The following is a 56,196-nucleotide window of genomic DNA, read 5'->3' as shown; positions in this document are numbered from 1 at the left end:
GATGGGCCAGGTGGAGCTGGCGATGACCCGGGCGTTCCAGGGCGATCTGCCCGACGCGGTGCGCCTGTGCGAGGACGTACGCCGGGTGTGCGAGGACCACGGCGAGCGCTGGGCCCGCAACTACGCCCTGTACGTGCTGGCGTACGCGGCCTGGAGCGAGGGCGACCCGGTGCGCGCCCGTGAGCTGCTGGCGGACTGCCTGAGCGGCGCCCATGGCTTCCGGGACCAGCTGGGCTCGGTGCTGGCGGTGGAGCTGCTGGCGCTGGTCACGGTGGCGGAGGGCGACCCGGCGGAGGCCGCGGTGCTCCAGGGCGCCGCGGGCCGGATGTGGCCTTCGGTGGGACTGCGGTTGTTCGGCTCGGCGCACTACAACGCGCCGCACGAGCTGTGCGAGGCGGCCGCCCGGGAGCAGTTGGGCGACGAGCGGTACGAGGAGTGCGTGGGGCACGGGGCGCTGCTCGGCCGCCCGGAGGCGGTGTCGCGGGCGCTGCGCAGGCCCGGGGTGCGGGCCTCGCTGCCGGCGCCGCGCGGGACGGGGCGGCGGGCCGCGCGGACGGCGAAGCCCGCCGCCCCGCCCACCCGCAGGGGTGGGGAGACGGCGGGCTGAGGTACCGCTGGTGGTACTGCGCCGGGGCTGGGATCAGCGGGCGTAGTACTCGACGACGAGCTGCTCGTCGCAGATCACCGGGATCTCCTTGCGGTTCGGCTCGCGGTCCAGGCGGAACGCCAGGGCCTTGAGGTTCACCTGGAGGTAGCGCGGGGTCTCGCCGTCGGGGGCGAAGCCACCCTCGCGGGCGATGGTGAAGAGCGTCTTCTCCTTGGAGCGGTCGCGCACCTGCACGACGTCGTCCGGGCGGACGCGGAAGGACGGCTTGTCGACCTTCTGGCCGTTGACCTGGATGTGGCCGTGGACGACCATCTGGCGGGCCTGGTAGATCGTGCGGGCGATGCCCGAACGCAGGACCAGCGCGTCGAGACGGCGCTCGAGCTCGATGACCAGGGCCTCGCCGGTCTTCATGTTGGTCTTGGAGGCACGCTCGTAGGCGCGGACGAGCTGGCGCTCGCTGAGGTCGTACTGCGCGCGCAGACGCTGCTTCTCCAGCAGACGGACCTTGTAGTCCGAGTTCTGCTTGCGGCCGCGGCCGTGCTCACCCGGCGGGTAGGGGCGGGCCTCGAAGTACTTGACGGCCTTCGGGGTCAGCGCGATGCCGAGCGCACGCGACTTCTTGACCTTGGGGCGGGACTGGTTCGCCACTGTCTGTGTCTCTTTCCTGGTTTCCGGCTTGTCAGGGTTGAGGGAGGTCGCAATCCGCAGCCGGGGAAACCCGTCCGGTCCCTCGCGGGACCTGCCGGGCAGCCGCTCCCTGGTCTGGGCACATACGTGCAGCACGCGAGTGGCCCACCGGCCGGTCCCGGGACTCCGGGTGGTGGTGGGCTGCCCGCGACACCTATCGACGGTGCGCGACGCTCCTGGAACCCAGAAGGGTTCCGGCTGGTTGTCCCGTTCTGACGGCACGGGACTCAGCGCTTCGGGTGATTCTACAGGCTGCTCAGGACCGCTTGCGACCGAGGTGCCCGCGGGTCCACTCCACGGCGTCCGCGTAGCGGGCCTCGGCGCCGTGCCGGGTGGGCTCGTAGTAGGTCCGGTCCTTCAGCTCGTCCGGGGCGTACTGCTGGGCGGCGATGCCCTCCGGCAGGTCGTGCGGATACACGTACCCCTGCCCGTGGCCGAGCTTGCCCGCGCCCTTGTAGTGGCTGTCCCGCAGGTGGGCGGGGACGGGTCCGGCGTGCCCCTTGCGTACGTCGTCCAGGGCGGCGCCGATGGCGGTGGTCGCGGCGTTGGACTTGGGGGCGAGGGCCAGGGCGATGGTGGCGTGGCTCAGGGTGAGGGCGGCCTCCGGGAAGCCGATCATGGCGACGGCCTGAGCGGCGGCGACGGCGACCGGCAGTGCGTTCGGGTCGGCCAGGCCGATGTCCTCGCTGGCGGAGATCATCAGGCGCCGGGCGATGAAGCGGGGGTCCTCGCCGGCCTCGATCATCCGGGCCAGGTAGTGCAGCGCGGCGTCCACGTCGGAGCCGCGGATGGACTTGATCAGGGCGCTGGCGACGTCGTAGTGCTGGTCGCCGTCGCGGTCGTACTTCACCGCGGCCCGGTCGACCGTCTCCTCCAGGGTGGTCAGGGAGACCTCGGACTCGCCCTTGTCGAGCGCGGCCCCGGCGGCGGCCTCCAGGGCGGTCAGGGCCCGGCGGGCGTCGCCGCCCGCGATGCGCAGGAGGTGCTCCTCGGTGTCCTCGGGCAGCCCCACCGCCTCCCCCAGGCCGCGCTCGTCGGTCAGGGCGCGGCGGATCAGGCCCCGCACGTCGTCGTCGGTGAGGGGCTCCAGGGTGAGCAGCAGGGAGCGGGAGAGCAGCGGGGAGATCACCGAGAAGTACGGGTTCTCGGTGGTGGCGGCGATCAGGGTGACCCAGCGGTTCTCGACGGCCGGGAGCAGGGAGTCCTGCTGGGCCTTGCTGAAGCGGTGGATCTCGTCGAGGAAGAGGACGGTCTCCTTGCCGTACCCGCCGACCGCGCGGCGGGCGCCGTCGATGACCGCGCGGACCTCCTTGACGCCCGCGGTGATCGCGGACAGCTCCACGAAGCGCTTGTTGGTGGCCTTGGAGACGACGTACGCCAGGGTGGTCTTGCCGGTGCCCGGCGGGCCCCACAGGATGACGGAGGAGGGACCGGCGGGGCCGGAGCCGCCCTCGCCGACCAGGCGGCGCAAGGGGGATCCGGGCTTGAGCAGGTGCTGCTGGCCGACGACCTCGTCGAGGGTGCGCGGGCGCATCCGCACGGCGAGGGGGCTGCCGGTCGGGTCCTTCTCCTGGCGTTCTTCTGCTGCGGCGGTGAACAGGTCGGGCTCCACGCTCTGAACCCTAAATCACGGCACTGACAACGCGCCGGGGCAGGTCAGCTGGTCCAGAAGTCCCACCAGCGCGTCAGGATCATCATGCCGATGATGCCGACGTGCAGCACCGGGAGGACCCAGGTGAACTCGCCGAAGAAGCCGCGCAGCCAGCTCGGCGCGGGCAGGAAGCCCTTGCGGACGTTGAAGGACGTCACGTACCAGAACATCACGATCGTGGCGACCCAGGCGAGGCAGCACCACAGGCACAGCGCGTTGATCCGGTACAGGGACTGGAACTGCAGCCAGGTGCAGAAGCCCACGCCGAAGAGCGTGCCGGCGTTGAAGGTGAGCCAGTACCAGCGCGGGAAGCGGGCGCGGGCGAGCAGGCTCATGCCGACGGCGACGACGATGCCGTAGGTCACCAGGCCCAGCATCGGGTTGGGGAACCCGAAGACGGCCGCCTGGTCGCTCTCCATGACGCTGCCGCAGGAGACGACGGGGTTGAGGCTGCACCCGGGGGTGAAGGTCGTCCCGGCGACCTTGGCCTCGAGCAGCTTGAACTTGTCGAGCGTGATGACCCACGCGGCGAGCAGTCCGGCCGCGCCGGTGATCACCAGCAGCAGCGCGAAGGCGCGGCTGCCGCCCTCGGTGCGCGGTGTTCCGGATGCGGGTTCCGGCGCGGGCTCCGCCACGGTGGAGACGTCCTTCACTGTCGTCTTGCTCATCACGCCGATTCCGTCACTGGTGAGTCGGACCTGCTTCGGGCAGGGCCATTGTGCCGCACCACCCTGTAGGGGCACCGTTCGATGAACATATGAGCGGTCCGGCGATCACCCCGGAGCGGCCCGTTCCGGCCAACACCCGTTCGCCTGGGGCACGCGTGGACGAACACGCGCGCCCCTGGAGGGGACCGGGACGTACCGGCGCGCTAGCCGAGCCTGGACTCCAGCTCGGCCACGATCTCGTTGACGCCGATCGCGGTCTGCTCGCCGGACTCCATGTCCTTGAGCTGGACGACGCCGTCGGCCAGGTCGCGCTCGCCGAGGACCAGGGCGTAGCGGGCGCCCGAGCGGTTGGCCGCCTTCATCGCGGCCTTGAGGCCCTTGCCGCCGTAGGAGAAGTCGGCGGCCACGCCGTTCTTGCGCAGCTCGGTGACCTTGGCGAAGAGGATCCGGCGGGCCTCCTCGCCGAGCGGCACCGCGTAGACGGAGGTGGCGGACGGAATGTCCAGTTCGATGCCCTCCGCCTCCAGGGCGAGGACGGTGCGGTCGACACCGAGGGCCCAGCCCACGGACGGCAGGGACGGGCCGCCGATCATCTCGGAGAGTCCGTCGTACCGTCCGCCGCCGCCCACCGCGGACTGGGAGCCGAGGCCGTCGTGGACGAACTCGAACGTGGTGCGCGTGTAGTAGTCCAGGCCGCGCACCAGCTTCGGGTCGTCCTCGAAGACGACGCCCGCCGCCGTGATCAGGTCGCGCACCTCCTCGTGGTACGCCTTGCAGGCGTCGCACAGGTAGTCGCGCAGCAGGGGGGCGTCGGTGAGCTGCTTCTGCACGTCCGGGCGCTTGTCGTCCAGCACGCGCAGCGGGTTGATCTCGGCCCGGCGCAGGGTGTCCTCGTCCAGGTCGAGGCCGCGCAGGAAGTCCTGGAGCGCGGCCCGGTAGACGGGGCGGCACTCCTGGTCGCCCAGGCTGTTGAGCAGGATGCGGAAGTTCCGCAGGCCCAGCGCGCGGTACGACTGGTCGGCCAGGATGATCAGCTCGGCATCCAGTGCCGGGTCCTCGGCACCGATCGCCTCGGCGCCGACCTGGGAGAAGTGGCGGTAACGGCCCTTCTGGGGGCGCTCGTAGCGGTACTGCGAGCCCGAGTACCAGACCTTGACCGGGAGGTTGCCCGCCTTGTGCAGGTTGGCCTCCAGGACCGCGCGCAGCACGGGGGCGGTCGTCTCCGGGCGCAGGGCGAGCCGGTCGCCGCCCTTGGTCTCGAAGACGTACATCTCCTTGGTCACGATGTCGGTGGACTCGCCGACACCGCGCGCGAACAGCTCGACGTTCTCGAACCCGGGCGTCTCGATGTAGCCGTAGCCGGAGTTGCGCAGCGGGGCCGCGATCGCCTCGCGGACCGCGAGGAACTTCGCGGAGTCGGGGGGCAGCAGGTCGTACGTGCCCTTGGGGGCCTTGAAGGTGCTCACGGGAGGTCTCTCGTCACATTCCTCGTCGGGGCGCGCCGGGCGCGCTGTGGCCGGCCGCCACCTGCCGCAGATACGGGTTGGTGGCGCGCTCCTGGCCGATGGTCGTGTATTCCTTGTGGCCGGGCAGCACCACGGTGGCGTCGTCGAGCGGCAGGACCACGCGGGCCAGTGACTCGAGCATGTCGTCCATGGAGCCACCGGGGAAGTCGGTGCGTCCGATGGAGCCGGCGAACAGCAGGTCTCCCGAGAACATGACCGGCGGGATGTCCGCCGACTCGGGCAGGCCGAAGGTCACCGACCCCTTCGTATGGCCCGGCGCGTGCGCGACGGTCAGTTCCAGGCCCGCCAGTTCCAGCTTGGCGCCGTCGGTCAGCTCCTTGACGTCGTCCGGCTCCCCGACCGTCAGCTCGCCCATGAGCGGCATGCCGATGGTGCGGCCGATGCCCTTCTCGGGGTCGCTCATCATGTACCGGTCCTCGGGGTGGATCCAGGCGGGCACGTCGTGCGCGCCGCACACCGGGACGACCGAGGCGACGTGGTCGATGTGGCCGTGGGTGAGGACGACGGCCACGGGCTTGAGCCGATGCTTCCTGATCGCTTCCTCGACTCCGGGGGCCGCCTGATGGCCCGGGTCGATGATCACGCACTCCTCACCGGCGGCGGGGGCGACGACATAACAGTTCGTCCCCCAGGCCCCGGCGGGGAACCCGGCAATGAGCACGATCGTCCTTCGTTTGTGTCGGTACGGGTGGGCTTGCGAACGGGCCGCGCCCATGGTCAGAGCCTACCGGCGGTGCCGTTTCCCCAGCGAACCCATATACGGTACGGGGCTACACGCCCACGGTCGGCTCATCGCACCCACGCGTACCGGTCGGCACACGAAGACGCATGAGGAGAGAAACCGGTGGTCAGCCAGGAGCAGCGGCGGCGTCAGCTCGCCCGGGAGAAGTTCTTGCGGCAGCAGCAGCGACGTACCTCCGCGCGGCGCAAGGCGCGCACCCGCAACGCGGCGATCGCGTCGGTGCTCGGCGTGATTGTGATCGGCAGCGTCGCGCTGTACACGACCGGAGTGGTCCTCAAGGACGACGACGACAAGACGAACGCCAACGCGGAGGTCACGCCGAGCCCTTCGGCGAGCAAGAAGGCCGAGGACCCGTGCGACAAGCCCGCCGAGGGCAAGGTCAAGACGCAGACCTGGAAGAAGGAACCTGCGATGACCATCGACAAGTCGGCGAAGTACGCGATGAAGCTGTCGACGACCTGCGGTGACATAGGGATCGACCTGAAGACGTCGGCGGCGCCGCACACCGTCAACTCGTTCAACTTCCTCGCGGAAAAGGGGTTCTTCGACCACACACCGTGCCACCGGCTCACCACCAACGGGATCTTCGTGCTCCAGTGCGGCGACCCGACCGGTCAGGGCAACGGTGGCCCGGGCTACAACATCCCGGACGAGAACCTGAAGGACGAGAGCCTGAAGAAGAACACGTATCCGGCGGGCACGATCGCGATGGCGAACACCGGGCAGCCGAACTCCGGCGGCAGCCAGTTCTTCCTCGTGTACCAGGACAGTCCGCTGCCGCCCAGCTACACGCCGTTCGGCACGATCTCCGAGGACGGCATGACCGTGCTCAAGAAGATCGCGGCGGCCGGCGAGAGCACCGGCGCGGGTGACGGGGCGCCCAACGCGACGGTCGTGATCGACAAGGCCACCGTCTCGAAATCCTGACCCTCATCAGCGAAAGTTCGGTCGCGCGGGATGCGGACAGGCCACCCGCCGGTCGCCTATCTTGGCCGTGACGAAACTGTGGACGATGCCCGGGGGAAGCGAATCCCTCCGTCGGCATCATGTGGAGGAGGCGCTGTGAGCAGCGACCCGTGGGGCCGCGTCGACGAGACGGGCACCGTGTACGTGCGTACGGCCGACGGCGAGCAGGTCGTCGGATCCTGGCAGGCGGGCTCCCCCGAGGAGGCGCTGGCCTATTTCGAACGCAAGTACGAAGGCCTGGTTGTCGAGATCGGCCTCCTCGAAAAGCGGGTGAAGACCACCGACCTGTCGGCGAAGGACGCCCAGACCGCCGTCGACCACCTGCGCGAGCAGGTGGACGCGCACCACGCGGTCGGCGACCTGGACGCGCTGCGGGCCCGGCTGGACAAGCTCGTCGGCCTCGTGGAGACACGGCGCGAGGAGCGCAAGGCCCAGCGGGCCAAGCAGTCCGACGAGGCGCGCGGCGCCAAGGAGGCGCTGGTCGCCGAGGCGGAGGAGCTGGCGCGCTCCGACCAGTGGCGGGTGGCCGGTGAACGGCTGCGCGCCCTGGTGGACACCTGGAAGGGCCTGCCGCGCCTGGACCGCAAGTCCGACGACGAGCTGTGGCACCGCTTCTCGCACGCGCGCTCGGCGTTCTCCAAGCGCCGCAAGCAGCACTTCGCGCAGCTCGACGCGCAGCGCGAGGAGGCCCGGCAGACCAAGGAACGGCTGGTCTCCGAGGCCGAGGCGCTGTCGAACTCCACGGACTGGGGGCCGACGGCCGCGCGCTACCGCGACCTCATGTCCGAGTGGAAGGCCGCCGGCCGTGCGCAGCGCGAGCACGAGGACGACCTGTGGAACCGCTTCCGCGGCGCCCAGGACGTGTTCTTCGCCGCCCGCGGCTCGGTCTTCGCCGAGCGGGACGCCGAGCAGGCGGAGAACCTGAAGCTCAAGGAGGAGCTGGTCGAGGAGGCCGAGAAGCTCGTCCCGGTCAAGGACCTGAAGTCGGCCCGGGCCGCGTTCCGGTCGGTCAACGAGCGCTGGGAGGCCATCGGCCACGTGCCGCGCGACGCCCGCCCGAAGGTCGAGGGGCGGATGCACGCGGTCGAGCGGGCGCTCCAGGACGCCGAGGAGACCGAGTGGCGCCGGACCAACCCGGAGGCACGCGCGCGTGCCGAGGGGCTGACCGGACAGCTGCAGGCCGCCGTCGACAAGCTGCGCTCCCAGATCGACCAGGCGCGTGCCCAGGGCAACAACGCCAAGGCCGACAAGCTGGAACGCGAGCTGGAGGGCCGGCAGGCGCTGCTGGACCAGGCGCTGAAGGGCCTGCACGAGTTCGGCGGCTGACACCCGCGCAGACGAGAGGGGCTCCCGTACGGTGCGTACGGGAGCCCCTCTCGTCTGTGTCGTACGGGCCCGTGCGGCCCGCTAGGACGGCCTGCGCGCCGACGTCACCCTGTACACGTCGTAGACGCCCTCCACGCCGCGTACGGCCTTCAGGACGTGCCCGAGGTGCTTGGGGTCGCCCATCTCGAAGGTGAAGCGGGAGGTGGCCACCCGGTCGCGGGAGGTCTGGACGGCCGCGGAGAGGATGTTGACGTGCTGGTCGGACAGCACGCGGGTGACGTCCGACAGCAGCCGGGAGCGGTCCAGGGCCTCCACCTGGATGGCGACCAGGAAGACGGAGGACTGGGTGGGCGCCCACTCGACCTCGAGGATGCGCTCGGGCTCCCGGGAGAGCGAGTCCACGTTCACACAGTCGCTGCGGTGCACCGAGACGCCGCTGCCCCGGGTGACGAAGCCGATGATGGGGTCGCCGGGTACGGGCGTACAGCAGCGGGCCAGCTTGACCCACACGTCCTCGACGCCCTTGACGACGACGCCCGGGTCGGCGCTGGTCCGGCGTTTGCGGCCGCGACCGTGGGCCGGCGGGATCGACTCGTCGATCTCCTCGGTCGCGGCTTCCTCGCCCCCGAGCGCCTGGACGAGCTTCTGCACGATGTTCTGCGCGGAGACGTGGCCCTCGCCGATCGCCGCGTACAGCGCGGAGATGTCCGAGTAGCGCATCTCGTGGGCGAGGGTGACCAGGGAGTCGCCGGTCAGGATGCGCTGAATCGGCAGGTTCTGCTTGCGCATGGCGCGGACGATGGCGTCCTTGCCCTGCTCGATCGCCTCGTCGCGGCGCTCCTTGGAGAACCAGGCGCGGATCTTGTTGCGGGCGCGCGGCGACTTCACGAAGCCGAGCCAGTCCCGGGAGGGCCCCGCGCCGGCCGCCTTGGAGGTGAAGACCTCCACCAGGTCGCCGTTGTCCAGGGTGGACTCCAGCGGGACGAGCCGGCCGTTGACCCGTGCCCCTATGGTGCGGTGGCCGACCTCGGTGTGGACGGCGTAGGCGAAGTCGACGGGGGTGGCGCTCGCCGGGAGCGCTATGACGTCGCCCTTGGGGGTGAAGACGAAGACCTCGTTGCGGGAGAGGTCGAAGCGCAGGGACTCCAGGAACTCGCCCGGGTCCTCGGTCTCCTTCTGCCAGTCGAGCAGCTGGCGCAGCCACGCCATGTCGTTGAGGTGGTCGTCCTTGCCCTTGCCGGACGACTTGGGCGCGTCGCTGCGCACCTTGGAGGCGCCCGCGACGGCCTCCTGCTTGTACTTCCAGTGCGCGGCGATGCCGTACTCCGCGCGGCGGTGCATGTCGAAGGTGCGGATCTGCAGCTCGACGGGCTTGCCGCCGGGTCCGATGACCGTCGTGTGCAGCGACTGGTACATGTTGAACTTGGGCATCGCGATGTAGTCCTTGAACCGCCCCGGAACCGGGTTCCAGCGGGCGTGGACCGTGCCCAGCGCCGCGTAGCAGTCGCGGACGGTGTCCACCAGGACGCGGATGCCCACCAGGTCGTAGATCTCCGCGAAGTCACGGCCGCGGACGATCATCTTCTGGTAGACGCTGTAGTAGTGCTTGGGGCGGCCGGTGACGGTCGCCTTGATGCGGGCCGCGCGCAGGTCCTGCTGGACCTCGTCGGTGACGACGGCGAGGTACTCGTCGCGCTTGGGGGCGCGCTCGGCGACCAGGCGGACGATTTCGTCGTACATCTTGGGGTAGAGGATCGCGAAGGCGAGGTCCTCGAGCTCCCACTTGATGGTGTTCATGCCCAGCCGGTGGGCGAGCGGCGCGTAGATCTCCAGGGTCTCGCGCGCCTTCTTCTCCTGCTTCTCGCGCTTGAGGTAGCGCATGGTGCGCATGTTGTGCAGGCGGTCGGCGAGCTTGATGACCAGGACGCGCGGGTCCTTGGCCATGGCGACGACCATCTTGCGCACGGTCTCGGCCTGCGCGGCCTCGCCGAACTTGACCTTGTCCAGCTTGGTGACGCCGTCGACGAGCAGGGTGACCACGTCGCCGAAATCGCGGCGCAGGTCCTCCAGGCCGTACTCGGTGTCCTCGACGGTGTCGTGCAGCAGCCCGGCCATCAGCGTGGCCGGGTCCATGCCCAGCTCGGCGAGGATGGTGGTGACGGCGAGCGGGTGCGTGATGTACGGGTCGCCGCTCTTGCGCTTCTGCCCCCGGTGCCAGCGTTCGGCGACCTGGTAGGCGCGCTCGATCTGGCGCAGGGTGGCCGTCTCGATCTTGGGGTCGTTGCCGCGCACTATCCGCAGCAGGGGCTCCAGGACCGGGTTGTACGGGTTGGCCCGCTGCACACCGAGCCGGGCCAGGCGGGCGCGGACGCGGTTGGAGGAGCCGGAGCGGGCGGGCTGGCCCGCGGGGGCGCGGACCACCGGCGCGTTCTGCGGACGCTCGGGCGGCAGCGGCTTGGGATGCGGCTGCTGCTCGGCGGGCTTGTCGACCGGCCCGGACGAGGCGTGCCTGATCGGCCCACGCGTGTCGTTCTTCGCCTGGGGCGCGCTGGGCGCGGGCTTCGCCGCGGACGCCGAGGCGGACTCGGGCTTTGCGGCGGTCAGTGGCTGGGCCTCGTCTGGCAAGAGGACTCCTCGTGCGCGATCCGGGTCCCCCGGTCAGGCTCCGGAGATCCCATGGTAGCGATCCTGCCCCCGGGGATCGCCTTCAGGCCGATGTGAGGGCCGTCAACTCGGGAAACGCCTGAGGCGGGCGCCGGATTCCTCCGGGCCCGCCTCAGGTGCGCGGTGTGCGCGGTCAGACGGTGAGCAGCGCCTTCAGCGGCGCCCCCGCCAGGGCCGGCTCCAGGCGGGCCCGGCCGCCGAGGAAACCCAGCTCCATCAGGACGGCGAGGCCGGCGACCTGGGCGCCGGCCCGGCGGATCAGCTGCAGGGACGCCTCGGCGGTGCCGCCGGTGGCGAGGACGTCGTCGACGACCAGCACGCGGTCGCCCGCATCCAGGTCCTCGGCGTGCACCTCGATCTCGGCGGAGCCGTACTCCAGGTCGTACGCCTGGCCGAGGGTGGCTCCGGGGAGCTTGCCCGCCTTGCGTACGGGGATGAAGCCGAGGCCCGCCCGCAGGGCCACCGGGGCCCCCAGGATGAAGCCGCGGGCCTCCAGGCCGACGACCTTGGTGGCGCCGGTCTCCCCGGCGACCTCGGCGAGGGTGTCGGTCAGGACCGTGAAGGCCGCGGGGTCGGCCAGGAGCGGGGTGATGTCCTTGAACACCACACCCGGCTCCGGGTAGTCGGCCACGTCCCGGATGCGGCTGAGCAGCAGCTCCGTGATGTCGGTCGTGCCGGTCATCGCCGCTTCCCCGAGGGACGGCCGCGGCCCCGGCCGCGGGAGGCGGGCTGGTTGCGGGGGCCCACGACCGCGGCGGCCGCGTCGTCGGGCTCCTCGTCCGCGTAGGACTCCCCGTCGTCCGCGGACTGCTCCGGCTCGCCCTTGGCCGCGGCCTGGGCGCGCTTGGCCAGGACCCGCTTCTTGAGGGCCTTCATCTGCGGCTCGGCCTCCTTGAGGTCGGCGACGAGCGGCGTGGCGATGAAGATCGACGAGTAGGCGCCCGCGGCGAGACCGACGAACAGCGACAGCGAGATGTCGTTGAGCATGCCGGCGCCGAGGACACCACCGCCGATGAACAGCAGCCCGCCCACCGGCAGCAGCGCGACCACCGTGGTGTTGATGGAGCGGACCAGGGTGCTGTTGATCGAGCGGTTGGCGATCTCGCCGTAGGTCCAGCGGGTCTGCTTGGTGATGTCTCTCGTCTGCTCCTTGAGACTGTCGAAGACGACGACGGTGTCGTAGAGCGAGTAACCGAGAATGGTCAGCAGACCGATCACCGTGCCCGGGGTGACCTCGAAGCCGACGAGGGCGTAGATCCCGACCGTGATGGTGATGTCGTGGATCAGTGCGACGAACGCGGCGAGGGCCATGCGCCACTCGAACGCGATCGCCAGATAGATCACCACCAGGACCATGAAGATCCCGAGACCCTGCCAGGCCTTGTTCGCGATCTGGTCACCCCAGCTGGGGCCGACCAGGTCGGCGTTGATCTTCTCGGCGGGGACGTCCAGGTCCTTGGAGAGCTGCTGCTTGATCTGGTCCGACGCCCCGGTGTCGGTACCCGCGATCTGGATGCGGAGGCTGCCGTCGCCCAGCTTCTGGACGATCGCGTCGTGCCCGGAGGCGTCCTCCGCGTAGGTCTCCGCCTGGGAGACCGAGGCGCTCATGTTCTTCGGGGTCGTGAAGACCGCGCCGCCCTGGAACTCGATGCCCATGTGCAGGCCGCGCACCGCCAGGCCGACGATGGCCGTGATGGTGATGAGGATCGAGATGCCGTACCAGAGCTTGCGGTTCTTGACGAAGTCGTAGCCGACCTCGCCATGGTGCAGTCGGGCGCCGAGGTTGCCGAGCTTTCCCATCTCACGCCTCCTTCGGGTCGACGGGGCCGGCGGCGGGACGGGACGGACGGCGGGTGCGGCGCAGCGGCGGCTTGGCGCCCAGGCTCTTCGGGTCGAGGCCGGACCACTTGTGACCGCTCGCGAAGAAGTCGCGGCGGGCCATCAGCGTCAGCAGCGGCTTGGTGAAGAGGAACACCACCACCACGTCGAGGAGGGTGGTCAGACCCAGCGTGAACGCGAAGCCCTGCACCTTGCCGACGGTGACGATGAAGAGCACCGCGGCGGCAAGGAACGACACGAAGTCGGAGACCAGGATGGTGCGCCGGGCGCGCGGCCAGGCCCGCTCGACGGCGGGACGCAGCGTGCGGCCCTCCCGGATCTCGTCGCGGACGCGTTCGAAGTAGACGATGAACGAGTCCGCCGTGATGCCGATGGCGACGATGGCTCCGCAGACGGCCGGAAGGTTCAGCGCGAAGCCGATGGTCGGGCCGAGCAGCGACATGATCACGTACGTCAGACCCGCGGAGACCAGCAGCGAGGCGACGGCGATGAAGGAGAGGCCGCGGTAGTAGACCAGCAGGTAGAGGACGACCAGCGCGAGGCCGATGGCGCCCGCGATCAGACCCGCCTTGAGCTGCTCACCGCCGAGCGCGGCGGTGACGGTGGTGACGCTGTCCTCCTTGAAGGTCAGCGGCAGGGCACCGTAGGACAGCATGTTGGCGAGGCCCTGGGCCTCCTCCTGGTCGAAGTTGCCGGAGATCTCCGCGCTGCCGCCGGTGAGCGCCTGGCTGACGTACGGGTCGGAGACGACCTCGTTGTCCAGGACGATGGCGAACTGGTTCTGCGGGGACTGGTTCTTCGCCAGCTTGCCGGTGATGTCGGCGAACTTGTTGCCGCCCTTGTCCGTGAACTTCATGGTCACGGTCCAGCCGGCGCCGGTCTGGGTGTTGAGGACGGCCTCGGACTCGTCGATGTCCGTGCCGTCGACCGAGGCGGGGCCGAGAACGTACTTCTGCCACTGGCCCTGCGCGTTCTGACCGCAGGCCACCGTCGAGTCGCCCGGCTTGGAGCCCTCGCCGGCCTTGGCGCGGGCGGCCGCGTCGGTGCAGTCCAGCGCCGCGTACTGCTGCTGGAGCTTGGCGTCGTCGCCGGCGGCGCTGCCGCTCGGGGACGGGGAGGCGCCGTCGGAGGTCTTGGCGGACGGGCTCGGGTCGGCCTTCAGGGCGTCGGAGGCGGCACGGCCCTGGCCGGTGGCGCTCGCGGAGGCGGAGTCGGACGGCGTGGAGCTCGCGCCGCCCTCGTCGGTCGCCTTGTCCTGCCCGTCCGTGGCCTTGTCCGTGGCCTTGTCGCTCGCCTTGTCCGAGGGGTTGCCGGTGGCGCTCGGGGACGGGCTGCCGGTCGCGTTCGCCCCGGAGAGCTCGGTGGCTACGACCGGACGGAAGTACAGCTTGGCGGTGGTACCGACCTGCTGGCGGGCTTCCTCGGAGTTCGTGCCCTTGGGGATGTTGACGATGATGTTCCGGTCGCCCTGGGTCTGGACCTCGGACTCGGAGACACCCAGACCATTGACACGGCGCTCCATGATGTCGACCGCGGTGTCCATGTTGGTCTTGTTGATCGCGGACTCCTGGCCCGCTTCCGGGACCGCCCGGAGTGTGATGCTGGTGCCGCCGGCCAGGTCGATGCCGAGACGCGGAGTCGTGTGTCCGGAGGCGAACATGCCTCCGGTGAGCGCCACGATGGCGATCAGAATCAGGGCCAGCGAGCGCCCGGGCCTACTCGGAGCGCTCGCATTCTTTCCCTTTTTAGGTGCTACCACCTTTGCGTACTCCCTCTCGGGCCGCTGCGCGCCGGGGAGGCGTCACCCGCGGCCATCACATGGTGTCCGGATCCGTGCGAGCCACGCGTCACACGGGGTGCGCGGGGACGTCCTGGACGTCCCCGCGCACCCCGGGGCACGGCTTACTTCGCCTCGGAACCGCCGTCGGACTTCTTCGCCTGCTCGTCGGCCTTCGCCTCGGCGGGCGCGGCGTCGGCCGTCGGCTCGCCGGCCGGCTCGTCGGCCGCGTCCTTCTTGCCGAGGTCGACGGGCTGGTCGTCGGAGGCGGCGTCGGACTCGGTGAGGGAGGAGGCGTCGTCCGGGACGACGTCGGCGTCCGACTTCAGGTCGTGCTCGATGCCGTGGACGATGCGGTTGTACTCGTCGTCGGTCAGGACGGCACCGATGCTGTTCTTGGCGAAGAGCAGGTCGACGCCCGGACCGGCGTCGAGGAGGACCGTGTCGTCGTTGACCTCCTTGACCGTGGCGTACATGCCCCCGATGGTGCGGACACCGGAACCGGGCTGCATCTGGTTCCGCATGTCGGCGGCCTGCTGCTGCTTCTTCTTCGCCGACCGGGTCATCAGGAACATGGCCCCGATGAGCACGATGAACGGGAGGAGGGTCACGAGACTCACGGGTCGGTACTTCCTTCACACGACCGCGATGGTGAGCGGCCTGATGGTTGGGGGTGTGTACGCCGCCGACAAGGGCGGCATCGGCGGAGTCTAAGCGAGTCCGCGCGCATGGAACAACGCTCAGCATGGCACTGGGGTTCCTGCTCGGGCGAATGTCCTCGTCGTGACGGGGATGTCACGTCCCGAACAAGTCCTGTTGTCCGTTTCCGGTGGTCTGCGCACCGGGCGGGGTGAGCCCGAGGTGCGCCCAGGCCGCCGGCGTCGCTACCCGCCCCCGTGGGGTGCGGGCGAGGAGCCCTTCCCTCACGAGAAAGGGTTCGGCGACCTCTTCCACTGTCTCACGCTCCTCCCCCACGGCGACGGCGAGCGTGGACAGGCCCACCGGACCGCCGCCGAACAGCTTGAGCAGGGCCTCCAGAACGCCGCGGTCGAGCCTGTCCAGGCCCCGCTCGTCGACCTCGTAGACCGCCAGGGCGGCCGAAGCGATCTCGCGGGTGATCAGGCCGTCGGCCTTGACCTGCGCGTAGTCGCGCACCCGGCGCAGCAGGCGGTTGGCGATGCGGGGGGTGCCGCGGGAGCGGCCGGCGATCTCGGCGGCGCCCGCGGGGTCGATCTCCACGTCGAGCAGGCCGGCCGAGCGGTGGATCACCCGTTCCAGTTCGCCCGGTCCGTAGAACTCCATGTGGGCGGTGAAGCCGAAGCGGTCGCGCAGCGGCGGCGGCAGCAGCCCCGCGCGTGTGGTGGCGCCGACCAGGGTGAAGGGGGGCAGCTCCAGGGGGATGGCGGTGGCGCCGGGGCCCTTGCCGACGATCACGTCGACGCGGAAGTCCTCCATCGCCATGTAGAGCATCTCCTCGGCGGGCCGCGACATGCGGTGGATCTCGTCGAGGAAGAGGACCTCACCCTCCTGGAGCGAGGAGAGGATCGCGGCGAGGTCGCCGGCGTGCTGGATGGCGGGGCCGGAGGTGATGCGGATGGGGGCGCCCATCTCGGCCGCGATGATCATCGAGAGGGTGGTCTTGCCGAGGCCGGGGGCGCCGGAGAGGAGCACGTGGTCCGCGGTGGCTCCGCGCGCGCGTGCGGCCCGCAGCACGAGGTCGAGCTGTTCGCGGACCTTCTCCTGGCCGATGAACTCGCCCAGGTCCTTGGGGCGCAGGGCGGCCTCCACCGCCTGGTCCTCGCCGTCGGCGACGGAGCCCACCAGCCGCTCCTCGGCGGAGCCGACGAGTCCTTCGGGGGCGTCGGACGGGTCGGTCGTGTCGTCCCAGTTCATGTGGTGTGCCTCGGGGGTCGGTGGTGGCGGTTCAGCGGGCGCGGTTCAGGGTCTGCAGGGCCGCCTTCAGCAGGTGCCCCACCTGGGGCGTGCCCCCGGCGGCCTCGGCCTGGGGGGCCACGGCGGACACGGCCTCGTCGGCCTCGCGGGTCGCGTACCCGAGGCCGATCAGGGCGGCGTGCAGCTGGTCGCGCCAGCCGGTGCTGACGGGGGCTCCGACGGCGGGTGCGCCGATGGGCTCGCCGAGGCGGTCCCTCAGCTCCAGGAGCAGCTTCTGCGCGCCCTTCTTGCCGATGCCGGGGACGGCGGTGAGCGCCTTCTCGTCGCCGGTGGAGACGGCTCTGCGCAGGGCGTCGGGGCTGTGCACGGCGAGCATCGCCTGGGCCAGGCGGGGGCCGACGCCGCTGGCCGTCTGGAGCAGCTCGAAGACCTGGCGCTCGTCGTCGTCGGCGAAGCCGTACAGCGTGAGCGAGTCCTCGCGGACGACGAGGGAGGTGGCGAGTCTGGCGGGCTTGCCGAGGCGGAGGGTGGACAGGGTGTTCGGCGTGCACTGGACGGCCATGCCGACGCCGCCGACCTCCACCACCGCGGCGTCGGGGGCGAGGGCGGCGACGGTGCCGCTGACGAAGGCGATCATGCCGTGGTGCCTTTCGACGGGTGAGGGGTGTGCGGGCTCCGGGGGCCGGCCGGGCCCCGGGAGGTGTGCAGAGCGACGGCCTGCTGGAGCCGGTTCTGCGCGGGGGCGCGCCAGATGTGGCAGATGGCGAGCGCGAGGGCGTCCGCGGCGTCGGCGGGCTTCGGGGGCGCGGAGAGCCGCAGCAGCCGGGTGACCATGGCGCCGACCTGCGCCTTGTCCGCCCGGCCGCTGCCGGTGACGGCGGCCTTCACCTCGCTGGGGGTGTGCAGGGCGACGGGGATGCCACGGCGGGAGGCGCAGAGGATCGCGACGGCGCTGGCCTGGGCGGTGCCCATGACGGTGCGCACGTTGTGCTGGCTGAAGACGCGCTCCACGGCGACGCGGTCCGGCCGGTGCTCGTCCAGCCACTGCTCGATGCCCTGCTCGACGGCGACCAGCCGGTGGCCGAGGTCGTCGTCCGCGCGGGTCCGGACGACGCCGACGCCGATCATGGTGAGCGGCCGGCCCGCGACGCCCTCCACGACACCGACCCCGCAGCGGGTCAGCCCCGGGTCCACCCCCAGAACGCGCATGCCCGCCCCCCTCTCCTCGATCACCTGTTTGTGCAGGCTATCGGGTGCCACCGACAAAGCGACGGGCCGACGGGGTGTGTCCCCGCCGGCCCGCTGAGCTGGGGCGCGTTACGCGTCGACCTTCTCCATGACCTCGTCGCTCACGTCGAAGTTGGCGAAGACGTTCTGCACGTCGTCGCTGTCCTCCAGGGCGTCGATCAGCCGGAAGATCTTCCGGGCGCCGTCCTCGTCCAGCTCCACCTGCATGGTGGGGACGAAGTTGGCGTCGGCGGACTCGTAGTCGATGCCGGCGTCCTGGAGGGCGGTGCGGACCGCGACCAGGTCGGTGGCCTCGCTGAGCACCTCGAAGGACTCGCCGAGGTCGTTGACCTCCTCGGCGCCCGCGTCCAGGACGGCACCCAGGACGTCGTCCTCGCTCAGCTCGCCCTTGGGGACGATCACGACGCCCTTGCGGTTGAACAGGTACGACACGGAGCCAGGGTCGGCCATCGAGCCGCCGTTGCGGGTCATCGCGACGCGGACGTCGGAGGCGGCGCGGTTGCGGTTGTCGGTGAGGCACTCGATGAGCACCGCGACGCCGTTCGGCCCGTAGCCCTCGTACATGATCGTCTCGTAGTCGGCGCCGCCGGCCTCCAGGCCGCCGCCGCGCTTGACCGCGGAGTCGATGTTCTTGTTGGGCACCGACTGCTTCTTCGCCTTCTGGATGGCGTCGTACAGGGTCGGGTTGCCCTCGATGTCGACGCCGCCCATGCGGGCCGCGACCTCGATGTTCTTGATCAGCTTCGCGAAGAGCTTGCCGCGCTTGGCGTCGATCACGGCCTTCTTGTGCTTCGTCGTAGCCCATTTAGAGTGGCCGGACATCTGCCTGTCTCCTTCGCGTAACCCGTCTTTGCACGAACTCCCCCAGCGCTTGAGGAGCCTGGGAGGTACCCGGGGAATCCTACAAGGACTCCGCCTCCCGATTCGCGCGCACCATGTCGGCGAAGAGGCGGTGCACACGGTGGTCGCCGGTCAGCTCCGGGTGGAAGGACGTCGCCAGCGCGTTGCCCTGGCGGACGGCGACGATGTGGCCCTCGTGCTCGGCGAGCACCTCGGCCGTGGCGCCGACGGACTCCACCCAGGGGGCGCGGATGAAGACGCCCTCCACGGGGTCGCCCGGGACGCCCTTGAGGCCGACGGCCGCCTCGAAGGACTCGTTCTGGCGGCCGAAGGCGTTGCGGCGCACGATCATGTCGATGCCGCCGACCGTCTCCTGCCCGGAGCGCGGGTCGAGGATCTTGTCGGCCAGCATGATCATGCCGGCGCAGGTGCCGTAGACGGGCAGGCCGTCCCGCACGCGCGCGCGGAGGGGCTCCATCACTCCGAAGAGGACGGCCAGCTTCGAGATGGTGGTGGACTCGCCGCCCGGGATGACCAGGCCGTCCACCTCGGCGAGCTCCTCGGGGCGCCTGACCGGCCTGGCCACGGCGTCGGCCGCGGCCAGGGCCACGAGGTGCTCCCGTACGTCGCCCTGGAGGGCCAGGACGCCGATGACGGGGGTGTCGTTCATGTGATCGGGTGCCTTACCAGCCGCGGTTGGCGTAGCGCTCGGTCTCGGGGAGGGTGTCGCAGTTGATGCCGACCATGGCCTCGCCGAGGTTGCGGGACGCGTCCGCGATGATCTTCGGGTCGTCGTAGAAGGTGGTCGCCTTCACGATGGCGGCGGCGCGCTTGGCCGGGTCGCCGGACTTGAAGATGCCGGAGCCGACGAAGACGCCCTCGGCGCCGAGCTGGCGCATCAGCGCGGCGTCGGCCGGGGTGGCGACGCCGCCCGCGGAGAAGAGCACCACGGGGAGGCGGCCCAGCTCGGAGACCTCCTTGACCAGCTCGTAGGGGGCGCGCAGGTCCTTGGCGGCGGCGTACAGCTCGTTGTTGTCGTAGCCGCGCAGGCGGGCGATCTCGTTCTTGATCTGCCGCAGGTGGCGGACGGCCTCGACGACGTTGCCGGTGCCGGCCTCGCCCTTGGAGCGGATCATCGCGGCGCCCTCGGCGATCCGGCGCAGGGCCTCGCCGAGGTTGGTGGCACCGCAGACGAACGGGGTGGTGAAGGCGAACTTGTCGCTGTGGTTGACCTCGTCGGCCGGGGTGAGGACCTCGGACTCGTCGATGTAGTCGACGCCGAGGGACTGCAGGACCTGGGCCTCGACGAAGTGACCGATGCGGGACTTCGCCATCACGGGGATGGAGACCGCGCCGATGATGCCCTCGATCATGTCCGGGTCGGACATCCGGGCCACGCCGCCGTCCTTGCGGATGTCGGCCGGGACCCGCTCCAGGGCCATGACCGCGACGGCCCCCGCGTCCTCGGCGATCTTCGCCTGCTCCGGCGTGACGACGTCCATGATCACGCCGCCCTTGAGCTGCTCGGCCATGCCGCGCTTCACGCGCGCGGTGCCGGTCTCGGGGGCCTGGTTTTCGGAGAGCGTGCTGGACACGGGTACCTCGCTGAGGGGAAGGGGGTTTGTGCAGCAACGAGGAAACGCGAGGGGACCAGGCCACAGCAAGGGCCAATGGGCAGCCGGTGGATCGTTTTGGCGCGGGCGGCGGCGCACGCGGGGAAGTGGCGCCGCTCAGGCGGCCCGGTCCACCAGGGCAGCCGGCGGCTCGTCGTCCATCTCGAAGGCGAGCGGGAAGGGGGCGTGGCCCGCGAGGCGGAACCAGCGGACCTTGCGGTGCTCACGCAGCCGGCGTGCCGCGCCCACCGCGTCGTTGTGGAAGCGCCGCGCCATCGGGACCCGCCGTACGGCCTCGGCCAGTTCGTGGGCCGCCTCCTCCCCCCCGGGTGCCTCGCGCAACGCGTCGACCTGCGGCGGATCGGCGAAGACGGCCCGCAGGGCCTGGCTCAGCTCGCTCTCCGCCACCTCCCGCAGCTCCTCCTCGGCCTGCCGGGCGGCGTGCGTGGCCTCGTACAGCACCATGGAGGCGGCCGGGTCGAGCACGCCCGAGGTGGCGAGTTCCTGGGCGACGGAGGCTCTGCGCAGCAGCTGCGCGTCAAGGGCGGCGCGGGCGGCGTCGATCCGGGCGTGCAGCCGGTCGAGCCGTCCCGCCGTCCAGCTGAGATACAGGCCGACGGCGACGAGGACGACCAGGATCCAGATCAGGGTTGCGGTCACGGGCCGCAACCCTATCGGTGGGGCCGGCCGGTCAGTCCCGGGCCAGCCCGAAGCGTGCCCTGAGCCCGGTCGCCCGGTCGTCGGCCGCCACGGCCGCGGCGCCCGCCGTCACCGTCTCGTAGACGGAGAGGATGTCCGCGCCGACCGTCGACCAGTCGAAGCGCCGTACGTGGGCGCTGCCCCGCTCCCGCAGCGCGGCGCGGCGCTCCGGGTCGGCGAGCAGCCGCACCGCGGCGTCGGCCAGCGCGTCGGCGTCCTCGTTGGGGAACAGCTCGCCCGCCGCGCCCCGGTCGAGGACCTGGGCGAAGGCGTCCAGGTCGGAGGCGAGGACGGGGGCACCGGCCGACATGGCCTCGACGAGGATGATGCCGAAGCTCTCGCCGCCGGTGTTGGGCGCCACGTACAGGTCGACGCTGCGCAGGAAGCGGGCCTTGTCCTCGTCGCTGACCATGCCGAGGAACTCCACCCGGGGGCGCAGTGCCTTCGGCAGGCTCTCCACGGCCTCCTCCTCGTCGCCGCGCCCGGCGACGAGCAGCCGGGCCTGCGGACGGGCGGCGAGGATCTTCGGCAGGGCCCGCATCAGCACCGGCAGCCCCTTGCGGGGTTCGTCGATGCGCCCCATGAAGCCGATCGTCTCCCCCTGCCACTCGGACTTGGGCTCGGCGCCGGCGAAGAAGTCGACGTCGACGCCGTTGGGGATGACGACCGCGTCCCCGCCGAGGTGCTCGACGAGGGTGCGGCGGGCGTACTCGCTCACCGCGATCCGGGCACTGATCTTCTCCAGGGCGGCCTGGAGGATCGAGTACGCGGCGATCATCGCGCGGGAGCGCGGGTTGGACGTGTGGAAGGTGGCCACGATCGGGCCCTGCGCCGCCCAGCAGGTGAGCAGGCCCAGCGAGGGCGAGGTCGGTTCGTGGATGTGGATGACGTCGAAGGCGCCGTCGTGCAGCCAGCGCCGCACCCGGGCGGCCGAGAGGAAGCCGAAGTTCAGCCGGGCCACCGAGCCGTTGTACGGCACCGGCACCGCGCGCCCGGCGGAGACGACGTACGGGGGCAGGGGCGTGTCGTCGTCCGCGGGGGCGAGGACGGACACCTCGTGGCCCAGGCGGACGAAGTACTCGGCGAGGTCCCGGATGTGGAACTGGACGCCGCCGGGCACGTCCCAGGAGTACGGGCAGACGATGCCGATCCTCACGAGGCGCCCTGTCCGTCGGCCGCCGCGGGTGCCTTGGCGGGGTCGAGGTCCTTCAGCCACAAGCGCTGGAGCATGTGCCAGTCCTCCGGGTGGTCGGCGATCCCCGTGGCGAAGGCGTCGGCCAGCGCCTGTGTCATGACAGACGTCTTCTCGGCCCGGGTGCCTGACTCCGGGACCGCGACCGGCGGGTGCACCCGGCCGCGCATGATCGGTGAGTCGTCGTACCAGAGGGTCACCGGCAGCAGCCGCGCGCCCGTCTGCTGGGCGAGCAGCGCGGGTCCGGCCGGCATGCGGGCCGTCTCGCCGAAGAAGTCGACCTCCACGCCGGAGGCGGAGAGGTCGCGGTCGGCGACCAGGCAGACCAGGCCGCCGTCGCGCAGCCGCCTGGCCAGGGTGCCGAACGCCGTGCCGCCGCTGTGCGGGAGCACCTCCATGCCGAGCGACTCCCGGTAGGCGACGAAACGGTCGTACAGGGTCTCCGGCTTGAGCCGCTCGGCGACCGTGGTGAAGGGGATGCCCAGTTTCGTGGTGACCCAGGCGCCCGCGAGGTCCCAGTTGGCCAGGTGCGGCAGGGCGAGGACCACGCCCTTTCCGGCGTCCATGCCGTCGGTGAGGTGGTGCAGGTCCTCGGGGGTGAAGCCGGTCTCGATCCGTTCGCGGCTCCACGCCGGGAGCCGGAAGGACTCCATCCAGTAGCGCAGGTACGAGCGCATGCCCGCGCGCGAGAGGGCCGCCAGGCGTTCCGGGCTCGCCTCCGGCACCACGCGCGCGTAGTTGCTCTCCAGGCGCCGCACGCCCGCGCCGCGCTGCTTCCAGGCCAGGTCCGCGACGGTGCGCCCGAGCCGTACGGCGGCCGGTTCGGGCAGCTTCTTCACGGTGCTCCAGCCGGCGCCGTACAGGGCGTCGGTCAGCCGGTCGCGAGCGCTCACTTGGCCGCCTCGGTGCCCTGGCTCTCCTGCGCGGCGGCGTCGGCCTCGGCGGCCTCCCGGCGGACCGTGACAACCCGCTGGACGAGCGTGACGAGGCTGCCGACGGCGACGATCCACAGGGCGATCGGCAGGAGGTACTGGATGCCCGGGACACCGAACTTGTGCAGGCCCGCGAATCCGGCCGCGACCAGGGAGACGACGAGCCGCTCGGCCCGCTCGACCAGGCCGTTGACGGCGACCGGCAGGCCGATCGACTCGCCGCGCGCCTTGGTGTAGGACACCACCTGGCCGCTGGCCAGACAGAAGATCGACACCGCGCACAGGATGTTGTCGTCGCCGGCCCCCGCGTACCAGAGGGCGAACCCGCCGAAGATCGCGCCGTCGGCGACCCGGTCCAGGGTGGAGTCCAGGAACGCGCCCCAGCGGCTGGAGCGGCCGAGCTGGCGGGCCATGTTGCCGTCGACGAGGTCCGAGAAGACGAAGAGCGTGATCACCACCGTGCCCCAGAAGAACTCACCCATGGGGTAGAAGACCAGCGCACCGGCGACCACACCGGCGGTGCCGAGGAGCGTGACCGTGTCCGGGCTGACGCCCCGGCGGATGAGAAACGCGGCGAACGGTGTGAGGACACGCGTGAAGAATGCACGCGCGTACTTGTTCAGCATGGCCTTCCCGACGGTCGGTGTGGCCGCGGCCCCTGCTGGCCACCGGCTGGCCCATCGTAGTCACGCGCGCGCGTGGGCGGGGGCCGGGCACCCGGACCCCGCGTCCCGGCGGCCGGTGGGCGATGGGATCGGGTCCTTCGTATGGACGCGGCGTGAAGGGAGTGGAAAGCTCGAAGGACCGCGGGCGTCGCCGGAGCCGCCAGTGCACGCGGTCCCGCGTGTCCGCGCCCCCAGGGACCTCACCGTGCACGGGAGGCAGGACATGGGCGACAAGGCACACCACACCCATCCCGGAGCCGCCGGAAGGGCAACGGCGGCCGACCATCCCGCATCCGTACGGAATGTGGTGCTGGTCGGCCACTCCGGATCGGGCAAGACGACTTTGGTGGAGGCTCTCGCGCTGACCGCGGGAGCGGTGAACCGGGCGGGCCGCGTGGAGGACGGCGGCTGCGTCTCGGACTACGACGAGATGGAGCACCGGCAGCAGCGCTCCGTACAGCTCTCCCTGGTGCCGGTCGAATGGGACGGCATCAAGATCAATCTCTTGGACACTCCCGGGTACGCCGACTTCGTCGGTGAGCTGAGGGCCGGTCTGCGCGCGGCGGACGCGGCCCTCTTCGTCGTCTCGGCCTCCGACGGGGTGGACGGCTCGACCCGCATGGTGTGGGAGGAGTGCGCCGCCGTCGGGATGCCGCGCGCCATCGTGATCACGCACCTGGAGGCCGCCCGCGCGGACTTCGAGGAGATGACGCGGATCTGCGCGGAGGCCTTCGGCGGGGACGATCCGGACGCGGTGCTGCCGCTGTACCTGCCGCTGCGGGGAACCCCGGCGCCCGACGGGCACGCGCCCGTGACCGGGCTCATCGGCCTGCTGTCGCGGAAACTGTTCGACTACGCGTCGGGCGAGCGCGTGGCGTCCGAGCCGGGCGAGGCGGAGCTGCCGGTGATCGACGAGGCCCGCTCCCTGCTGATCGAGGGGATCATCTCGGAGAGCGAGGACGAGACCCTCATGGAGCGCTATCTCGGCGGTGAGCAGGTCGACGTCAAGACGCTCGTCGAGGACCTGGAGCGGGCCGTCGCGCGCGGCGTCTTCTTCCCGGTGCTGGCCGCGGCTCCCGCGGCGGAGGGCGCCCGGCAGGGACTGGGCACGGTCGAGCTGCTGGACCTGGTCACCCGTGGCTTTCCGACGCCGCTGGAGCGGGCGGCACCCCGGGTGACCACGCCCGAGGGCGCCGGACGCGAACTGCGGATGTGCGATCCCGGGGAGTCGCTGGTCGCGGAGGTCGTCAAGACCTCGTCCGACCCCTACGTCGGCCGGATCTCGATGGTCCGGGTGTTCTCCGGCACCCTGCGCGCCGACCAGACGGTGCACGTCTCCGGGCACGGGCTGGCCGACCGCGGCCACGAGGATCACGACGTCGACGAGCGGATCGGCGCCCTGTCGACGCCGTTCGGCAAGCAGCAGCGGCCGGTCTCGCACGTGATCGCGGGCGACCTTGCGTGCGTGGCCAAGCTGAGCCGCGCGGAGACCGGGGACACGCTCTCGGCCAAGGAGGACCCGCTGCTGATGGCTCCCTGGGAGATGCCCGATCCGCTGCTGCCGCTCGCCATCCAGGCGCACAGCAAACCCGACGAGGACAAGCTGTCCCAGGGGCTGGCGCGGCTGGTCGCCGAGGACCCGACGATGCGCCTGGAGCACAACCAGGACACGCACCAGGTGGTCCTGTGGTGCCTGGGCGAGGCGCACGCCGACGTGGCCCTGGAGCGGCTGCGCAGCCGCTACGGCGTCCAGGTCGACGTCGTACCCCACCGGGTGCCCCTGCGGGAGACGTTCGGGGACCGTGCGGGCGGGCGCGGGCGGCACGTGAAGCAGTCCGGCGGGCACGGGCAGTACGCCATCTGCGAGATCGAGGTGGAGCCGCTGCCGAACGGTTCGGGCGTCGAGTTCGTGGACAAGGTGGTCGGCGGCGCCGTGCCCCGGCAGTTCATCCCGTCCGTCGAGAAGGGCGTGCGCGCACAGGCCGCCAAGGGCGTCGCGGCGGGCCATCCGCTGATCGACGTGCGGGTCACGCTGCTGGACGGCAAGGCGCACTCGGTGGACTCCTCCGACGCCGCCTTCCAGACGGCCGGCGCGCTGGCGCTGCGGGAGGCCGCCGCGCAGGCCAGGATCCATCTGCTGGAGCCGGTGGCCGAGGTGAGCGTCCTGGTCGGCGACGACTACGTGGGCGCGGTGATGAGCGACCTGTCGGGGCGGCGCGGCAAGGTGCTCGGCACCGAGCAGACGAGCGGGGGCCGGACCCTGATCCGGGCCGAGGTGCCCGAGATCGAGATCGGCCGTTACGCGGTCGACCTGCGCTCCCTCTCGCACGGCACCGCGCGCTTCGACCGCCGTTACGCGCGCCACGAACCGATGCCGCAGCAGGTCGCCGACCGGCTGCCCGAGGAGGTGCGCGCGGCGTCGTAGCGGCGTCCGGCCGCCGGCGCGGGAACGCCCGCGCCGGCGGCGCTCCACCCCGCGCGCGACGGCGCGCCCGGCGGCCCGACCCGCGCGCGCAGGGGCGCCTTCCGGCGTCCGGTGACGCGTGCCGCCGGCTGCGGATACGCTGATGACCAGATCAACAGGTGTGCGGGGCAGGGAAGTCGGGAAGGCCGCAGGAGCGACAGTGGTGGCGATCGGGGGCGGGAATGGCCGTTGACGGCGGTTACGCGGACTTCTTCGGACCGCAGGTGCCGCGCACGGACGACGGTGGCCAGACGGCCACCTTCGCGCTGGCGTCGGCCGCCTACCGGGACGGCGAGCTGGCGGAGATCAAGAAGGCCGACAACGAGTGGCACCAGACGACCCTCAACGCGGGCCGGTCCTGGGCCACGATCTTCCGGCCCAACCTCGGCGAGGCCTTCTCCCGCGCGGTGGCCGACCGCATGCTGGGCAGCGACCGCAAGCCGCTCATCCAGTCCTTCGGGGCGGAGCCGCAGGTGGTCGTCGAGCACTGTCTGGCGGCCAACGGCATCCGCAGGGCACGCGACGCCCGGCTCTCCATGGTCATCCTGCTGTGCGGGGTGCTCTTCCTGCCCGGGATGCTGATCTGGCTGCTGGGCTTCCAGATCCGCACCACCGTCGCCAAGTCGGAGAACAAGCAGGCCGGTGCGCTGGGCACCGCGGTGCTGCTCGCGATCGCCGTGCTGGCCGTGCTGTTCCTCGTGAAGATGCCCTTCACCGGTTTCTGGGCCTGGTACGCCCGCGCGGCGGTCGTCCTGCCGGTCGTGGGCTGGTTCTGGGCCAAGCGGATCTGCGAGGGCACCGCGAGGGACCTCCGCGAGCGCTGGGACGGGCTCCTGTCGGGCAGCGGCGTCGGCGCCAAGGTGCCCGAGGCGGTCCCCAGCAACCCGAACGAGACCTCTGCCGAACAGCTGCGCCAGTCCCTGGCCAAGCTCGGCGCCGAGCAGCAGTCCAACTCCGTGTTCTACGCCGGTCCCAAGGGCATACTCGGCATGGGCACGCGCTGGGGCAGCTGGCATCTCGCCGAGGACCTGGCACCGGCCGACCCGGCGCGCGAGATCCACCCCTTCCGCAGCTGGGACGTCGTGAAGTCCATCCACGACCAGCTGCGCATGCTGGAACGCGGTCCGCTGAACACCGGCGGTTTCACCAAGCCGTCCATACGGCACTGGGTGGTCACGCCGATCGGGGAGAACGCGAAGGCGGTGTCCCGTCCGGAGGGCACGGACGTCGAGGCGTACCAGGTCAAGACGCACGCGATCCAGGAGATCTGCAACAAGCAGCAGTTCGGTGCCGGTGACCGGCACTACCTGGGTGTGCAGTGGACGCTGTGGGACGGCCAGTTGGTCATCACCATGCTGATCACGGTGACCGTGCTGCACGAGACGCTGCGCATCGAGGTCACCGGCCATGCGCTCGGTCCGGTGAACCCGCTGTTCACCGCCAAGCCCGAGGCGCCCTCCAAGGAGGTCGCCAAGTCGTTCAAGCCGTGGGAGACGCGCAAGGTGATGCTCCCGCTGGTCACCGCGGGCGAGGTGGTCCGCCTCGCCGTGCGCGCACCGCTCACCTGGTATCCGCCGCTGCTGAACTGGCTCGGCGGCACGATCGGACTGCCGGAGCCGTTCGGGCTGCGGCACGCGTGGGCGGACCAGCCGTGGCGGCACCGCTTCATGGCCGACGACGCGTTGCGCGCGGCGGCGCCGGTGCTGCGGGTGGTGCACGCGGCGTCGATCAAGGTGCTGGAGGAGAACGGCGTGGACACGGAGAAGTTCGGCACGCGGTCGGCGTTCCTGAGCACGGCCGTGCAGGATGCGACGCCCGGGAAGGCCGACCTCTACAACGCGTAGGTCCCGTCGGCGGGTCGATACACCTAGGCGGAGGGCCAGGCCTCCGCCAGCATCTTGCGGGTGTCGCCCAGAAGCTGCGGCAGCACCTTCGTGTGGCCGACCACCGGCATGAAGTTGGTGTCGCCGCCCCAGCGGGGCACGATGTGCTGGTGGAGGTGGGCGGCGATGCCCGCGCCGGCCACCGTGCCCTGGTTCATGCCGATGTTGAAGCCGTGGGCGCCGGACGCGGTGCGCAGCGCCGTCATCGCCTGCTTGGTCAGCGCGGCGAGTTCCGCGGTCTCCACGTCGGTCAGATCGGTGTAGTCGGCGACGTGGCGGTACGGCACGGTCATCAGGTGGCCGCCGTTGTACGGGTACAGGTTGAGCACCGCGTAGACGTGCTCACCGCGGCGGACGACCAGCCCGTCCTCGTCGGATTTGGCCGGGATCGAGCAGAAGGGGCAGCCGTCGTCGGCGCCCGGGCCGCTCGGCTTGTTCTCGCCCTGGATGTAGGCCATCCGGTGGGGCGTCCACAGGCGCTGGAACGCGTCCTGCGTCCCCACCCCCAGCTGCTGCTCCGGCTCACTCGTCATGCGTGCAGCATATGGCGTCGTGTACGGCGACAGGGAAAGGCCCCCGGGAGATCCCGGGGCCCCGCAAGCCCGCGATCAGACCTGCACCCGCTCCTCGACCACCGTCGCGATCTTCGCGATGGCCTCGTCGACGGGGATGCCGTTCTCCTGGGAGCCGTCGCGGTAGCGGAAGGAGACCGCGTCGTTCGCCATGTCCTCGTCGCCCGCGATGACCATGAAGGGCACCTTCTGCTTCTGGGCGTTGCGGATCTTCTTCTGCATCCGGTCGGAGGAGGTGTCGACCTCGACGCGCAGGCCCTGCCTGCGGGCCGCCGCGGCGAACTTCTCCAGGTGCTCGACGTGCGCGTCCCCGATCGGGATGCCGACCGCCTGGACCGGGGCGAGCCACGCCGGGAAGGCGCCCGCGTAGTGCTCCAGGAGCACCGCGAAGAACCGCTCGATCGAGCCGAACAGCGCGCGGTGGATCATGACCGGACGGGTCTTGGTGCCGTCCGCGGCCGTGTACTCCAGGTCGAAGCGCTCCGGCAGGTTGAAGTCGAGCTGGATGGTCGACATCTGCCAGGTGCGGCCGATGGCGTCCTTGGTCTGCACGGAGATCTTCGGTCCGTAGAAGGCGGCGCCGCCCGGGTCCGGGACCAGGGGCAGCCCCTGCTTCTCGGCGACCTGCCGCAGCGTCTCGGTGGCCTCTTCCCACGCCTCGTCGGAGCCGACGAACTTCTCCGGGTCCTTGGTGGACAGCTCCAGGTAGAAGTCGGTCAGGCCGTAGTCGCGCAGCAGGCCGAGCACGAAGGTGAGCGTCTTGTCGAGCTCCTCCGACATCTGCTCACGCGTGCAGTAGATGTGCGCGTCGTCCTGGGTGAAGCCGCGGGCCCGGGTCAGGCCGTGCACGACACCCGACTTCTCGTACCGGTACACGGTGCCGAACTCGAACAGGCGCAGCGGCAGCTCACGGTAGGAGCGCCCGCGCGCGTCGAAGATCAGGTTGTGCATCGGGCAGTTCATGGGCTTGAGGTAGTAGTCCACGCCCTCGTCGAGCTGCATGGGCGGGTACATGCCGTCGGCGTACCAGTCCAGGTGGCCCGAGGTCTCGAAGAGCTTCCCCTTGGTCGCGTGCGGGGTGTAGACGAACTCGTAGCCCTCCTCCTCGTGGCGGCGGCGCGAGTAGTCCTCCATGACCCGGCGGATGATGCCGCCCTTGGGGTGGAAGACGGCGAGGCCGGAGCCGATCTGCTCCGGGATGGAGAAGAGGTCCAGCTCGCTGCCGAGCTTGCGGTGGTCGCGCTTCTCGGCCTCGGCGAGGAACTCCAGGTGCGCCTTCAGCTCGTCCTTGGTGGGCCAGGCGGTGCCGTAGATGCGCTGGAGCATCGGGTTCTTCTCGCTGCCGCGCCAGTAGGCGGCTGCGTTGCGCATCAGCTTGAACGCCGGGATGTTGCGGGTGGTGGGCAGGTGGGGGCCTCGGCAGAGGTCCTTCCAGCACAGCTCGCCGGTCTTGGCGTCCAGGTTGTCGTAGATCGTCAGCTCGCCGGCGCCGACCTCGACGTCCGCGCCGTCGTCGTGCGACGCGGAGCCCTTGAGGCCGATCAGCTCCAGCTTGTACGGCTCGTCGGCGAGCTCCTCGCGGGCCTCGTCGTCGCTCACCACGCGGCGCGAGAACCGCTGCCCGCGCTTCTGGATCTCCTGCATCTTCTTCTCGATGGCCTTGAGGTCATCGGGGTGGAAGGGCTTCTCGACGTCGAAGTCGTAGTAGAAGCCGTCCTTGACCGGCGGGCCGATGCCCAGCTTGGCCTCGGGGAACAGCTCCTGCACGGCCTGCGCCATGACGTGCGCGGTGGAGTGCCGCAGGATGTTCAGGCCGTCCTCGGAGGAGATCTCGACGCCCTCGACGGTCTCGCCGTCGCCGACCTCGTAGGCGAGGTCCTTGAGCTCACCGGCCACCCGCGCCGCGACGATCGAGCGCTCGCCGGCGAAGAGCTCGGCGGCCGTAGTGCCCGTCGTCACCACGCGTTCTTCCCGCTCGGAATCGCGTTGGATGATCACACGGACGTCTGACACCGGTCTCTCCTGACTGAAGGTGGGGCCGCGGCGCCATACCGGAGCGCACGCATGAGGGCGATCGTACCGACCCGGACCCGTGCACCGCGAAATCATTCCCGGCGGCGGCCCTCACCCCGCGTCGTCGTCCTCGGCGGTCCCGCCCTCGCCCTCGCCGTCACCTCCGCAGGTCTCCTCGAAGAAGGCCGCCACCTCCACGTGCTCCTGGACCGCCTTGAGCAGCCGGTCCCGCTCCGCGTCGTCGACCTGCACCGGGGCGATCTCGCAGGCCCCGGTGAGCCGGCGGAAGCCGCCCCGGCTCTCCAGCCTGCCGAGCACCCGCACCGGCAGTCCGACGAGGTGGGCGTGGCCCGCGATCCGGTAGGCGTCCTCGTCCAGGGTGATCCGCACGTGCGGCACCTCGGCGCCGGCCAGCACCCGCAGCCGTACGGTGCCCGTGCCGCGCGGTCCGGAACGGCGCATGCGGACGACGGTGCCGGTGATCCGCACCGGCACGGAGGGCTCCGCGCGCAGGTAGCGGGCGGCGGCCTCGCGCAGGGCGGGCAGGTCGCCGGGCGAGAACTCGACGGGTTCGGCGAGGGCGCCGCAGCCCTCGGGGACGCCCGCGGCGGGCGCCCAGTCGACGGCGATCCCGGCTCCCTGGGTGCCACGGACCAGGGCGACCAGCGCCTCGGTCAGCTCGTGGCTGACGCCGGCCCCGACGGCGGCGTCGAAGGCTTCCATGCCGCCGGTGGCCCGCCGGTAGTCGACGGCCTCCCGCGCGGCGTAGAGGGCCTGGTGGAGGGTTACGGCGAGCGGGCGGCCGGTGGTGACGGGCACGAACGCCGTCAGTCGGCGACCGCCCGGGGCCGCGCCGACCAGCACGTTCTCCAGGGCGGTGGCGGCGGTGCGCCGGTGCCGGGCGCCGAAGTAGCCCGCACGCGCGCGCGTGGCGAGCGCTCCGGCGAGCAGCATCCGGCGGGCGGCGGCGCGCAGCTGCTCCTCGGCGGTCCAGGAGGCGGTGTCGCCGGGTCCGGTCGGCACGTCGCGTGCCCAGCGGATCTCGTCGCTGGGGACGGCGAGTGAGACGAGGATCTCCCGGGCGGCGGGGGTGGCGCTGCGGGACAGGGCGAGCAGCGCCTCGCCCAGCAGGTCCTCGCTGTCGGGGAAGGCGCGGCTGACGGGCACCAGCAGGCTGGTGGCTCCGGCCGCCGGGCCGGGTGGTGTCCAGCGGCCGTAGCGGCCGGGGGCGCCGCCGCGCCGCTGCCAGCCGTGCCGGTGGAGCAGCGCGGTCAGGACGGCCGGGTCGACGGCGGCGGACTCGGGCGGGCGGCCGTCGTCCCAGCCGGTGTCGTCGCCGGCGGGGTGCGGCCGTACGGCGCGCAGGGGTTCGCCGGTCGGGCGGTGCGTCATGGTTTCCCTCCCGTACCGACCCGGGTCATGATCTCGCACAGCGCCCGGTCGTCGAAGACCCGCGCGGTCGGTATCCGCACGGTGGTGCGCCGCCGCCCGGTGACCGGGTGTCCGGCGAGGTTGGTCCAGTAGCAGCAGTGCTTGAGGTCGAGCCGGTCGTGACCGGCCCGCAGCCACTGGTCCCTGGACCGGGGGACGATCATCACGACCAGGATCTTGTGCACGGAGACCGGGGTGCGGGCGAGCTTCGCCAGGTGGTCGTTGTCCAGCGTGAAGGAGAAGAAGCGGCCGGGCGGCTGCGGCGGGATCTGGTACGTCGCCTTGAGCTGCACCTTGATGGTGACCTCGTCGTCGACCGTGTGCCTGGGGGCGCTGTGGCTGACGTGCCAGTCGATGCCGTTGTCCGGGAAGGGCTGCGAGAGCGAGCAGCCCGCGGCGGCGGCGACCGCGTGGAGGTAGCCGACCTGCAGGGTCTCCATGCAGGCGGTGGTGGCGAGGGAGCCGCGGGTGGGCGCGGTGCGCTCCGGCAGCAGCCCGCCCCGTTCGGGCTGCGCGATGGCCATGACCAACAGCCTTCCAGAACTGGTGTGTCCGTGTCACGGGCCGCTGAACTGCGAGGACCCGTAATCCTGTTGTGTCCTTCCGGCGTACGTCGCAAACAGCCCGGGTATCACCGAACCGGGACAGAGGACGGCGTGTCAGCCGGTGTGTGTGGACGAGGAGTTGAGTGCCCTATGGCGAGCTGGTTCGAGGGGCCGCTGGCCGCCTTCGACACGGAGACGACGGGTGTGGACGTCGAGACCGACCGGATAGTGTCGGCGGCGCTCGTCGTCCAGGACGCGCCCGGGCTCCGGCCGCGCGTCACCCGGTGGCTGGTGAACCCGGGCGTGCCGGTGCCGGAGTCGGCGACGGCGGTGCACGGGCTGACCGACGAGCATCTGCAGCGCCACGGCCGCTGGCCGGCGCCGGTGATGTACGAGATGGCGGAGGCGCTGGCCGAGCAGGCCCGCGCCGGGCGTCCGCTGGTGGTGATGAACGCGCCGTTCGATCTCACGCTGCTGGACCGCGAGTTGCGCCGCCACCGCGCCTCGTCCCTGGGCCGCTGGCTGGAGCGGACGTCGCTGCACGTGCTGGACCCGAGGGTGCTCGACAAGCACCTGGACCGGTACCGCAAGGGCCGCCGCACCCTCACCGACCTGTGCGCGCACTACGGCGTCGAGCTGGCGGAGGCGCACGACGCGGCGGCCGACGCACAGGCGTCGCTGGAGGTGGTGCGGGCGGTGGGGCGGCGCTTCCCGGGCCGGCTGGAGCGCCTGTCCCCCGCCGAGCTGCACACGCTCCAGGCGGTGTGGCACGCGGGGCAGGCGCGGGGACTGCAGGCGTGGTTCGCGCTCAACGGCACCGAGGAGCCGGTGGACCCGGCCTGGCCACTGCGGCCGGATCTGCCCGCGGCGGCGTGAGCCCGGACGCGCACGCGGCGGCGTACGAAGAAGCCGGTCCGTCGGGTGACGGACCGGCTCTTCCCGGGTGGGCGATACTGGGTTCGAACCAGTGACCTCTTCGGTGTGAACGAAGCGCTCTCCCACTGAGCTAATCGCCCGGGAACGCACCGAACAATACAGGGCCCGGCGCGCTTCCATCAAACCGCTTGCCGGCCGGCTTCCAGGTACGCGGCGAGGCCGCGCCGCCCCGCCCGCATCATCAGCCGGTGGTTGGCCCGGAACAGCGGCCGCCCCGGCACGGCGAACCGGCGCAGCAGCGGCTTGCGCACCTCGACCTCCTGGTCGTAGCGGGCGAGGGTGCCGGGGCCGCGTGGGGTGACCGTCCAGCGCGCCCACCCCTCCATGTCGCCGCGCATCGCGACCTCCAGGACCCCGGCCGCCGGGTCGCGGTGGCCCTGGTACAGGGTCGCGGTGAGGTCGTACGGGAGCAGCGAGCGGAAGCGGAGGAGTCCGCTGGTGTCGTCGAGCCGGGTGACCTCGCGCACCTGCGGCCACCAGCGGGGGTAGTCCTCGATCCGTTCCAGCGCGCGGTAGACGTCCGGGGCGGGCGCGGGCAGGGTCCACAGGCTGCGGAATCGGTACTGGTTCCAGTCCACCTGTGGAGTGTGCCCGTCCCCGCCCGCGTCACGTGCCGTCTACGGCATCCTGTCGCCGATGAGCGCCAGGTTCTCGATGGCGGCGAGGCCGTAGAGGGCGGTGTCGTTGGTGGACACCCAGCTCGCCTCGCTGCCCGGCACCAGGGCGACGGGGCCGGTCAGCTTCTCCGTCGTCCAGGGCGCCGACTCCTTGTAGCCGTCGGAGTCGTAGAACTTGGCCCACGCGCGCGTGGCGAGCTTCTCGTCGCCGGTCCGCACGGCCGCGTAGGCGTCGAGGCGCGAGTGGCCCTGGAAGAGGATGAGGCTGCCGAAGTCCTTGCCGTACCGGGCCGCCTGTTCGGCCTTGGTGGCGTTGAAGTAGCGGCAGTAGTCGTAGTACGCCTCGTGGAACGCGGGCATGTCGACGAGGTCGATCAGCTCGGCGCACAGTTCGTTCAGTCCGAAGACGGCCGACAGGTGGGAGACCTCGACCTTCGGCGTGTCGGCGACGGCGAACCTCCCGGTGTCCAGGTCGTACAGGCCGCTGCCCTGGACGAAGCCGTTGGGCTGGGCGGCGATGGTCTCCATGGTGGACAGGACGCGGTCCCGGGCCTTCTCCCACTTGGGTCCCACGCGTTCCCACTCGGTCAGCCAGGCCGACACCAGGCCGCTCCAGTCGGTGCCGAAGCCGATCGACAGGGCGTGCCGGTCGGGTGTGTACGGCTCGGTGCGGATCTTTCGCAGCGGGTCGAGGGCGAGGAAGGTCTCGTCGGAGTCGACGCCTGCGTGCATGAGGTCGCCGACGCGTTCGTCGGCGGTGAGGAAGTAGTAGAAGCGGCGGTAAGTGGTGTTGGCGATGCGCTGCTGCTTGGCGCTGTCGGCGTAGTGCTGGACGCCGTGCCGCGTGCCGAGGCCGGCCCATTCGCCCAGGTGGTAGACGTCGACCTCGCCGGTGTGCCGGGTCATGGCCTCGGCGAAGCGGAAGATGTCGGCCCGGCCGGAGCGCAGGTAGGCGTACCAGAGCCACAGGTCCGGGGAGAGTTCGGAGTTGTCCCAGGCGTAGCCGCCCACGTCGTAGCGCCACTGGTGGCGGGCGGTGTCGTAGGAGTGCATGACGTCGCCGTAGTCCCAGAAGCCGTACCAGCGTCGCTGCTCCACCTGGTCCTTGTAGTAGGTGAAGAGGAAGTCGAGGTGGTCCTCGATCCTGGCCTTGGCGGGCGTGGAACGGTCGGGTTCGGAGTACAGGCCGGGGCCGAAGACCCTGGACCTGATGAACTGTGCGGGCGGGGCGGCGAGCTGCGGAGGTGTCCGCACGGCCCGGACCTGTCCGGCGAGCGTCTTGGCGCTCGGGGTGGCGGCGTTGGCCCAGAACATCAGCTCGCTGGTGCGGGCGATGCCGTACGGGGTGCCGAAGCCGGGTTCGTAGTCCTCGTAGGTGATGTTGAGGCCTTCGAGCTGTTCGGCGTAGCTGTCCTGGCCCATGCCGTCGTGGTAGAAGCGCAGGTCCATGGGCTGGGCCTCGGGTGACCAGAGCCAGAGGGTGACCTCGGCCGCGTCGGTCCGGGCGTCGCGGATGTCGAGCTGGGCGGGGTGCTTCTCCCAGAAGTCGCGCAGGCCGAAGGAGAGGCCGCCGCTCACGCCGCCGACGTAGCCGAAGCCGGAGGCGCGCCGTCCGCCGCCGGCGCCGATCCAGCCGTGGCCCTTCCCGGTGCGCTTGCGGACGGTGAAGCCGTCGGCGGACAGCTGGGAGAGGGTGTGGTCGCCCCACTCGGGGATGTACGGGAGCCGGGTGGTGACGCGCTGGTCCCAGGTGGCGGGGTCGGGCAGCTTCTCACCGGCGAACTGCGCCGCCTGTACGGCCGCCCCGGGGTCGCGGCGCAGTCCGGTGATGCCCTTGACGGCCTCGCGCAGCAGGCCGGTGCCCTCGCCGCCGAGGCGGATGTGGCGGTCGTAGGACTCGTCGCGCATGGGGACGGTGAAGCGGACGCCGAGGCCCCGGACGAAGTCGCCGTCCGCCTTCCCGGGCTCCTGCTTCCCGTCGAACGTGATGGTGTGCACCATGCGGAAGGAGTCGGCGCCCGCGTAGAAGTAGAGGCGGACGGAGAAGGGCAGCAGGCCGCGGCGTCCCTTGCGGTGCTCGCCGTCGACGCGGACCACGGCGCGGACGGGGCCGTCCTGTTCCACCTTCACCTCGTGGATCGCGCCGTCGAAGCGTTCGGACCTGACCGTGCCCTGCTCGTCGTCCTCGATCTCGGGCCGGCGCAGCACGACGAGGCGGCCGTTCCTGGCGATCTCGGTGGAGCCGCGGACGACCGACTTGACGAGCGTCGATCCCGACGTGCCGATCCGTGCGGTGATGACGCCGGTCGATATGTCGATGGTGCCGCCGCGCCGGTCGACGGTGATCTTCCGGGTGGGTGCGGCGGGCGTACCGGCGGCCAGGGTGAGCGTGCCGGTGCCCGAACCGACGGCGTGCGCGGTCCACTTCAGGGAGCCGTCCGGCCACTGGGCGAGCGGCCAGGACTGCACGGGTACGTCCTTGCCGTCGGCGTCCGTGACCGCGAAGGACTGGTCCGCCCGGAAGGTGCCCCGGGGCCAGGGGACGCCGACGGTGGAGCCGGGTGCGGCGCCGAGGCCGCCGTCCTCCAGCCAGGTCAGGGTGACGGGGCTGTCGTCGGCCACCGCGGCCTGCGCGTTCTTCGTGCCCAGTGCCCAGCTGAACTGGGCGGCGGCGCCTGCGACGGCGGCCGCCTTGAGGAGGGACCTGCGGGGGATGCGTGACATGGCCTTCCTTTCTTGTGACAGGGCTCTTGGGGCAGGGCATGACTGGCAGGGGCATGACAGATGGTGAGAGGCAGGGCCACGGGCCGGGAACGCGGTCGGAACGGGCCCGTCAACGCCGCCGGTGGCGCTCCTCCACGGCGACGGCAGCCGCCGCCACCGCACCCAGGACGACGACCCCCAGCGGTGCGCTGAACCAGGCCGAGCAGACCACGAGCGCCAGTCCGCTGACGAGGAGGAAGGAACCGGCGGGGTCGAGCACGGTGCGCCGGGCGGCCCTCGCGAGCAGCGACCGCCAGGAGGCACCCGGGCGCCAGGCCGCCGCCGCGCGCAGTCCCGCCACGGCCGCGCCGATGAGGGCCATGACCCCGACGGCACCCACGTAGGCGCCGCCCGGCAGTCCGTCCCGGACCGCCCGCACGTCCACCCACACCACCGCCAGGGCGACCCACCCGCCGACTCCGACGAGCCACCCGCGGCGCGCCGCGGCCCGGAAGTCGGCCGCGAACTCCCGCAGCCCGCCGCGCTCGTGCGCCAGCCGGCGTCCGAGGTGGCGCGCGCCGGCCGCGAACGCGGCGGGGTAGGTGACCAGCGGCAGCGCCGCCACCGCGATCCACACGCCGGTGAGCAGGCACTCGGCGAAGAGGGCGAAGCCCTCGGCGAACCGCGACTCGCCCCGCTCCCCCGCCCGCTCCGTACGGGCCTTCGCACGCGCCTGGGTCATGATCGGCTCACCTCAGCCCTTCAGCCCGGACGTCGCCATGCCGTCGATCAGATAGCGCTGGAAGGCCAGGAAGAAGGCGAGCACGGGCAGCAGCGCGACGAGGGACATGGCGATCATGCCGCCGTAGTTCGCCAGCCCTTCCTGGTCCACGAACATCTTCAGACCGAGCGAGACGGTGTACTTGCCGGGCTCGTTGAGGTAGATCAGCGGGCCCATGAAGTCGTTCCAGGAGTTGATGAAGGTGAAGATCGCGCTGGTGATCAGGGCCGGCCGGCACAGCGGGAGCACGATCGACCAGTAGATCCGGAAGTGCCCGCAGCCGTCGAGGCGGGCCGCCTCGTCCAGTTCCCTGGGCAGGTTGCGCATGAACTGGACCATCAGGAAGACGAAGAACGCCTCGGTGGCCAGGTACTTCCCCAGCAGCAGCGGGGTGTACGTGTTGATCATGTCCAGGTTGCGGAAGAGCACGTACTGCGGGATCAGCAGCACGTGGTACGGCAGCAGCAGCGTGCCGATCATCAGCGTGAACAGCAGATTGCGCCCGGCGAACCTGATCTTCGCGAAGGCGTAGGCCGTGAGCGAGCAGGACACCACGATCCCGATCACGGAACCGACGGCCAGGAACAGCGAGTTGAGGAAGAAGGTGGAGATCGAGATGTCCGCGATGCCGTCGGCGAGGCTCGTGTAGTTGGAGACGATCGGGTCGCCCGGAAAGAGGTCCAGGCTGCCGACGATGTCACCGCTCTCCTTGAAGGAGCCGCCGACGACCCAGAGCACCGGATAGAGGATCACCGCGAGGATCGCCAGCGACCCGAGGTGCCAGGCGAGCGAGCCCGGCAGCCGGCGCCGCAGGGCCCCCTTCGCGGCGGCGGTCGGCGTGACGTCCGTGGCCTGCGCGCTCATCGGCCGCCCTCCTCGTAGTGCACCCAGCGCTTCTGGGACCAGAACAGCACCGCGGTGACCAGGGCGACCGCGACCAGCAGCATCCACGCCATGGCGGAGGCCAGGCCCATGCGGCTGTTCTCGAACCCCTGGACGTACAGGTAGCAGGTGTAGACCATCGTGCCGTCCGCGGGACCGCAGGCGTTGCCCCCGGCGCCGCCGCCGACGATGTAGGCGGAGCTGAAGATCTGGAACGAGTGGATCGTCTCCAGCAGGACGTTGAAGAAGAGCACCGGGGAAATCATCGGCAGGGTGATGTTCCAGAACTGGCGCAGTTTGCCCGCCCCGTCGACGTCGGCCGCCTCGTACAGCTCGCGCGGCACCTGCTTGAGGCCGGCCAGGAAGATGACCATGGGGGCGCCGAACTGCCAGACGGTGAGCGCCACCAGGCTGTAGATGATCAGCTCCGGGTCGCCGGTCCAGCCTCCGGCGCCGATCCCGAAGAACTGCTGGGTACGGTCGACGACCGCGTCGTCCGAGAAGATCGCCTTCCACACGATGGCGATGGACACACTCGCGCCGATCAGCGAGGGCGCGTAGAAGGCGGCCCGGTAGAAGGCCTGCCCGCGCCGCTTCTGTGCCAGCAGCAGCGCGACGCCGAGCGCAGCGAGCAGCTTGATCGGCGTACCGACGACGACGTACCACAGGGTGATCCGTACCGAGTGGCGCCAGCGGGGGTCGCCGAACATCTCGGAGAAGTTGTCCAGGCCTATCCACCTGGGCGCGTCGAAGAGGTTGTAGTCGGTGAACGCGAAGTAGAGCGAGGCGACCATCGGTCCCGCCGTCAGCAGCAGGAACCCGGCGATCCAGGGGGACATGAAGAGGTAGCCGGCCAGGTTCTCCCGGCGTCCCCGCCGCTTCTGCGCGGCGGAGCGCGCGGGCTTCTCCGGGGAGGGCCGCGGCCGGGAGTCCCGGGCCGGGCCCGCCATCGCGGGGGCGTGTGTCACGGTGCCTTTCCCCTCAGCCGGCGAGGGCCGTCTTCGACTCGGTGAAGAACTGCTCGACGGCGTCCCCGACGGATCGCGAGCCGAGCGCCATCTCCTCGGCGATGCGCAGGAAGGCGGCCTCGCAGATGTCCGCGCCGTTCGGGTGCGGAGTGATCGGCTCCAGCACGCCCGACTCGACCAGCGACTCCTCATAGGCGGCGATGGCCTTGTTCACCGGGTCGGTCGGCCGGTAGGCGTCGTACTGGGCCTGGGTGGTGGGAACACCGCGGTCGTAGCCCATGATCTTGGCCACCTCGGGGTCGTGGACCATGAAGTCGATGAACTGGGCGACCTCCTTGGGGTGCTGGGTGCGCTTGTAGGCGCTCAGCATCAGCGAGCCGAGGTACTGGCCGGTCTTCTTGCCGTCCGTGGTGGGGATCGGCGCGAGTCCGTACTCGCTCTTGCCTTCCGACGTGTAGCGGACGGTGAAGTTGTCCCAGGTGAACTCGCTGCCGGCCAGTTCGGCGGAGAGCGCCGACTTGGGCTTGATCTGCGCGACCTTCTTGGGGTCGGCGAAGAGGCCGGACCGCACGGCCTTGTCCGCCTTGGTCCACCAGGCGGTGAGATCGGCCTCGGTGAAGCCGAGTCCGTCCTCGGTGAAGAAGGCCTTGCCGTTCTGCCGCAGGTACAGGTCGTAGAGGTACATGACCCCGTACATGCCGCTGTCGCCGGCGCGGCCCGTGCGGTCCCGGACCCTCGTCATCGCCTCCTCGAAGTCGTCCCACGTCCAGCCCTGTTCGGGCTTGACGCCCGCCCGGGTGTAGACGGGCTTGTCGATGACCAGGGCCATGGAGTTCGAACCGACGGGCACGCCCAGGAGTTTGCCGTCGATCTCGCCGAACTTCTCCAGGCCCGCGCGGAATCCGTCCATGGAGAGGTTTCCGGCCTCGACCTGCCCTCCGAGGTCGAGCAGGACATTCTTCGCGTCGTATTTGCGAAGGAATCCGATGGCATTCTGGAAGACGTCCGGCGGATTCCCCCCGGAAGCCTGGGTGTTGAACTTCTTCCAGAAGTCGGTGTACGGCTGAAAGTCCGTCTTGACCTTGATCTTCGGGTACTTCTTCTCGAAGAGCGCGATGGTCTTGTTGATGCGCTCTGCCCGGTCCTCGGCACCCCACCAGGAGTAACGGATCGTCACCGAACCGTCTCCCGAACCGCTCCCGCCGCCGCACGCGGTGACCGTGGCCCCCAGCCCCGTGACGGCCAGCGAAGCTCCCGCCGCCTTGAGGACCGTGCGCCTCCCGACCTGCTTCCGCGCATTCCCGTCCTGCTGCATACGAGCCTCCCCGCGACGCGGCCTTCGCCTCATGAATCGTTTCAAGTAAGCGCTTGCTGGCACAAGGTACGGAGGGCCCGGAAGCGCGTCAACGATTCGGACAGGAATTTACCGGCGCCCGGCGCGACGAGCCGCAGGAACCGTTTCGGGGGTGGCGGCGGAAGCGCCCGAGAAGAGCCAGGTGGGCGCCGCGCGGCCGACGGGCCGAACACCGGGTGGCCCGCCGGCGCGCGGGCCGCGGAAGGTCACGGTTGGATGACGGCACCCGGAAACGGAACCGTCGCGCGGGCGCGCCGGCGGACACCGGGAGCGACCGGCAGACCCGGGCCGGACCCGCCGAGGGCGGACACGTACGCACCAGGTGACGGGCGCGTACGCGCCGGGCGGCGGACGCGGGCCCGCACACCGGAGGACGGGCACGACAGAACGGCCCGGCTCACGATCGTGAGCCGGGCCGCCTGATGATCCGGTGGGCGATACTGGGTTCGAACCAGTGACCTCTTCGGTGTGAACGAAGCGCTCTCCCACTGAGCTAATCGCCCGGACGCAGGAAGAACATTACCCCATGTCAGAGGCGCCCGTGACCAGGCGGTACCGGGGCACCGCGCCCGTCGCGGGCGGTCACTGGTCCTTGATCTTCCAGGGCAACTCGAGGCCGAACTTCCACAGGTAGATCCCGGCGAGCACGGCGAAGATCACCACCCCGACCGAGGTCAGGATGATGTTCCTGCGGCGCACCCTGGGGTCGAGGGCGCGCTGAGCCGCCTCGGTGACCTTGCGCTTGGTCCAGCGCAGCACCAGCTGGGCCCAGACGAACTCGGTCGCCCAGATCGCCATGCCTCCGAAGATCACGACCCAGCCCGGTCCGGGCAGCGGCAGCATGATGATGCCGGCCACCACCACGGCCAGGCCGACGATGAACACGCCGACCTGCCAGCTCAGGTGCAGGGCGCGGCGCGCCTTGATGAAATCCGGTGCCCGCGAGCCGAGCGCACGCTCGCCCGTGGCGTCGTCCGTCCCCGTACGGTCTTCCGCCACGGCACCCTCGCCGGGCTTGTTACTCCCCGTGTTCATACGGCCAAACACTACCCGAGCGAAACCTGTCACCGGAATGGGCGCAGGACTCGAACGATCACTCGGCCGGAAGAGTTACGTAAACACACGCAAAACACTCAGAGGGGTTTACAACGGCACCGTAGGTGGCATGTCGATTTCGCCGACGTGCGAATCCCCGAGCGCACACTGAGCGAAAGGCCCTGGCGCTTATGAACACCACGGTCAGCTGCGAGCTGCACCTGCGCCTCGTTGTGTCGAGCGAGTCCTCCCTGCCTGTCCCCGCAGGCCTGCGGTACGACACGGCCGACCCCTACGCCGTGCACGCCACCTTCCACACCGGAGCCGAGGAAACCGTCGAGTGGGTGTTCGCCCGCGACCTCCTCGCCGAAGGTCTCCACCGTCCCACCGGGACCGGCGACGTCCGTGTCTGGCCGTCCCGCAGTCACGGCCAGGGCGTCGTGTGCATCGCTCTCAGCTCTCCGGAGGGCGAGGCACTGCTCGAGGCCCCCGCGAGGGCCCTGGAGTCCTTCCTGAAGCGCACAGACGCCGCCGTGCCCCCCGGCACGGAGCACCGGCACTTCGATCTCGATCAGGAGCTCTCGCACATCCTGGCGGAAAGCTAGGGAGGGGCTCCGCGTGAAGCCGCCCGTCGCCGTCGACTCGGGGTGACGGCACGGGCCGGGACAACCGCATACGGCACACACGGCGTCGTCGCCGCGGTTCTCCGCGGGGACGGCGCCGACGCGCGTCCCCGCCGGGGAACGAAGGCCGGTGCGACCGCGTTGTAGGGGCAACCGGCGGCCGGGGACGCGATCGCGGCCGGTCCGCCCGCCGCGGATGGCACTACCATCGGCCAGCATCGGCGGGCGCCCGCCCGACCCCAGGCCAGGGAGCTAAGTGTGCTGATCACCCACGACACCCGGTGCGCGCTCGACACCGTGGTCGATCTGGTGAACTCCGTACCGGAGGACGACACGGCTCCGGACGGGCTGCCGGACGTCGCCGCCCTCCAGGAATTCGTGGGAACGCACGAAATCAGCGACGTCGGTGTGCTCTCGGAACTCGACCTCTCGGCGGTCCTCAAGATCCGCGGGAGGTTCGCCGCGGTCTTCGCGGCTCCCGACGCCCGGGCCGCCGCCGGACTGATCAACGACCTGGTCGCGGCCGCCGGCACCACGCCCCGTCTCACCGACCACGACGGCTACGACTGGCACATCCACTACTTCGCGCCCGGCGCCTCCGTCGCGGACCACCTGGCCGCCGACTGCGGGATGGCCCTGGCCTTCTTCGTGGTCGCCGGCGAGCAGGAGCGGCTGCGGCGCTGCGAGGCCCCCGACTGCCGGCGCGCCTTCGTCGATCTCTCCCGCAACCGGTCGCGGCGGTACTGCGACAGCCGGACGTGCGGAAACCGTTTGCACGTGGCGGCCTACCGGGCCCGGCGCAAGGAGGCCGCGGGCTGAGCCGTCGGCGCGGCCGGGCGGGTGCGTGGACACGCCCGCGTGGTGTGTCGCGGCCCCCGGCGGGTGGCGCCGGGGAGCGCGGGTACGGCTCACAGCAACAGCAGATCGTGCAACGCAGCCATGAGCAGCAGACACCCGATCACCGCTAGGAAGATCATGAGCGGTGGCTGGGAAAGGGCGAAGAGGCAGCCGCGTGGTTCACTCCGTGTCCGCGCGGTTTCGCTCTGTCTCGTGTCCAGCTGGGGATCCAGCTGAGTGGTGTCCGGCATCTCGCGGCGATGATGACGCAGCGGAGCCGGCCGTCGCGATCAACACGCCCGTAACGACCGGGAGTTCGTTGAATGTCGCAATGTCCGGTCGGATAGTGATCGTTACGGAGCACGCGCTGTCGGCCTCGGACCGCTGTGTCGTTTCAGCCCGGGGCGACGGGGGTCATATGCCGTGCTTCTTGAGGATGGCCTCGATGTCGCTGAAGTCGTCCTCACCACGGGAGGCGTTCGCCGGCTTGGGCGCGGGCTTGGCGGCCGGGCTCGCACCGGCGCCCAGCGAGGGTGCGGAGGCGCCAGGCGCCACCGCGTCGCGCCGTGCCGCCGCCCTGGCCTGCTTGCGCTCCTTGCGGGTGCCGCCGCGGCGGCGCTCGACCGTGCGCGTGATCATGAAGAGCACCCAGGCCACGCCCAGGACTCCGAATCCGGCCCAGGCCACCGGGCTGAAGGCGGTGTCGGCCAGCCACTCCACGACCCCGGTCATCACCAGGCCGATCGGCACCAGCGCGTAGGCGGCGACACGGACGGCGGTGAGGAAACGCCTGCGGTACGCGGTGACCGCCGCGATGCCCAGGCCCGCCGCGGACACCGCGGAGCAGACGGTCTCGGCAATCATCCGGTCCTCCAGAGCTGGGCCAGGTCGGGCATGAGTACTTCGTCCCTTCCATCCTGCACCGCCCGCACGCGGTGGGGCCATGCCGTGGCCCGAGATCAGGGAGATCTCCGGGTCGGCTCCTCCCCAGGTGCCGGTGGAGGAGGAGGGCCGCGGTCGGGGCGCCGCCCCGTGGGCTGGGAGGATGGGGGCATGAGTGACTCCTCCCCCGCCGGGCCCGCCGCGCCCGTACTCGACGTCTGGTGCGAGCTCCAGTGCCCGGACTGCCACGCCGCCCTGGACGACCTGCGCGCCCTGCGCGCCCGCTACGGCGACCGGCTGGAGCTGCGGCTGCGGCACTTCCCGCTGGAGAAGCACAAGCACGCCTTCGCCGCCGCGCAGGCCGCCGAGGAGGCCGTCGCCCAGGGCAGCGGATGGCCGTACGCCGAGGCCGTGCTGGGCCGCGTGGCGGAGCTGGACCGCAAGGGCGAGGCGCTGCTGGTGGAGGTCGCGGGCGACCTCGGACTGGACGCGGAGGAGTTCGACACCGCCCTCGTCGACGGCCGGCACATCCTGATCGTCGACGCCGACCAGGCCGAGGGCAAGGCGATCGGCGTGACCGGTACGCCGACCTACGTGATCGGCGGCGAGCGCCTCGACGGCGGCAAGAGCCAGGAGGGGCTGCGCGAGCGGATCGAGGAGATCGCCGACCGGCTGCTGGCCGAGCGGCAGGGCTGAGACGCGTAGGGCCGTCCCGTGCCGACCGTCCACCCCCGCGTCGCGCCGGTCCGCCACCGCGCTTACAGCAGGGGTTTGCAGAACAGGGACCGCGTGGTCCGGTAGCCGAGCGACTCGTAGAGGCGCTCGGCCGCGGTGTTCCCCGCGAAGACGTTGAGGCCGATCAGGGGCCGGCCGGCGCCGATCGCCCGGCCCTCGGCCAGCAGCATCAGGGTGCGCCCGTGCCCCCGGCCCCGGTGGGCCTCGTCGGCCTCGACGTCGAAGACGAAGGCCCGGTCCTCGTGCAGCGCGAGCCAGAGGATCCCGACCCTGGTCCCCTCGTGCTCCAACACGTTGAACAGCGTGTTCTCCGTGGCCAGCCCCTGCGGCAGGAGCACCTCGTGGTCACGGCGGGCCTTGGCGCGCGCTTCGGCCTCCGGCAGCCCCCGCTCCATCCACGTGCGGGCGTACTGCTCGGACTCGTAGGCCTTCCAGGCGTCGAACTCGTCCGGTGTCATCGGCCGGGCGCGGCTGCCCGCGGGCAGGGCGGGCGGGGTGGCGCCCAGCTGCTTGGTCATGCCCCGGTTGCGCAGGACGTACCCGAGCGCCTGCGCGAGGCGGGTACCGGCCTCCGCGTCGGCGGCGACGCCCACCTCGATCTGCCGGCAGCCCCAGCCGCGCGCGATCTCCTCGGCGGCGAGCGCGGCCACCGTGCCCCGGCCGCGCCGGCGGTCCGGTTCGTCGATGCGCAGCCGGTGGATCACGGCCACCGAGTCGCCCAGGGAGCGCGAGGTGCCGAGGTGTACGGCGCCGACGGGGCGGCTGTTCACGCACACCTGGTAGCGGCGGGAGCGCGTCCCGTCGGCGGCGTGCTGGAGCGGCTCGGTCGGCCGCAGGGTCGTGGTCATCAGGGCAGTTCTACCCACCGAAGAGGCAGAAGGGCAGCCCGATATCCGCGCTCAGGGATCCAGGTCGTCCCCGGAGCGCTCCTCGAAGACCCGCATGGCCTTGGCGGTCACCGGTCCGGGGGCGCCCGGAAGTTCGCGGTCGTCGACCCGGTGCACGGCCTGCACGTCCCGCAGCGTGGAGGTCAGGAAGACCTCGTCGGCGCGTTCCAGGACGTCCAGCGGGAGGTCGGTCTCGCGGGCGCCGCTCCACTCGACGGCCAGGGCGCGGGTGATTCCGGCGAGGCAGCCGGAGGCGACCGGCGGGGTGTGGATCTCTCCGTCGAGGACGACGAAGACGTTGGAGCCGGTGCCCTCGCAGAGTTGCCCGACCGTGTTGGCGAACAGCGCCTCCGAGGCGCCCCGTTCCCGGGCGCGGGCCAGGGCGACGACGTTCTCGGCGTAGGAGGTGGTCTTCAGGCCGGTCAGCGCGCCGCGTTCGTTGCGGGTCCACGGCACCGTGATGACGGCCGTGGAATCGGGGCGGCGGCTCGTCTCCCCGAGGGCGACGACGAGGGTCGGGCCGTGCTCGCCGCGGTCGGAGCCGAGGGGGCCGTGGCCGCCGGTGTAGGTGATGCGGAGCCGTCCCAGCGGCACCGGGTCGGCCGCCAGGACGGCGGCGCAGGCGCGGCGGACCTCGTCGAGGTCGGGGTCGGGCAGGCCCAGGCCGCGGGCAGAGCGGGTCAGCCGGTCCAGGTGGCGGGTGAGCGCGAACGGCCGGCCGGCCACCGCCTTCACCGTCTCGAAGATGCCGTCGCCCACGGTGAGCCCGTGGTCGAGGACGGAGACGCGGGCGGAATCCATGTCCTGCAGTCCGCCGTCGAGCCAGATCTTCACGTCGGTAGCGCCTCTCCACTTCCGGTGACCTCGTACGCCCCCGACGCTACCGCGAGCAGCCGGGACGCCTTGAGTTCGGTCTCCCGCCATTCGCCGTCCGGGTCGGACCCCCAGGTGATGCCGGCACCGGTGCCGAAGCGCAGCAGCCCTTCGGTCCGGTCGGTCCAGAACGTCCGGATGCCGACGGCCAGCTCGCCGGTGCCCCGGTCCGCGTCGACCCAGCCGACGCCCCCGCAGTACGGGCCGCGCGGCGCGGCCTCCAGGGCACCGATGATCCGCAGGGCGCTCGACTTTGGCGCGCCGGTGACGGACCCGGGCGGGAAGGCCGCGTCGAACAGCTCGGGCCAGCCGGCGTCCGCGCGCAGTTCGCCGCGAACGGTGGACACCAGGTGGACGAGGCCGGGGTGCTTCTCGACGGCGCACAGGTCGGGGACGGTCACGGTGCCCGTGGCGCATACCCGCCCGACGTCGTTGCGGACCAGGTCCACGATCATGACGTTCTCGGCGTAGTCCTTCTCCAGCAGGTCGCCCTCGGTCCGCCCGGTCCCCTTGATCGGCCCGGACTCCACGGTCCGGCCGTCGCGGCGCAGGAACAGCTCGGGCGAGGCGGTGGCGATCTCGACGCCGTGTCCGGGCAGCCGGATCGTGCCGGCGTACGGCGCCGGGTTGCCCCGGGCCAGGAGGGCGGTGAGGGCGTCCACGTCGGCGTCGGGGGCGAGGGGCGCCGAGAGGACCCGGCAGAGGTTGGCCTGGTAGACCTCGCCGGCCGCTATGTGCTCGCGGATGCGCCGGACCGCCGCCGTGTACGCGGCGCGGTCGAGGGAGGACGTCCAGTCACCGACGGCCGGTCCGGGCCACCGCCCCGGTGCGGGCGCCGGCACCGGCTCGGTGCGTACGTCCGCGAAGCGTGCGCAGGTCGTACGGCCCTCGAAGTCCGCGCAGACGGCCCAGAAACCCTCGGACTCCAGAGCGGCGGGATCGCTCGTGACGTCGAGGAGACCGGTGGCGACGCGGTCGCCGAAGCGGGCGAGAGGAGGGAGGTCGTGCACGTGCCCGAGTCTAGGCCGGTGTCCCGGAGGGCACCCGAACGTGTCCTTCCGGGAGCCCTGACCAGGTCCGCGAGCGGACGCACCGCAGCACGCTGCACAAACGCGTTTTTGTACTGGCCCCGGTATCCGCTAGAGTTCATCACGTCGCCGGGCCGCGCAAGCGGACCGAACCGACAGGCGGACGTAGCTCAGTTGGTAGAGCGCAACCTTGCCAAGGTTGAGGTCGCGAGTTCGAGCCTCGTCGTCCGCTCGCAGGAACAGGGGGTCTCCCGGACCTCCTACACTCCTGGTGGAGTGGCCGAGAGGCGAGGCAACGGCCTGCAAAGCCGTCTACACGGGTTCAAATCCCGTCTCCACCTCCAAGGACGATTAGCTCAGCGGGAGAGCGCTTCCCTGACACGGAAGAGGTCACTGGTTCAATCCCAGTATCGTCCACTGGTCCGCAAGGATCCCCGCGCGATTAGCTCAGCGGGAGAGCGCTTCCCTGACACGGAAGAGGTCACTGGTTCAATCCCAGTATCGCGCACGCAGTACGTCGCACCATCGCATCACTCCCAGGACGATTAGCTCAGCGGGAGAGCGCTTCCCTGACACGGAAGAGGTCACTGGTTCAATCCCAGTATCGTCCACACCCACCGAAGCCCCGGCCGTCTCGTACGGCCGGGGCTTCGTCGTGTCCGGATCAGCCGGAGGACCGGAGGGCCGGATCAGCTGGAGAAGAGCATCCGGCCGAAGCCCTTCTGACGGTGGTGACCGTAGTGGCCGTGCCCGTGGCCGTGGCCGCCGTGCGGGGCGCCCCAGGCGGGCTGCTGTGCGGCGGGGTACGCCTGCGGGGCGGCGGGCGGGGCCGGCGGCGGAGCGGACTGGGACCACTGGGCCTCCAGGCGGGTCAGCGACTCCAGTTCGCCGTAGTCGAGGAAGATTCCGCGGCAGCCGCTGCACTGCTCGATCTGAACGCCGTTGCGGTTGTAGGTGTGCATCGGTGCGTGGCACTTGGGGCACTGCATGGACGGCTCAACTCCTCGCCGGTCGGTCCTGCTTCGCGTATCGCCAGGACAGACTCTGTCCGGCCGCGGGTCGGTTGCACCCTACTTCGCGGAAATTCGGCTCAACCGCCTGGGGCGCAGGGCCGGACGGCGGCCATGCGGGCGCAGGCGTCGACCAGGGGCAGCTCCACCTCGTCCAGGGGCCGGTCCGCCGCGACCGCCTTGGTGACGGAGCGGGCGGCGGTCTGCACGGTGAGGGCGCGGGCCGGGACGTCCAGCGCCGGCCAGGGGTCGCCGCCGGCCGGGACGGCGGGGCCGCCGGCGGCGCGGTAGGCGGTCACGAAGCGGTGCCACTCGTCGGGCGGGAGCAGTCCACAGGCGTACCAGGCCGCCGGGCGCGCCAGGTCCCAGGCCGGGACACCGGTGCCGAGGTCGTCGACGTCTATCAGCAGCCAGGGCCCTCCGGGGACGGGGTGGCGGACGAGCTGGCCCAGGTGGAAGTCGCCGTGGACCAGGCCGGCCGCCGTCGGCGGGGCGGCCTCGCCGCGCGCCCAGGCGGGCAGGTCGGCCCAGGCCCGGAGCACGGGACCGGTGGCGGGGTGGTGCGGGGCGCCGGCCCGGAGGCGGGCGACGGCCTGGGCCGCCTTCGCGGGTCCGCGCATCGCGGGCACGGCGGCGGGCACCGGCGCCCGGTGGAGGCGCGCCAGAAGTACGGCCGCAGCCTCCCAGGGCGCGGCGTCGGGATCCTCGGGGTCCACGGGGGTCCCGTACGGCCAGGAGGTGACGAGCCGCCCGTGCAGCGTCACGGGCGCGGGGGCGAGCGGCGGCAGGAGGACGCCGGGGAGCCGGGCGGCGACCTCGACGCGGAGGGCCAGGGCGGCGGGGTCGGCGTCCGCCGCGTGGGCCTTGGCGACGGCGTCGGCGTGCCGGACGACGGTGGCGTCCGGACGGTCGGCCAGGGTGGTGAGGGTGGCCGCGCCGCAGGCACAGGCCGGGGTGCCGGCGTGGGCCGTCGCCCTGACGCGGGCCGCGAGGGCGGGGAGGAGGGCGTCCGTGGTCACCGGGTGAGGGTACGCACCGCTTCCTCGGACACGGCAATGCCGGCGCAGCTCCCCAGCTGCGCCGGCATTCTTGCCGTCCGCCGCACCCCCGTCCCCACGGGGTTTCATGGATGGATGTCCCCGCCCGGACCGCTCTTCCGGGCCCGGGGCGCCGCTCAGCGCCCCAGCACCACACCCACGGACGACGCTTGTGTGGCCACTGTCTCCCACCCGTCGAAGACGAGGAGGAGCAGGACCGCCAGGGGCAGGGCCATGAGCGTCGCCACCGCGGGGTGGCGGCGGCCCTGACTGCGGGTCTCCCGCGTGCGGACCAGCGTCCGCGGCAGCGTCTGGGCCATGGTCCCTCTCCTGACCGATTCCGTTGTCCTTGGCAGCGGCGGGTGTCTGACCTCGGGGGACGAGTGCTGCCACCCGCCGCTTGACCTCAAATCTAGGTGTCCGGGACTCGCCGGACGTCATGCCCTCGTACCGATTGCCGGGCCTCCCGGAGGATGAGCCATGACCAGCCGAGTACTCCCCTGGGTGGAGACCGGGTCCCGGGACTCGGGGTCTTCCCGGACGGGGTGCCCGCCCTGCCCCGGTATCTCCGGGCCGTCCGGTGACTTCGCTCACTTCCGGCACCGCCCCCTGCGCCCCCGTCTCCACCGGCCGTCCGACCCGGACCGGCCCGCACGGCAGGCACCCGGCGTCTTCCCGGCGCACTCCGCCCGCACGGCCCGCCCTTGCTTCCCGGACCCAATCCCCCGCCGGTGACGGTCGGTTGGGATCACCGGCGGGCCGGAGCCGGACGGGCCGCCCATTGCCTGACCACCCCTCAACTGTCGCACCGGGCACTGACAATCCGTCGTCGCGAGAGGGCGCGGCCTCTGCGCGCGGGCGGCCGTGGAAACGTAAGCTGTGGCTCGTCACAGGGACCGGGCAGCGGGGATGAACATGGCGATGATGCGCCTGAGGCGCGAGGACCCGCGCGTCGTCGGCTCGTTCAGGCTTCACAGGCGGCTCGGCGCGGGTGGAATGGGCGTGGTCTACCTGGGCTCCGACAAGAAGGGGCAGCGGGTCGCGCTGAAGGTCATCCGGCCGGACCTGGCCGAGGATCAGGAGTTCCGGTCGCGCTTCGCGCGTGAGGTCTCGGCGGCCCGGCGGATCCGGGGCGGCTGCACCGCCCGGCTGGTCGCCGCCGACCTGGACGCGGACCGCCCCTGGTTCGCCACCCAGTACGTGCCCGGCCCCTCCCTGCACGACAAGGTCGTCGACGGGGGCCCGCTCGGCGCGGCGGACGTCGCGGCCGTGGGTGCCGCCCTCTCCGAGGGGCTGGTCGCGGTGCACGAGGCCGGGGTGGTGCACCGGGACCTGAAGCCGTCCAACATCCTGCTGTCCCCCAAGGGGCCGCGGATCATCGACTTCGGCATCGCCTGGGCGACGGGCGCCTCCACCCTCACCCACGTGGGTACCGCGGTCGGCTCCCCCGGGTTCCTCGCGCCGGAGCAGGTGCGCGGGGCGGCGGTCACGCCGGCCACGGACGTGTTCTCGCTCGGTGCCACGCTGGCGTACGCCTCAATGGGCGACTCGCCCTTCGGGCACGGCAGTTCCGAGGTGATGCTGTACCGCGTGGTGCACGAGGAGGCGCAGCTGCACGGCGTGCCCGACGCGCTGGCCCCGCTGGTGCGGGCGTGCCTGGCCAAGGACCCGGAGGAGCGCCCCAGCACGCTGCAACTGTCGCTGCGCCTGAAGGAGATCGCCGCCCGCGAGGCCCAGGGCCTGGCCGACGCCCGGCCGCCGGCGCCCCGCAGCGCGGAGGCCGACCTGCCGACGGGACGGCTCGCCGACACCTACCCCGAGCGCGCGCCACGGCGTGCGCAGGGCACCCCGGCGCCGCGGAGCACCCCGGGGTCCCGTGGGCCGGCGCCCCGGCGCGCCACTCCGTCGCGTGGGGGTACGCCCGCGCGTGGGGGTACGCCGGCGCGCAACGGCGGTACGGGCGCCCGGCCCGCGTCCCGGTCCACGCCCGCCCCCCGCGACGGCACCGGCCGCGGCGGCGCACGCAACGACGGCGGCCGGCCGGGGCCGCGCAGCGGTACCGGCCGCAGCGGGCCGAGAACCACGGGAACCGGCCGGCGCCGGCCCGCGAACCCGCGGCTGCTGCGGCAGCGCCTGTTCGTCTTCGTGGTGGTGACGCTGCTGGTCGCGCTGGGTATCGCCGTCGCGCAGGGCTGCCAAGGGCCGTCGCAGGGGCTCGGCGACGACCGCGGTGCCGTACGGGCGGCGCAGGAGCGGGTGCAGGTGCCCGGCGGCGGATCCCGCGCCGGGGACCCGGCGCCGGGACGGTAGCCGCGGGCTACGCCGTGGGGCGGCCCACCGTCACCGCGTAGAAGGCGACCGCCGCCGCCGCGCCCACGTTCAGGGAGTCGACGCCGTGGGACATCGGGATGCGGACCCGGGTGTCGGACGCGGCCAGCGCCCGACGGGACAGCCCGTCGCCCTCGGCGCCCAGCATGAGGGCCACCCGGTCCATGCGGTGCGGGGCGACCTCGTCGAGGGGCTCGGCCCGTGCGTCCGGCGTGAGGGCGAGGAGCGAGAAGCCCTCCTCGCGGACCGTCTCCAGCCCGGCCGGCCAGGTGTCGAGGCGGGCGTAGGGCACGGAGAAGACCGCGCCCATGGAGACCTTCACGCTGCGCCGGTACAGGGGGTCGGCGCAGTCCGGGGAGAGCAGGACCGCGTCCATTCCGAGGGCGGCGGCGGAGCGGAAGATCGCGCCGATGTTGGTGTGGTCGTTGACCGACTCCATGACCACGACGCGCCGGGCGGTGCGCAGCAGGTCGGCGGTGGCCGGGAGCGGCCTGCGCTGCATGGAGGCGAGGGCGCCGCGGTGGACGTGGTAGCCGGTGACCCGCTCGGCGAGCACGGGGTCCACGACGTACACCGGGGCCGGGGCCGCTTCGATGACGTCGCGCATGGTGTCGACCCACTTGGCGGACAGCAGCATCGAGCGCATCGCGTAGCCCGCCTCGCCGGCCCGGCGGATGACCTTCTCGCCCTCGGCGATGAACAGGCCCTCGGCGGGTTCGCGGCGGCGGCGCAGTTCGACGTCGGTCAGGTTCGTGTAGTCGTGCAGGCGCGGGTCGCCGGGGTCGTCGACGGTGACGATGTCGCCCATGTCAGACCGTCCCGTGCGGGCCCACGCCGACGACCTCGCCGACGACGATGACGGCCGGGGGCCTGACCCCCTCGGAGACGACCCGGTCGGCGACGGTGGCGAGGGTCGCGTCCACCCGGCGCTGGGCGGCCGTCGTGCCCTCCTGGACCAGGGCGACCGGCGTCTCGGGGGACCTGCCGTGCGCGACGAGGGTCTCGGCGATCCGGCCGATCTTGTCGACGCCCATGAGGATCACGAGGGTGCCGGTGAGCTTGGCGAGGGACGCCCAGTCGACCAGGGAGCGCTCGTCGTCGGGGGCGACATGGCCGCTGACCACGGTGAACTCGTGGGCGACGCCGCGGTGGGTGACCGGGATGCCGACCGCGCCGGGCACCGAGATGGAGCTGGAGATGCCGGGGACGACGGTGCACGGGATGCCCGCCTCGGCCAGCGCCTGCGCCTCCTCCATGCCCCGGCCGAAGACGAACGGGTCGCCGCCCTTCAGCCGGACCACGGCCTTGCCCTGCTTGGCGTGCTCGATCAGCGCGTTGTTGATGGCCTCCTGGGCCATGAAACGGCCGTACGGAATCTTCGCGGCGTCGATGACCTCGACGTGCGGCGGCAGCTCGGCGAGCAGGTCGCGCGGACCGAGCCGGTCGGCGATGACGACGTCGGCCTCGGCGAGCAGGCGGCGTCCCCGGACGGTGATCAGGTCCGGGTCGCCGGGGCCGCCGCCGACGAGGGCGACGCCGGTGGCGCGGGTGCGCCGGTGCGGGGCGACGAGCGTCCCGTCGCGCAGGCCCTCCACGACCGCGTCGCGGATGGCGGCGGTGTGGCGGGGGTCCCGGTCGCGCGCGTCGGTGGTGAGCACGGCCACGGTCACGCCCGCGCTGTGGCCGGACGCCGGGGTCCACGCGGTGGCCCGGTCGGCGTCGTCGGCGCGGACGCACCAGACGCGGCGCCGCTCGCCCTCGGCGGAGGCGGCGGTGTTGGCCTCGGCGTCGCTGGTGGCGATCAGGGCGTACCAGGCGTCCGTGAGGTCGCCTTCCGCGTACCGGCGTCGCTCCCAGGTGAGTTCGCCCGCGTCCACCATCGCCTCGACGGACGCGGTCGCCGAGGGCGAGACGAGCAGGACGTCGGCGCCCGCCGCGATCAGGGCGGGCAGGCGGCGCTGGGCGACCTGACCGCCGCCGAGTACGACCACGCGACGGCCGGTGAGGCGGAGGCCTACGGGGTAGGCGGGGTGTTCGGCCATCAGGGTGGGCTCCTCGTCCTGACATGCGGTGGGCGCTGCGTCGGTGGAGCGGCCCTGACGTGGGGATACGTGCGGATTGTAAAAGACGTGCACGGGCGGCACGAGGCCGGTCCACCGTACGGCCGGACCGGACCGGACCGGACCGGGGCGGTGGCGGGACGGTGGCGACGGATCTGCCGCCGCCGGTCCCGCTCCGCCCCGTCCGGCGCGTCGCGGTGCTACTTCTCGGTGACCCCGGCCGAGTCGAAGGTCGCCACCTCGTGCATCGCCCGCGCGGTGCTCTGCACCATCGGCAGGGCCAGCAGCGCGCCGGTGCCCTCGCCGAGGCGGAGGTCCAGGTCGACCAGGGGACGCAGGCCGAGCTTGTTGAGCGCGGCGACGTGTCCCGGCTCGGCGCTGCGGTGGCCCGCGATGCAGGCCGCGAGGACCTCGGGGGCGATCGCCCGGGCCACCAGGGCGGCGGCGCCGGCGCTGACCCCGTCCAGGATCACCGGCGTGCGCAGGGAGGCGCCGCCGAGGAGCAGGCCGACGATGGCGGCGTGCTCGAACCCTCCGACGGCGGCGAGGACGCCCAGCGGGTCGGCCGGGTCCGGCTGGTGGAGTTCCAGGGCGCGGCGGACGACCTCGGTCTTGCGGGCCAGCGTCTCGTCGTTGATGCCGGTGCCCCGGCCGGTGACCTCGGCGGGGTCGGCGCCGGTGAAGACGGAGATCAGCGCGGCGGACGCGGTGGTGTTGGCGATGCCCATCTCGCCGGTGAGCAGCGCCTTGTTACCCGCCGCCACCAGGTCGCGGGCGGTCTCGATGCCGACCTCGACGGCCTGCTTGGCCTCCTCGCGGGTCATCGCGGGGCCGGTGGTCATGTCGGACGTGCCGGCCCGCACCTTGCGGGGCAGCAGGCCGGGCGTCGCGGGCAGGTCGGTGGCGACGCCGACGTCCACGACGCAGACCTCGGCGCCGACCTGGGTGGCGAACGCGTTGCAGACCGCTCCACCGCCGAGGAAGTTGGCCACCATCTGGGCGGTGACCTCCTGCGGCCAGGGGGTGACGCCCTGGGCGTGCACGCCGTGGTCACCGGCGAAGACCGCGACGGCCGCGGGCTCCGGGATGGGCGGCGGGCACTGCCGGGAGAGTCCGGAGAGCTGGGCGGAGATGATCTCCAGCATGCCGAGCGCGCCGGCCGGCTTGGTCATCCGCTTCTGCCGCTCCCAGGCCTCACCGAGTGCCTTGGCGTCCAGCGGGCGGATCTGCGCGACGGTCTCGGCGAGCAGGTCGTGCGGCGCCTCGCCGGGCAGGGCGCGGCGGCCGTAGGTCTCCTCGTGCACGACCCAGGACAGCGGGCGGCGCTTGGACCAGCCCGCCTGCATCAGCTCGGGCTCGTCCGGGAACTCGTCGACGTACCCGACGCACAGGTAGGCGACGATGTCCAGGTGCTCGGGCAGGCCGAGTGCGCGGACCATCTCGCGCTCGTCGAAGAAGCTGACCCAGCCGACGCCGAGGCCCTCGGCGCGGGCGGCGAGCCAGAGGTTCTCGACGGCGAGCGCGGAGGAGTACGGCGCCATCTGCGGCTGGGTGTGCCGGCCCAGGGTGTGCCGGCCGCCGCGCGTCGGGTCGGCGGTGACGACGATGTTGACCGGGGTGTCGAGGATGGCCTCGATCTTCAGTTCCTTGAACTGCTTGGCCCGGCCCTTGGGGAGGGACTTCGCGTACGCCTCGCGCTGACGCATCGCCAGTTCGTGCATGGCGCGGCGGGTGTCGGCGGAGCGGATGACGACGAAGTCCCAGGGCTGGGAGTGGCCCACGGAGGGCGCGGTGTGCGCGGCCTCCAGGACGCGGAGCAGCACCTCGTGCGGGATGGGGTCGCCGCGGAAGCCGTTGCGGATGTCGCGGCGCTCGCGCATGACCTTCAGTACGGCCTCGCGCTCGGCGTCGTCGTAGGCGGGGGCCGCGGGTCCGGCGGACCGGCGTCCGTCCTGGGACGCCGTCTGCTCCGGCGCCTGGGCGGCGGCGTCGACGAGGTCGTCCTGGTCGGCGGCGTGGGTGTCCAGGTCCTCGGCGCTCTGGGTGAGGCCCGGGTCGGCCTCGCGGGGGGCCGGGACCTCGGGTGCGTGGACCGTCGCGGGGTCCTCGGTGCCGGGTTCCGCGGCCAGGCCCTCCGGCGGGAGGGCGAGCGCCTCCGGCGGGGTGGGGGCGAGGTG

General features: G+C 71.8%; 52 protein-coding genes and 7 tRNA genes (1 of these 59 only partly in view). 15 read left to right on the top strand and 44 right to left on the bottom strand.

Going from position 1 to position 56,196, the window contains the following annotated elements; genetic code table 11:
- Positions 1-607, top strand: the 3' end of a protein-coding gene (locus DMH12_RS08485; RefSeq protein ID WP_185832206.1) for a regulator. 1,571 nt of this gene lie to the left of the window's left edge; the window shows 607 of its 2,178 coding nt (coding positions 1,572-2,178); its start codon lies off the left edge, out of view; its stop codon occupies positions 605-607.
- A gap of 33 nt (positions 608-640) precedes the next feature.
- Here the strand turns inward: DMH12_RS08485 and rpsD are convergent, their stop codons facing one another.
- The 5 genes from rpsD to DMH12_RS08460 form a co-directional block, all read right to left on the bottom strand.
- Positions 641-1,255, bottom strand: coding sequence for a 30S ribosomal protein S4 (rpsD, locus tag DMH12_RS08480; RefSeq protein ID WP_007447552.1), 615 nt, complete (start codon positions 1,253-1,255; stop codon positions 641-643).
- Between the two features lie 295 nt (positions 1,256-1,550).
- Positions 1,551-2,906 (bottom strand): replication-associated recombination protein A, encoded by a 1,356-nt coding sequence (locus DMH12_RS08475; protein ID WP_125490933.1) that lies wholly within the window; start codon positions 2,904-2,906, stop codon positions 1,551-1,553.
- A 44-nt stretch (positions 2,907-2,950) separates the two neighbouring features.
- Entirely contained in the window at positions 2,951-3,613 is a 663-nt protein-coding gene (locus tag DMH12_RS08470; RefSeq protein ID WP_125490932.1) for a vitamin K epoxide reductase family protein, read from the bottom strand.
- Between the two features lie 203 nt (positions 3,614-3,816).
- The gene (hisS, locus tag DMH12_RS08465; RefSeq protein WP_125490931.1) at positions 3,817-5,079 is read right to left on the bottom strand and encodes a histidine--tRNA ligase; all 1,263 of its coding nucleotides are present in this window, start codon (positions 5,077-5,079) and stop codon (positions 3,817-3,819) included.
- 13 nt (positions 5,080-5,092) lie between these two features.
- Positions 5,093-5,800 carry an MBL fold metallo-hydrolase gene (locus DMH12_RS08460; RefSeq protein WP_125490930.1) on the bottom strand — a complete coding sequence of 236 codons (708 nt, stop codon included), beginning with the start codon at positions 5,798-5,800 and terminating at the stop codon, positions 5,093-5,095.
- A 183-nt stretch (positions 5,801-5,983) separates the two neighbouring features.
- On the opposite strand from DMH12_RS08460, the gene DMH12_RS08455 reads away from it, so the two are divergent.
- On the top strand, positions 5,984-6,808 hold the full coding sequence (locus tag DMH12_RS08455; RefSeq protein ID WP_125490929.1) for a peptidylprolyl isomerase: 825 nt from the start codon (positions 5,984-5,986) through the stop codon (positions 6,806-6,808).
- 135 nt (positions 6,809-6,943) lie between these two features.
- Entirely contained in the window at positions 6,944-8,173 is a 1,230-nt protein-coding gene (locus DMH12_RS08450; protein WP_125490928.1) for a DUF349 domain-containing protein, read from the top strand.
- A gap of 81 nt (positions 8,174-8,254) precedes the next feature.
- Here DMH12_RS08450 and relA read toward each other — a convergent pair whose 3' ends face one another.
- The 15 genes from relA to pgsA form a co-directional block, all read right to left on the bottom strand.
- Positions 8,255-10,798: a GTP pyrophosphokinase gene (gene relA, locus DMH12_RS08445; protein ID WP_125490927.1), complete on the bottom strand. Its 2,544-nt coding sequence runs from the start codon at positions 10,796-10,798 to the stop codon at positions 8,255-8,257.
- A gap of 172 nt (positions 10,799-10,970) precedes the next feature.
- Positions 10,971-11,519, bottom strand: a complete 549-nt coding sequence (locus DMH12_RS08435) for an adenine phosphoribosyltransferase (RefSeq protein WP_125490926.1) — start codon at positions 11,517-11,519, stop codon at positions 10,971-10,973.
- Positions 11,516-12,637, bottom strand: a complete 1,122-nt coding sequence (gene secF, locus DMH12_RS08430) for a protein translocase subunit SecF (RefSeq protein WP_125490925.1) — start codon at positions 12,635-12,637, stop codon at positions 11,516-11,518. The genes DMH12_RS08435 and secF overlap by 4 nt, the downstream gene beginning before the upstream one ends.
- Position 12,638: 1 nt before the next feature.
- Positions 12,639-14,435: a protein translocase subunit SecD gene (gene secD / locus DMH12_RS08425; protein ID WP_185832205.1), complete on the bottom strand. Its 1,797-nt coding sequence runs from the start codon at positions 14,433-14,435 to the stop codon at positions 12,639-12,641.
- Between the two features lie 143 nt (positions 14,436-14,578).
- Positions 14,579-15,073 (bottom strand): preprotein translocase subunit YajC, encoded by a 495-nt coding sequence (gene yajC, locus DMH12_RS08420; protein WP_125490924.1) that lies wholly within the window; start codon positions 15,071-15,073, stop codon positions 14,579-14,581.
- A gap of 175 nt (positions 15,074-15,248) precedes the next feature.
- Positions 15,249-16,346 carry a Holliday junction branch migration DNA helicase RuvB gene (gene ruvB, locus DMH12_RS08415; protein ID WP_122617206.1) on the bottom strand — a complete coding sequence of 366 codons (1,098 nt, stop codon included), beginning with the start codon at positions 16,344-16,346 and terminating at the stop codon, positions 15,249-15,251.
- 31 nt (positions 16,347-16,377) lie between these two features.
- Positions 16,378-16,983, bottom strand: coding sequence for a Holliday junction branch migration protein RuvA (gene ruvA, locus DMH12_RS08410; protein WP_125490923.1), 606 nt, complete (start codon positions 16,981-16,983; stop codon positions 16,378-16,380).
- Complete coding sequence (gene ruvC, locus DMH12_RS08405; protein WP_125490922.1) at positions 16,980-17,555, bottom strand: crossover junction endodeoxyribonuclease RuvC; 576 nt, start codon at positions 17,553-17,555, stop codon at positions 16,980-16,982. The genes ruvA and ruvC overlap by 4 nt, the downstream gene beginning before the upstream one ends.
- A gap of 108 nt (positions 17,556-17,663) precedes the next feature.
- Positions 17,664-18,416 (bottom strand): YebC/PmpR family DNA-binding transcriptional regulator, encoded by a 753-nt coding sequence (locus DMH12_RS08400; RefSeq protein WP_064726931.1) that lies wholly within the window; start codon positions 18,414-18,416, stop codon positions 17,664-17,666.
- 79 nt (positions 18,417-18,495) lie between these two features.
- The gene (gene pdxT, locus DMH12_RS08395) at positions 18,496-19,104 is read right to left on the bottom strand and encodes a pyridoxal 5'-phosphate synthase glutaminase subunit PdxT (RefSeq protein WP_125490921.1); all 609 of its coding nucleotides are present in this window, start codon (positions 19,102-19,104) and stop codon (positions 18,496-18,498) included.
- A 13-nt stretch (positions 19,105-19,117) separates the two neighbouring features.
- Positions 19,118-20,029 (bottom strand): pyridoxal 5'-phosphate synthase lyase subunit PdxS, encoded by a 912-nt coding sequence (pdxS, locus tag DMH12_RS08390; protein ID WP_087810331.1) that lies wholly within the window; start codon positions 20,027-20,029, stop codon positions 19,118-19,120.
- A 135-nt stretch (positions 20,030-20,164) separates the two neighbouring features.
- Positions 20,165-20,707 (bottom strand): hypothetical protein, encoded by a 543-nt coding sequence (locus DMH12_RS08385; protein ID WP_125490920.1) that lies wholly within the window; start codon positions 20,705-20,707, stop codon positions 20,165-20,167.
- A gap of 31 nt (positions 20,708-20,738) precedes the next feature.
- Positions 20,739-21,902 (bottom strand): glycosyltransferase family 4 protein, encoded by a 1,164-nt coding sequence (locus DMH12_RS08380; protein ID WP_125490919.1) that lies wholly within the window; start codon positions 21,900-21,902, stop codon positions 20,739-20,741.
- Positions 21,899-22,831, bottom strand: a complete 933-nt coding sequence (locus DMH12_RS08375; protein ID WP_125490918.1) for a phosphatidylinositol mannoside acyltransferase — start codon at positions 22,829-22,831, stop codon at positions 21,899-21,901. Before DMH12_RS08375 ends, DMH12_RS08380 begins: the two co-directional genes overlap by 4 nt.
- Positions 22,828-23,496 carry a phosphatidylinositol phosphate synthase gene (pgsA, locus tag DMH12_RS08370; protein WP_125490917.1) on the bottom strand — a complete coding sequence of 223 codons (669 nt, stop codon included), beginning with the start codon at positions 23,494-23,496 and terminating at the stop codon, positions 22,828-22,830. Before pgsA ends, DMH12_RS08375 begins: the two co-directional genes overlap by 4 nt.
- A gap of 262 nt (positions 23,497-23,758) precedes the next feature.
- Between pgsA and DMH12_RS08365 the strand changes: the two genes are divergently transcribed.
- Positions 23,759-25,960, top strand: coding sequence for an elongation factor G-like protein EF-G2 (locus DMH12_RS08365; protein ID WP_125490916.1), 2,202 nt, complete (start codon positions 23,759-23,761; stop codon positions 25,958-25,960).
- Between the two features lie 221 nt (positions 25,961-26,181).
- A complete protein-coding gene (locus DMH12_RS08360) occupies positions 26,182-27,843 on the top strand; it encodes a CvpA family protein (protein ID WP_125490915.1) in 1,662 nt (553 codons plus the stop codon).
- 23 nt (positions 27,844-27,866) lie between these two features.
- On the opposite strand, the gene DMH12_RS08355 is transcribed toward DMH12_RS08360, so the two are convergent.
- From DMH12_RS08355 to DMH12_RS08340, 4 genes are all read right to left on the bottom strand, one after another.
- Positions 27,867-28,415, bottom strand: a complete 549-nt coding sequence (locus tag DMH12_RS08355; protein ID WP_125490914.1) for an HIT domain-containing protein — start codon at positions 28,413-28,415, stop codon at positions 27,867-27,869.
- A 75-nt stretch (positions 28,416-28,490) separates the two neighbouring features.
- Complete coding sequence (thrS, locus tag DMH12_RS08350; RefSeq protein ID WP_125490913.1) at positions 28,491-30,467, bottom strand: threonine--tRNA ligase; 1,977 nt, start codon at positions 30,465-30,467, stop codon at positions 28,491-28,493.
- Between the two features lie 111 nt (positions 30,468-30,578).
- Positions 30,579-31,859 (bottom strand): hypothetical protein, encoded by a 1,281-nt coding sequence (locus tag DMH12_RS08345; protein ID WP_125490912.1) that lies wholly within the window; start codon positions 31,857-31,859, stop codon positions 30,579-30,581.
- Positions 31,856-32,422, bottom strand: coding sequence for a DUF4365 domain-containing protein (locus tag DMH12_RS08340; RefSeq protein WP_125490911.1), 567 nt, complete (start codon positions 32,420-32,422; stop codon positions 31,856-31,858). Before DMH12_RS08340 ends, DMH12_RS08345 begins: the two co-directional genes overlap by 4 nt.
- Before the next feature lie 171 nt (positions 32,423-32,593).
- On the opposite strand from DMH12_RS08340, the gene DMH12_RS08335 reads away from it, so the two are divergent.
- The gene (locus tag DMH12_RS08335; protein ID WP_122617219.1) at positions 32,594-33,319 is read left to right on the top strand and encodes a 3'-5' exonuclease; all 726 of its coding nucleotides are present in this window, start codon (positions 32,594-32,596) and stop codon (positions 33,317-33,319) included.
- Between the two features lie 68 nt (positions 33,320-33,387).
- Here DMH12_RS08335 and DMH12_RS08330 read toward each other — a convergent pair.
- The 9 genes from DMH12_RS08330 to DMH12_RS08290 form a co-directional block, all read right to left on the bottom strand.
- A tRNA-Val gene (locus DMH12_RS08330) sits at positions 33,388-33,459 on the bottom strand.
- 39 nt (positions 33,460-33,498) lie between these two features.
- The gene (locus tag DMH12_RS08325; protein ID WP_125490910.1) at positions 33,499-33,957 is read right to left on the bottom strand and encodes an SRPBCC family protein; all 459 of its coding nucleotides are present in this window, start codon (positions 33,955-33,957) and stop codon (positions 33,499-33,501) included.
- Between the two features lie 39 nt (positions 33,958-33,996).
- The gene (locus DMH12_RS08320; RefSeq protein ID WP_125490909.1) at positions 33,997-36,720 is read right to left on the bottom strand and encodes a Tat pathway signal sequence domain protein; all 2,724 of its coding nucleotides are present in this window, start codon (positions 36,718-36,720) and stop codon (positions 33,997-33,999) included.
- 109 nt (positions 36,721-36,829) lie between these two features.
- Entirely contained in the window at positions 36,830-37,441 is a 612-nt protein-coding gene (locus tag DMH12_RS08315; RefSeq protein WP_125490908.1) for a hypothetical protein, read from the bottom strand.
- A 12-nt stretch (positions 37,442-37,453) separates the two neighbouring features.
- A complete protein-coding gene (locus DMH12_RS08310; RefSeq protein WP_125490907.1) occupies positions 37,454-38,344 on the bottom strand; it encodes a carbohydrate ABC transporter permease in 891 nt (296 codons plus the stop codon).
- Positions 38,341-39,312, bottom strand: a complete 972-nt coding sequence (locus DMH12_RS08305; protein WP_185832207.1) for a carbohydrate ABC transporter permease — start codon at positions 39,310-39,312, stop codon at positions 38,341-38,343. The genes DMH12_RS08310 and DMH12_RS08305 overlap by 4 nt, the downstream gene beginning before the upstream one ends.
- A gap of 31 nt (positions 39,313-39,343) precedes the next feature.
- Positions 39,344-40,645, bottom strand: a complete 1,302-nt coding sequence (locus DMH12_RS08300; RefSeq protein ID WP_125490905.1) for an ABC transporter substrate-binding protein — start codon at positions 40,643-40,645, stop codon at positions 39,344-39,346.
- A gap of 470 nt (positions 40,646-41,115) precedes the next feature.
- Positions 41,116-41,187 (bottom strand) — tRNA-Val (locus DMH12_RS08295).
- 79 nt (positions 41,188-41,266) lie between these two features.
- Complete coding sequence (locus tag DMH12_RS08290; RefSeq protein ID WP_125490904.1) at positions 41,267-41,719, bottom strand: TIGR02611 family protein; 453 nt, start codon at positions 41,717-41,719, stop codon at positions 41,267-41,269.
- Positions 41,720-41,910: 191 nt separating this feature from the next.
- Here DMH12_RS08290 and DMH12_RS08285 point away from each other — a divergent pair, with 191 nt between their 5' ends.
- Both DMH12_RS08285 and DMH12_RS08280 read left to right on the top strand, forming a co-directional pair.
- On the top strand, positions 41,911-42,324 hold the full coding sequence (locus DMH12_RS08285; protein WP_004002642.1) for an SsgA family sporulation/cell division regulator: 414 nt from the start codon (positions 41,911-41,913) through the stop codon (positions 42,322-42,324).
- 276 nt (positions 42,325-42,600) lie between these two features.
- Entirely contained in the window at positions 42,601-43,161 is a 561-nt protein-coding gene (locus DMH12_RS08280) for a CGNR zinc finger domain-containing protein (protein ID WP_122617227.1), read from the top strand.
- Positions 43,162-43,250: 89 nt separating this feature from the next.
- Here DMH12_RS08280 and DMH12_RS08275 read toward each other — a convergent pair whose 3' ends face one another.
- The gene (locus tag DMH12_RS08275; protein WP_122617228.1) at positions 43,251-43,430 is read right to left on the bottom strand and encodes a hypothetical protein; all 180 of its coding nucleotides are present in this window, start codon (positions 43,428-43,430) and stop codon (positions 43,251-43,253) included.
- Between the two features lie 163 nt (positions 43,431-43,593).
- Positions 43,594-44,043 (bottom strand): hypothetical protein, encoded by a 450-nt coding sequence (locus DMH12_RS08270; RefSeq protein WP_125490903.1) that lies wholly within the window; start codon positions 44,041-44,043, stop codon positions 43,594-43,596.
- Positions 44,044-44,232: 189 nt separating this feature from the next.
- Between DMH12_RS08270 and DMH12_RS08265 the strand changes: the two genes are divergently transcribed.
- A complete protein-coding gene (locus DMH12_RS08265; RefSeq protein ID WP_185832204.1) occupies positions 44,233-44,757 on the top strand; it encodes a DsbA family protein in 525 nt (174 codons plus the stop codon).
- 62 nt (positions 44,758-44,819) lie between these two features.
- On the opposite strand, the gene DMH12_RS08260 is transcribed toward DMH12_RS08265, so the two are convergent.
- Genes DMH12_RS08260 through DMH12_RS08250 form a run of 3 tightly spaced genes read right to left on the bottom strand, consistent with a single transcriptional unit; the run spans position 44,820 to position 47,566 of the window.
- Positions 44,820-45,644 (bottom strand): GNAT family N-acetyltransferase, encoded by an 825-nt coding sequence (locus DMH12_RS08260; RefSeq protein ID WP_185832203.1) that lies wholly within the window; start codon positions 45,642-45,644, stop codon positions 44,820-44,822.
- A 51-nt stretch (positions 45,645-45,695) separates the two neighbouring features.
- A complete protein-coding gene (locus DMH12_RS08255) occupies positions 45,696-46,517 on the bottom strand; it encodes an aminotransferase class IV (protein ID WP_125490901.1) in 822 nt (273 codons plus the stop codon).
- On the bottom strand, positions 46,514-47,566 hold the full coding sequence (locus DMH12_RS08250; protein ID WP_125490900.1) for a chorismate-binding protein: 1,053 nt from the start codon (positions 47,564-47,566) through the stop codon (positions 46,514-46,516). The genes DMH12_RS08255 and DMH12_RS08250 overlap by 4 nt, the downstream gene beginning before the upstream one ends.
- Positions 47,567-47,743: 177 nt before the next feature.
- Between DMH12_RS08250 and DMH12_RS08245 the strand changes: the two genes are divergently transcribed.
- From DMH12_RS08245 to DMH12_RS08225, 5 genes are all read left to right on the top strand, one after another.
- Positions 47,744-47,816 (top strand) — tRNA-Gly (locus DMH12_RS08245).
- A 38-nt stretch (positions 47,817-47,854) separates the two neighbouring features.
- Positions 47,855-47,928 (top strand) — tRNA-Cys (locus DMH12_RS08240).
- Between the two features lies 1 nt (position 47,929).
- Positions 47,930-48,001 (top strand) — tRNA-Val (locus tag DMH12_RS08235).
- A 19-nt stretch (positions 48,002-48,020) separates the two neighbouring features.
- A tRNA-Val gene (locus DMH12_RS08230) sits at positions 48,021-48,092 on the top strand.
- 31 nt (positions 48,093-48,123) lie between these two features.
- A tRNA-Val gene (locus DMH12_RS08225) sits at positions 48,124-48,195 on the top strand.
- A 78-nt stretch (positions 48,196-48,273) separates the two neighbouring features.
- Here DMH12_RS08225 and DMH12_RS08220 read toward each other — a convergent pair.
- The 3 genes from DMH12_RS08220 to DMH12_RS08210 all read right to left on the bottom strand — a co-directional run bounded on the left by DMH12_RS08220 (position 48,274) and on the right by DMH12_RS08210 (position 49,951).
- Positions 48,274-48,573 carry a zf-TFIIB domain-containing protein gene (locus tag DMH12_RS08220; RefSeq protein WP_122617233.1) on the bottom strand — a complete coding sequence of 100 codons (300 nt, stop codon included), beginning with the start codon at positions 48,571-48,573 and terminating at the stop codon, positions 48,274-48,276.
- A 101-nt stretch (positions 48,574-48,674) separates the two neighbouring features.
- Positions 48,675-49,613, bottom strand: coding sequence for an aminoglycoside phosphotransferase family protein (locus tag DMH12_RS08215; protein ID WP_125490899.1), 939 nt, complete (start codon positions 49,611-49,613; stop codon positions 48,675-48,677).
- A 155-nt stretch (positions 49,614-49,768) separates the two neighbouring features.
- The gene (locus tag DMH12_RS08210; protein WP_125490898.1) at positions 49,769-49,951 is read right to left on the bottom strand and encodes a hypothetical protein; all 183 of its coding nucleotides are present in this window, start codon (positions 49,949-49,951) and stop codon (positions 49,769-49,771) included.
- A gap of 589 nt (positions 49,952-50,540) precedes the next feature.
- Here DMH12_RS08210 and DMH12_RS08205 point away from each other — a divergent pair.
- A complete protein-coding gene (locus tag DMH12_RS08205; RefSeq protein WP_125490897.1) occupies positions 50,541-51,941 on the top strand; it encodes a serine/threonine protein kinase in 1,401 nt (466 codons plus the stop codon).
- A gap of 7 nt (positions 51,942-51,948) precedes the next feature.
- Here the strand turns inward: DMH12_RS08205 and DMH12_RS08200 are convergent, their stop codons facing one another.
- From DMH12_RS08200 to cobT, 3 genes are all read right to left on the bottom strand, one after another.
- Positions 51,949-52,767 carry an RNA methyltransferase gene (locus DMH12_RS08200; protein WP_125490896.1) on the bottom strand — a complete coding sequence of 273 codons (819 nt, stop codon included), beginning with the start codon at positions 52,765-52,767 and terminating at the stop codon, positions 51,949-51,951.
- A 1-nt stretch (position 52,768) separates the two neighbouring features.
- Complete coding sequence (cobA, locus tag DMH12_RS08195) at positions 52,769-54,001, bottom strand: uroporphyrinogen-III C-methyltransferase (RefSeq protein ID WP_125490895.1); 1,233 nt, start codon at positions 53,999-54,001, stop codon at positions 52,769-52,771.
- 218 nt (positions 54,002-54,219) lie between these two features.
- On the bottom strand, positions 54,220-56,196 hold a 1,977-nt coding region (gene cobT, locus DMH12_RS08190; RefSeq protein ID WP_125490894.1), incomplete at its 5' end, for a nicotinate-nucleotide--dimethylbenzimidazole phosphoribosyltransferase.

It is taken from the genome of Streptomyces sp. WAC 04229 (genome assembly GCF_003947455.1).
Lineage (GTDB): Bacteria > Actinomycetota > Actinomycetes > Streptomycetales > Streptomycetaceae > Streptomyces.
The sequence above is the reverse complement of the archived record's forward strand: the minus strand, read 5'-3'. Positions and strand labels throughout refer to the sequence as shown.

What these genes read in the sequence shown, in the direction of transcription:
- DMH12_RS08285 (WP_004002642.1), top strand. Translation starts at nt 41,911, where the DNA reads ATGAACACCACGGTCAGCTGCGAGCTGCACCTGCGCCTCGTTGTGTCG.
- DMH12_RS08300 (WP_125490905.1), bottom strand. Translation starts at nt 40,645, where the DNA reads ATGCAGCAGGACGGGAATGCGCGGAAGCAGGTCGGGAGGCGCACGGTC.
- DMH12_RS08345 (WP_125490912.1), bottom strand. Translation starts at nt 31,859, where the DNA reads ATGACGCACCGCCCGACCGGCGAACCCCTGCGCGCCGTACGGCCGCAC.
- DMH12_RS08360 (WP_125490915.1), top strand. Translation starts at nt 26,182, where the DNA reads ATGGCCGTTGACGGCGGTTACGCGGACTTCTTCGGACCGCAGGTGCCG.
- DMH12_RS08400 (WP_064726931.1), bottom strand. Translation starts at nt 18,416, where the DNA reads ATGTCCGGCCACTCTAAATGGGCTACGACGAAGCACAAGAAGGCCGTG.
- ruvA (WP_125490923.1), bottom strand. Translation starts at nt 16,983, where the DNA reads ATGATCGCCTTCGTCAGCGGCACCGTCGCCGCCCTCGCCCCCGACGCC.
- ruvC (WP_125490922.1), bottom strand. Translation starts at nt 17,555, where the DNA reads ATGCGCGTTCTGGGGGTGGACCCGGGGCTGACCCGCTGCGGGGTCGGT.
- DMH12_RS08335 (WP_122617219.1), top strand. Translation starts at nt 32,594, where the DNA reads ATGGCGAGCTGGTTCGAGGGGCCGCTGGCCGCCTTCGACACGGAGACG.
- DMH12_RS08305 (WP_185832207.1), bottom strand. Translation starts at nt 39,312, where the DNA reads ATGGCGGGCCCGGCCCGGGACTCCCGGCCGCGGCCCTCCCCGGAGAAG.
- pgsA (WP_125490917.1), bottom strand. Translation starts at nt 23,496, where the DNA reads ATGCTGAACAAGTACGCGCGTGCATTCTTCACGCGTGTCCTCACACCG.
- DMH12_RS08205 (WP_125490897.1), top strand. Translation starts at nt 50,541, where the DNA reads ATGAACATGGCGATGATGCGCCTGAGGCGCGAGGACCCGCGCGTCGTC.
- DMH12_RS08200 (WP_125490896.1), bottom strand. Translation starts at nt 52,767, where the DNA reads ATGGGCGACATCGTCACCGTCGACGACCCCGGCGACCCGCGCCTGCAC.
- DMH12_RS08320 (WP_125490909.1), bottom strand. Translation starts at nt 36,720, where the DNA reads ATGTCACGCATCCCCCGCAGGTCCCTCCTCAAGGCGGCCGCCGTCGCA.
- DMH12_RS08275 (WP_122617228.1), bottom strand. Translation starts at nt 43,430, where the DNA reads ATGCCGGACACCACTCAGCTGGATCCCCAGCTGGACACGAGACAGAGC.
- DMH12_RS08270 (WP_125490903.1), bottom strand. Translation starts at nt 44,043, where the DNA reads ATGATTGCCGAGACCGTCTGCTCCGCGGTGTCCGCGGCGGGCCTGGGC.
- DMH12_RS08470 (WP_125490932.1), bottom strand. Translation starts at nt 3,613, where the DNA reads ATGAGCAAGACGACAGTGAAGGACGTCTCCACCGTGGCGGAGCCCGCG.
- cobA (WP_125490895.1), bottom strand. Translation starts at nt 54,001, where the DNA reads ATGGCCGAACACCCCGCCTACCCCGTAGGCCTCCGCCTCACCGGCCGT.
- DMH12_RS08290 (WP_125490904.1), bottom strand. Translation starts at nt 41,719, where the DNA reads ATGAACACGGGGAGTAACAAGCCCGGCGAGGGTGCCGTGGCGGAAGAC.
- DMH12_RS08365 (WP_125490916.1), top strand. Translation starts at nt 23,759, where the DNA reads ATGGGCGACAAGGCACACCACACCCATCCCGGAGCCGCCGGAAGGGCA.
- DMH12_RS08210 (WP_125490898.1), bottom strand. Translation starts at nt 49,951, where the DNA reads ATGGCCCAGACGCTGCCGCGGACGCTGGTCCGCACGCGGGAGACCCGC.
- DMH12_RS08355 (WP_125490914.1), bottom strand. Translation starts at nt 28,415, where the DNA reads ATGACGAGTGAGCCGGAGCAGCAGCTGGGGGTGGGGACGCAGGACGCG.
- pdxT (WP_125490921.1), bottom strand. Translation starts at nt 19,104, where the DNA reads ATGAACGACACCCCCGTCATCGGCGTCCTGGCCCTCCAGGGCGACGTA.
- DMH12_RS08340 (WP_125490911.1), bottom strand. Translation starts at nt 32,422, where the DNA reads ATGGCCATCGCGCAGCCCGAACGGGGCGGGCTGCTGCCGGAGCGCACC.
- DMH12_RS08265 (WP_185832204.1), top strand. Translation starts at nt 44,233, where the DNA reads ATGAGTGACTCCTCCCCCGCCGGGCCCGCCGCGCCCGTACTCGACGTC.
- DMH12_RS08315 (WP_125490908.1), bottom strand. Translation starts at nt 37,441, where the DNA reads ATGACCCAGGCGCGTGCGAAGGCCCGTACGGAGCGGGCGGGGGAGCGG.
- ruvB (WP_122617206.1), bottom strand. Translation starts at nt 16,346, where the DNA reads ATGAACTGGGACGACACGACCGACCCGTCCGACGCCCCCGAAGGACTC.
- DMH12_RS08435 (WP_125490926.1), bottom strand. Translation starts at nt 11,519, where the DNA reads ATGACCGGCACGACCGACATCACGGAGCTGCTGCTCAGCCGCATCCGG.
- secF (WP_125490925.1), bottom strand. Translation starts at nt 12,637, where the DNA reads ATGGGAAAGCTCGGCAACCTCGGCGCCCGACTGCACCATGGCGAGGTC.
- DMH12_RS08310 (WP_125490907.1), bottom strand. Translation starts at nt 38,344, where the DNA reads ATGAGCGCGCAGGCCACGGACGTCACGCCGACCGCCGCCGCGAAGGGG.
- DMH12_RS08260 (WP_185832203.1), bottom strand. Translation starts at nt 45,644, where the DNA reads ATGACCACGACCCTGCGGCCGACCGAGCCGCTCCAGCACGCCGCCGAC.
- DMH12_RS08220 (WP_122617233.1), bottom strand. Translation starts at nt 48,573, where the DNA reads ATGCAGTGCCCCAAGTGCCACGCACCGATGCACACCTACAACCGCAAC.